This is a genomic window from Streptomyces sp. NPDC003300, from assembly GCF_040610915.1.
Lineage (GTDB): Bacteria > Actinomycetota > Actinomycetes > Streptomycetales > Streptomycetaceae > Actinacidiphila.
This window is the reverse complement of sequence record NZ_JBEXNE010000033.1, coordinates 1-57,671: the sequence shown is the minus strand read 5'-3', so window position 1 is coordinate 57,671 and position 57,671 is coordinate 1. Positions and strand designations below refer to the sequence as shown.

Sequence of the window (57,671 nt, the reverse complement as noted above, 5' to 3'; positions counted from 1 at the left end):
ACGACGCTGTGAGCCTGACGCGCTTGTTAAGGCAGTGTATCGGCGCGTTGACGGGCACCCTACGCCTTGGTGTAAGGATCACCCGAAGGTGGTTGTACGCCACGGCCAAGGGGCTTCTCACCCGCCGGACAGACCCCTTGGCCCGCCCGGCGGCCGAGAGCCCCCGAGACCGCGTGAGGGGTGTTACGCCTCTTCGTCGACCCAGCTCATCAGCTTGCGCAGCTTGCGGCCGGTCGTCTCCAGCAGGTGGTCCTCGTCGGCCTTCTTGTACTCGTTGTACTTCGGCAGACCGGCGTTGTACTCGGCGATCCAGTTGTTGGCGAAGGTGCCGTCCTGGATCTCGCCGAGGATCTTCTTCATCTCGGCCTTGGTGTTCTCGTTGATGATCCGCGGGCCGGAGACGTAGTCGCCCCACTCGGCGGTCTCGGAGACCGACCAGCGCATCTTCTCCAGGCCGCCCTCGTACATGAGGTCCACGATCAGCTTCAGCTCGTGGAGGCACTCGAAGTACGCGATCTCCGGCTGGTAGCCCGCCTCGACCAGGGTCTCGAAGCCGGCCTTGACCAGCGCGGAGGTGCCGCCGCACAGGACCGCCTGCTCACCGAAGAGGTCGGTCTCGGTCTCCTCGGTGAAGGTGGTCTTGATGACGCCGGCGCGGGTGCCGCCGATGCCCTTGGCGTACGACAGGGCCAGCGGGAAGCCCTTGCCGGTGGCGTCCTGCTCGACGGCGGCGATGCAGGGCACGCCGCGGCCTTCCTCGTACTGACGGCGGACCAGGTGGCCGGGGCCCTTGGGGGCGACCATGCACACGTCGACACCGGCCGGCGGCTTGATGAAGCCGAACCGGATGTTGAGGCCGTGGCCGAAGAAGAGGGCGTCGCCGTCCTTCAGGTTGTCCTTGATGGACTCCTCGTAGACCTTGGCCTGGATCGGGTCCGGGACCAGGATCATGATCACGTCGGCCTCGGCGGCGGCCTCGGCCACCGACACCACGCGCAGTCCCTGCTCCTCGGCCACGGTCTTGGACTTGGAGCCCTCGTGCAGACCGACGCGCACGTCGACGCCCGAGTCACGCAGCGACAGCGCGTGGGCGTGGCCCTGGCTGCCGTATCCGATGACCGCGACCTTGCGGCCCTGGATGATGGACAGGTCGGCGTCGTCGTCGTAGAACAGCTCGGCCACTTCGGGTCTCTCCTTGGATCGGGTTGTACGGCCCACCGTACGACGGGTGGGGACACGGGGGTTGCGGGGTCTCGCCATACGGATTCGGGCGAGGAGGCGTTACGTGACGCCGCGGTGCTACGCGGAGCGGTCCAGCGCGCGCAGGCTGCGGTCGGTGATGGAACGGGCGCCCCGGCCGACGGCGATGGTGCCGGACTGGACGAGTTCCTTGATGCCGAAGGGCTCCAGCATCTTGAGCATGGCCTCCAGCTTGTCGGCGCCGCCGGTGGCCTCGATGGTGACGGCCTCCGGGGAGACGTCCACGGTCTTGGCGCGGAAGAGCTGGACGATCTCCACGATCTGGGAGCGCGAGTCGTTGTCGGCCCGCACCTTCACCAGAACGAGTTCGCGCTGAACCGCCGACGCGGGGTCGAGTTCGACGATCTTCAGCACGTTGACGAGCTTGTTGAGCTGCTTGGTGACCTGCTCCAACGGCAGTTCGTCCAGCACGTTGACCACGATGGTGATGCGGGAGATCTCGGGGTGCTCGGTGGTGCCGACCGCGAGGGAGTCGATGTTGAAGCCGCGCCGGGAGAACAGCGCCGTGATCCGGGCGAGGACACCGGGCTTGTTCTCCACCAGGACGGAGAGGGTGTGCTTGGACATGGTCGGGATTCCTTCTCTCACGTGTCCGCGGTCGCTTCAGTCGTCCAGCTCGTCGCTGAAGTCCGGGCGGACGTCGCGGGCGGCCATGATCTCGTCGTTGGAGGTGCCTGCGGCGACCATCGGCCACACCATCGCGTCCTCGTGGACGATGAAGTCCACGACGACGGGGCGGTCGTTGATGGAGTTGGCCTTGGCGATGACCGCGTCCAGTTCCTCGGGGGTCTCGCAGCGCAAGCCCACGCAGCCCATCGCCTCGGACAGCTTCACGAAGTCCGGGACGCGAGTGCCGCGGTTCTGGATGGAGCCGACGCCCTGCGTGGAGCCGGGGACGTTCTCGGCGCCGGAGTGCAGCACGGTGTTGGAGAACCGCTCGCCGTAGAAGAGGTTCTGCCACTGGCGGACCATGCCCAGCGCGCCGTTGTTGATGATCGCGATCTTGATCGGGATGTTGTTGAGCGCGCAGGTGACCAGTTCCTGGTTGGTCATCTGGAAGCAGCCGTCGCCGTCGATCGCCCAGACCGTGGCGTCGGGGCGGCCGGCCTTGGCGCCCATGGCGGCCGGGACCGCGTAGCCCATGGTGCCCGCGCCGCCGGAGTTGAACCAGGTGGAGGGCTTCTCGTACTTGATGAACTGGGCGGCCCACATCTGGTGCTGGCCGACGCCCGCGGCGAACAGCGTGCCCTCCGGGGCGAGTTGGCCGATCCGCTCGATGACCTGCTGCGGGGACAGGCTGCCGTCGGAGGGCAGGTCGTAGCCGAGCGGGTAGGTGTTGCGCCAGAAGTTCAGGTGCTCCCACCAGCCGGTGTAGTCGCCCTTGTGACCGGCCTCGTGGTCGGCCTGGACGGCGACGATCAGATCGGCGAGCACCTCGCGGGCGTCACCGACGATCGGGACGTCCGCGACGCGGTTCTTGGAGATCTCGGCCGGGTCGATGTCGGCGTGCACGACCTTGGCGTACGGCGCGAAGGTGTCGAGGCGGCCGGTGACGCGGTCGTCGAAGCGGGCGCCGAGGGCGACGATCAGGTCGGCCTTCTGGAGCGCGGTGACCGCGGCGACGTCGCCGTGCATGCCGGGCATGCCGACGTGCTGCGGGTGGCTGTCGGGGAAGGAGCCGAGCGCCATCAAGGTGGTGGTGACGGGCGCGCCGGTCAGTTCCGCGAGGATGCGCAGCTCGCCGGTGGCGCGGGCCTTCATGACGCCGCCGCCGACGTAGAGCACGGGGCGCTTGGCCTCGTTGATCAGCCGGGCGGCCTCGCGGATCTGCTTGGCGTGCGGCTTGGTCACCGGGCGGTAGCCGGGCAGGTCCTGCTGCGGCGGCCAGGAGAACGTCGTCTCGTTCTGCATCGCGTCCTTGGCGATGTCGACCAGGACCGGGCCGGGGCGGCCGGTGGAGGCGATGTGGAACGCCTCGGCGATGGTGCGCGGGATGTCGGCCGCGTCGGTGACCAGGAAGTTGTGCTTGGTGATCGGCATGGTGATGCCGCAGATGTCCGCCTCCTGGAAGGCGTCGGTCCCGATGGCCTTGGCGGCGACCTGCCCGGTGATGGCGACGATCGGCACCGAGTCCATGTGGGCGTCGGCGATCGGCGTCACGAGGTTGGTCGCGCCGGGGCCCGAGGTGGCCATGCACACGCCGACCTTGCCGGTGGCCTGCGCGTAGCCGGTGGCGGCGTGACCGGCGCCCTGCTCGTGCCTGACCAGGATGTGCCGGACCTTCGCGGAGTCCATGAGCGGGTCGTACGCGGGCAGGATCGCGCCCCCGGGAATGCCGAATACCGTGTCGGCGCCAACGGCCTCGAGGGAGCGGATGAGCGACTGCGCGCCCGTCATGCGCTCGGGGGTGGCTGCTGCGGCGGGAGCCGCGCTGCGGGTCCGCGGCTGCGGATGGTGGGACCCGTTGGCCTGCTCGGTCATCTGCGTTCTCTTCTCTCGAAGATGGGGGTGATGAGGGTTTTGTGGGGGTGTCCGACGGGGGCCGGACAACAAAAAACCCCTCGTGCCGTGAGGCAAGCGAGGGGAGCGCGTCGGTGCGTGTGCGAGGCTGTACGGCCTCGGTCAGCCGACGCGCTTTCCAAGTACGAGAATTCGGGTGCGCATGGCCTTGACCTTCCTCCCGGACCCCGGCGGGTGTCAAGCCGGTGGGACACGCGTCTCAGTATTTGAGCGACGCGAGGGCAGCGGAAGTCCGTTCGATGTGACCTGTTCACGGGGTGTTTCCCGCGGTACGGGATAGCCGCCGCGGGTCAGCGAGCCGCGCAGCCGGTGCTCGTCCAGCGGCCCCGAGAAGGCCATGCCCTGGCCGTGCGTACAGCCCATGTCGCGCAGGACGTGCAGCTGCTCGGGGCGGTCCACGCCGTCGGCGACGCTGCCCACGCCCAGGTCGTGGGCGATCCGCAGCAGACCGCGGGTGATCTTGTGCAGCCGGGCCGACTCCACGACGCCCTCCACGAAGCAGCGGTCGAGCTTGACGAGGTCGACGGGGAGTCTGCGCAGCGCGATGAGCGAGGCGTAGCCGCCGCCGAAGCCGCCGAGCGCGATCCGTACGCCCATCCTGCGCAGCGCCGACAGCCGCCGCTCCAGGTCGTCCAGGGCGATCCGGGGGTCGCCGCCCGCCAGCTCCAGGACGAGGCCGCCGGGGGGCAGTCCGTGCCGGGTGAGCATGGTCTCGATGCCGGACACGGGGAGGTCGCGGTGGAGCAGGCGGTGGGCGGGGAGCCGGACGGCGACGGGGACGGTGTGACCGGCCCCGTACCGCAGCGCCGCCTGCTCCACCGCCTGTTCCAGCAGCCACCGCCCCAGCTCTAAGGAACGGTCGGTGTCCTCGGTGGCGCGCAGGAATTCGGCGGGGGTGAAGAGGATGCCCTGCGCGGACCGCCAGCGGGCCTGCGCCTCGACGGAGGTGACCCGGCCGCTGTCCAGTTCCACCACGGGCTGGTGGAGCAGGGTGAACTCGCCGTCGTGCAGCGCCTTGCGGAGCCGGCCGGCCAGTTCGGTGCGGCGGACGACGTCGGCCTGCATCTGCGGTGCGTAGACCTCGACGCGGCCCTTGCCCGCCTGCTTGGCGCGGTACATCGCCAGATCCGCGTTGCGCATCAGCTCGCCGGGGGTGGCGCCGGGTTCGGCGAAGGCGATGCCGATGCTGGCGGCGACCCGTACCTCGCCGCCCTCCACGCGGTACGGCTCGCAGAGCACCGACCGCAGGCGCTCCGCGATGTCGAGGATCTGGAACTCGCGCTCACGCGGGTCGGCGCTGGCGCCGCAGACCAGGGCGGCGAACTCGTCGCCGCCGAGCCGGGCCGCGGTGTCGCCGGAGCGCAGCGCGTCCCGTATCCGCCGGGCGGCCTGGACCAGCAGTTCGTCGCCCGCCTGGTGGCCGACCGTGTCGTTGACGGCCTTGAAGCCGTCGAGGTCGACGTAGAGCAGGGCGGCGTGGGCGTCACCGGCCCTCCGGCCGCTCAGGGCGCGGGTGACGCGCTCGGTGAACAGCGCGCGGTTGGGCAGGTCGGTGAGCGGGTCGTGCGAGGCGTTGTGCTGCAACTGGGCCTGGAGCCTGACGCGTTCGGTGACGTCCCGGCTGTTGAAGATCAGGCCGCCCTGGTAGCGGTTGACGCTGGACTCGACGCTGAGCCAGCAGTCGTCGGCCATCGAGCCGTCCTGGTTGCGGGTGTGGCCGGAGCGGATGCGGCACTCGATCCTGGTGGCGGGTTCGTCGCCGGGCGGCGCGGCGAGGAATCTGCGGACCTCGTGGACGACGCGTCCCAGGTCGTCGGGGTGGATGTGCGCGGCCAGTTCGGTGCCGACCAGTTCCTCCGGGTCGCGGCCGTAGACGCCCTGCGCGGCGGGGCTGACGTAGCGCAGCACTCCGGTGGGCGCGGCGATCATGATGACGTCGCTCGACCCCTGGACCAGGGAGCGGAAGTGATTCTCCTTCTGGGCCAGTTCCTGGGTGAGCGAGATGTTGTCGAGCAGCATGATGCCCTGGCGTACGACGAGGGCGAGGACGACGGTGCAGCCGGTGAAGAGGACGACGCGGTCGCACTTCTGGCCGGTGATCACGTTGTAGAGGATGCCGAGGGTGCAGACGGCGGCGGCCAGATACGGCGTGAGGGCGGCGAGCGAGCCGGTGACCTTGCGGGTCGCGGTGGCGGTGCGCCGCACCGGGTCGGTGCGGGTGCCGGTCCACGGCGCGTACGCCAGCAGCATGCTGCCCGCGAACCAGCCCGCGTCGAGGATCTGGCCCGAGCGGTAGTGCTCGCGCAGGATCGGCGAGGTGAACAGGGCGTCGCACAGCACGGTCATGGCGAGCGCGGCGATGGCGGTGTTGACCGCGGCGCGGTTGGCGGCCGAGCGCCGGAAGTGCAGGGCGAGCACCATGCTGACCAGCACGATGTCCAGCAGCGGGTAGGCCAGCGAGAGCGCCATGCGGGCGGTGCTCGGGCCGTCCCAGGCCGCGGTGTGGGCGAGCGCCAGGCTCCACGACAAGGTGAGCAGCGAGCCGCCGATCAGCGACGCGTCCAGCGCCAGGCAGACCCAACCGGCTCTGGTGACCGGGCGTTTGGCCAGGACGAGCAGGCCGATGATGGCGGGCGGCGCGAACATCAGGAAGCAGAAGTCGGCGGCGGAGGTCTGCGGCACCGGGCGGCGCAGCACCACCTCGTACCAGCCCCAGATGCCGTTGCCGAGCGCGACCATCGCGGAGGAGACCGCGAACAGCAGCCAGGCGGGGCGATGTTGGCCGCAGACCTTGCGCGCGTAGACCAGCGAGGAGACGGTGGCGGTGGCCGCGGCGGCGGAGAGTCCGAAGTCGCCCATGACCAGGGCGACTTCGCTGGAGCCCCAGCCGAGCACGGCGCCGGTGGTGTAGCCGCCGCACAGGACCGCGACCAGGAGTTGGGGCAGCAGGCCCGCCCGGCCGCCGCGCGCCGAAGGGCGGGCGAGCACCGCCCCGGTGGAGCTCACCGTGCGGTCCGGTGTCGTCGGCGCGGGCCGAACGGCCGCGGTGTGCTGCTCAGTACGGCGCTCTGGGCCCGCGCGCTGGAGTGACCGGAGTGAATCCATCGGCCGTGCATCGCCCGTCGCCCCCCTTCACTTGCTCGTCGTTCACATCACCGTGGCCGTCCCTCCCGGCCCCGGTGAGTCCCCCGATCGGGACGATACACCAGATCCGTCACTCAGGGACATAGTTCCTCTACTCAGCGTAACCACAGGGAAGATGGCGGACGCGCGTGCGGTCGCCGCGTGCCGAAGGGCCGTCCTCCCCCGTGCTGTAGGCGTGCCCGTCCCGCATCACGCATACGCGTCGGCCGCGCCCCGACGGCCGTGCGCGGGACGTCTCGGTCCGCCCATCTGCCGGTCGGCCGGTCGCTCGGCCAGCCGGGTCAGCTCGTCGCGACGACGTTCTCCAGCGGTTCACCGGCCGCGAAGCGTACGAGCTGCTCGCGGATCAGCCGCTGGGCGCGCGGCATGAAGGCCGAGGTGCTGCCGCCCACGTGCGGGCTGATCAGCACGCCCGGCGCGTGCCACAACGGGTGCCCCGCGGGCAGCGGTTCGGGGTCGGTGACGTCGAGCGCCGCGGTCAGCCGCCCCGCCCCGGTCTCGGCGAGCAGCGCCTCGGTGTCGACGACCGGGCCGCGCGCCATGTTCACCAGCAGCGCGCCGTCCTTCATCCGGGCCAGGAACTGCGCGCCGGCCAGGCCGCGGGTCTGCTCGGTCAGCGGAGTGGTGAGCACCACCACGTCGGCGGACGGAAGGAGGCGCGGCAGCTCGGAGAGGGCGTGCACCGGTCCGCGCGGCGCGTTCCTGGCGCCGCGCGCCACCCGCACCACCTCGCACTCGAACGGGATCAGCCGCTCCTCGACGGCCGCGCCGATCGAGCCGTACCCGACGATCAGCACCTCGCGGTCGGCGAGCGCCGGGTAGAAACCGCCGTGCCACTCCTCGGCGTCCTGGCCGCGCACGAAGCGCGGGATGCCGCGCAGCGAGGCGAGGACGAGCGCGAGGGCGAGTTCCGCGGTGCTCGCCTCGTGCACCCCGCGCGCGTTGCACAGGCTCACGCCGGGCGGCAGTCGCTCCAGGTGCGGCAGGATGTGGTCCACTCCGGCGCTGAGCGTCTGCACGGCGCGCACCCCGGTCATCCGCGGCAGCGGCAGCGCTCCCGCGGTCGCGCCCTTCATGTAGGGGACGACGTAGAAGGCGGCGCCCGCCGGGTCGGCGGGGAAGTCGCCGTCACCGTCCCAGAAGACGTACTCGAAGGCGTCCGGCAGTCCGTCCACGCCCTCGGGCGGCACGGAGAGCCACACCTGGGGACGGCGGTCTCGGGTCATGTCGTTCATGGTCAGGAGGCTATGACACAGTGGGGCGGCGGCTGGGATCGGTCCGGCGGATCACGAACGGCCCTTTGAGGGAGGACGGTCGGGTGGAGCGCAGGACAATCGGTGCAGCAGCTCTCGAAGTGGGCGCCGTGGGCCTGGGATGCATGCCGATGAGCTGGGCGTACAGCACCTCGCGCCAGGACGGCGAGACGTCGCTGCGGGCCGTGCACACCGCGCTCGACACGGGTTCGACGCTGCTGGACACCGCCGACATGTACGGCCCGTTCACCAACGAGCTGCTGCTGGGGCGGGTGTTGAGGGAGCGGCGGCGCGACGCCTTCGTCTCCACCAAGTGCGGGCTGCTCGTCGGCGAGCAGCACATCGTCGCCAACGGCCGCCCCGGGTACGTCAAACGCGCCTGCGACGCGTCGCTGCGCCGCCTCCAGACCGACGTCATCGACCTCTACCAGCTCCACCGGGTGGACGCCGAGGTGCCCATCGAGGAGACCTGGGGCGCGATGGCGGAACTGGTCGCGGCGGGCAAGGTGCGGGCGCTCGGCCTGTGCGCGGTCGGCGCGCGCGGCAACCGCCGCACCGGCGCGCACCTGCACGACGAGACGATCCGGCACCTCGTACGCGCCCAGCAGGTCTTCCCGGTCAGCTGTGTGCAGGCCGAGCTGTCGGTGTGGGCGGCCGAGGCCCTGGAGTCGCTGCTGCCGTGGTGCGCGGCGCGCGGGATCGGCTTCATGGCCGCGATGCCGCTGGGCAACGGCTTCCTCACCGGCACGCTGACGCCCGGCGGCGGTTTCGAGCCGGACGACCTGCGCGCCCGGCATCCGCGCTTCACCGCCGAGATGATGGCCGCCAACCAGCCCGTGGTGGCCGGACTGCGCCGGGTGGCCCAGCGGCACGACGCGACCGCCGCCCAGGTCGCCCTGGCCTGGGTCCTCGCCCAGGGGCCGCACGTCGTGCCGGTCCCCGGCGCCAAGTCGGCCCGCTGGACGGCCGAGAACGCCGGGGCCGCGCGGCTGCGGCTGACCTCGGAGGACCTGTCGGAGATCGCGGAGCTGCCCGCCGCGCGCGGCTCGTGGGACTGACGCGGGTCTGCCGTGCGGCCCCGGCGGGTACGGGTGATCGGCGGGCGGGACGCCGCTCGCGTGTGATGTGCTGGGGCGAAACGAGGGAGTGAGCGCCGTGAGGTCTTGGAGCGCAGTGCGCCGCGGGCCGGTCCGCCGGACGGCGGCCGGGACTGTGGCCGCCGTGGCCGTACTCGTCCTCGGCGGCTGCTCGTCGGACGGCCCGAATCTCGTCACTCCCCGGCCGTCGGGCAGTGGCGCCTCGCCGTCCGCGCCCTCCCCGAGCGGCGGCACGGCCGGGACCACCGCGCCGCCCGCCAGCCCGTCGGAGTCCGCCGCGCCCGCCAAGGGCACCGCGAAGGTGACCGGCACCGTCGCCTCCGGGCTCGACACCCCGTGGGGCGTCGCGACGCTGCCGGACGGCACCATGCTGGTCGGCTCCCGCGACACCGGCCGGATCGTCCGCGTGGACCCGGTCAAGAAGACCACCAGCGCGGTCGGCACCGTGCCCGGCGTCCAGGCGGGCGGCGAGGGCGGTCTGCTCGGCCTCGCGGTCTCCCCCGACTTCGGCTCCGACCGGCTGGTCTACGCGTACTTCACGACCGCGTCGGACAACCGCATCGTCCGGATGCTGTACGACACCTCGCACGCCGAGGGCCAGCAGCTCGGCGCCCCCGACACGATCCTGCGGGGCATCCCCAGCGGCACCATCCACAACGGCGGGCGGATCGCCTTCGGCCCCGACAAGATGCTGTACGCCGGGACCGGCGAGACCAACCAGCGCGGGCTCGCGCAGGACAAGTCCTCGCTCGCCGGGAAGATCCTGCGGATGACGCCCGACGGGCAGCCGCCGAAGGACAACCCCACGCCCGGCTCCCTCGACTACTCCGACGGCCACCGCAATGTGCAGGGCCTGGCCTGGGACGACAAGGGCCGCCTGTGGGCCTCGGAGTTCGGCCAGGACACCTGGGACGAGCTGAATCTCATCGAGCCCGGCAAGAACTACGGCTGGCCGGTCGTCGAGGGCATCGCGCACCGCGCGGGGTACGTCGACCCCGTCGTCCAGTGGCACACCGACCAGGCGTCGCCCAGCGGGATCGCCTACGCCGCCGGGTCCATCTGGATGGCCGCCCTCCACGGCGCCCGCCTGTGGCGCATCCCCCTCGACGGCGCCCACGCCGCCGCCGCCCCGCAGTCCTTCTTCACCGGCGTCTACGGCCGCCTGCGCACCGTCGTCGCCGCCGACGACGGCACCCTGTACCTGACGACCAGCAACACCGACGGCCGCGGCACCCCCGCCAAGGGCGACGACCGCATCCTGCACCTCACGGTGAGCTGACCCGCGCGGGCGGCGTCAGGACGCCGCCGGGGCGAAGAGGTTCAGCCGGTGGGCCAGCGCGGCGGCCTCACCGCGGGTGGACAGCGAGAGCTTGGCGAGGATGTTGGAGACGTGGACGCTCGCCGTCTTGGGTGAGATGAACAGGACTTCGGCGACCTGACGGTTGGTGAGGCCGTCGGCGACCAGGCGGAGCACGTCGCGTTCACGGGCGGTGAGCCCGAGGGATTCGACGGGGTCCGCGGCGGGGGGCGCGGGGCTGTCCAGGGGCAGGCGACCGCGCTGGGCCAGTCGGGTGATCCGGTCGCGCAGGGGGCGCGCGGCGAAGGCGTCCGCCGTCGCGTACGCCTGCGCGAGCAGGCACCCGGCCTCCTCACGGCCCTCGGGTCCCGCGGCAAGCAGCGCCTCGGCGTGCCGGTGGCGTACGGCGGCCAGTTCGTACGGCCGTTCCTGGCGGGCGAAGGCGAGCGCGGCGGCGGCCCACAGGTCGGGCTCCGTACGGCCTTCGGCGCGGGCCAGTTCGGCGTCGACCACCAGGGCGTACGCCTCGGCGAGCGGCGTCGGCCGGGACAGTTCGCGGGCGGCGGCGCGGATACGTTCCAGGACGCGCGGTTCGGCGGCGCCGTCGGCCTCGGCGGCGGCTCCCGCGGCGAGCAGGGGCCAGGCGAAGCGGGTGGTCCCGGTGGCGAAGCCGCTGTCGATCGCGCCGAGGAGTTCGCGGCGCGCGTCGTCGAACCGGCCCTGGGCCGAGGCCAGTTGGAGCGCGAGGGTGCGGCTCGGGATGAGGTGCTGCGGCTGCGTGTCGTGGAGGAGACCGGCCCGGGCGGCGGCCTGGTAGCGGACGGCGGCCTCGGTGTCGCCGAGCAGCAGGGCGAGGAATCCGTGGTGCATCTCGATGCCCGCGCGCGGATACGAGCCGTCGGCGTACCGCAGCGCCTCGGCGAGGGCGACGGCGGCCTCCGCGTACCGGCCGAGCGAGATCAGCGACTCCCCCTCGTTGGTGAGCAGCCACGAGCGGATGCCGAGCGAGACGCGCGCGCCGATCAGCCGCTGGCCCTCGCGGGCGACGGCGACGGCCTCGCGGGAGCGGCCCGCGCCCTCCAGGACGGAGGACAGATTGCCGTAGGTGCGGGCGATGGCGCCGGGCACCGCGTGGTCGCCGCTGAGCAGCCGCCGTACCTCCTCGACCTCCGCGATGCCGCCGTCGATGTCACCGCCGTCGGCCTGGAGCAGGCCGAGGGTGACGCGGGCGTGCAGTTCGGTGTCGCGGGCGCCGGCCTGCCGGGCGTACTCGACGGCGCGGCGCCCGATGTCGATGCCCTCGGTGCCGGATTTGTGCACCATGATCCAGCTCGCGATCATCGTGAGGACCTCGGCGTGCGCGGCGGACGGCGGCTGGCCGCGGACCAGTTCGCGGGCGCGCGACAGCTCGTCCCAGCCGTCGCCGCGGCCCAGCGCCTCGGTGACGCGGGAGCGCTGCGCCCAGAACCAGGCGGCGCGCAGCGGGTCGTCGCCGCTGTCGTCGCGGTCCATCAGCCGCAGTGCCCGCTTGGCCATCGCGTGCGCGCATTCCCGCTCGCCGCCGAGCCGGGCGGCGACGGTGACCTCGGCGAGCAGGTCGAGCAGGCTCAGCGGGGTGTCGGGGTGGCAGCCGCACGCCGGGTACGCCTCCGCGTAGTCGGCGGGCCGCAGCTCGGCGCGGGTCTCCTCGGGGGCGTCGTCCCACAGTTCGAGCGCGCGTTCCAGCAGCCGGTACTGCTCGGCGTACGCGTGCCGCCGCCTGGCCTCGACGGAGGCGCGCAGGACGGCGGGCAGCGCCTTGGCCGGGTCGTGGGCGGCGTACCAGTAACTGGCGAGCCGCGCGGCCCGCTCGTCGGCGCGGACGAGCGTCGGGTCGGCCTCGACGGCCCGCGCGTACCGCCGGTTGATCCGGCTGCGCTCGCCGGGCAGCAGGTCGTCGCCGACGGCCTCGCGGACGAGGGAGTGCCGGAAGCGGTAGCCCTCACCGCTGTCGGAGGGCAGCAGGATGTTGGCGCCCACGGCGGTGCGCAGCGCGTCCAGCAGGGCGTCCTCGTCCAGTCCCGTGATGGCTTCGAGCAGCCGGTACTCCACCGTGCTGCCGCCTTCCGCGACGAATTTCGCCACCCGCTGGGCGTCGTCGGACAGCGCCTCGACGCGGACCAGCAGCAGGTCGCGGAGGGATTCGCTGATGCCGGTGGCGCAGCCGCGGGTGATGCTGCACGCCAGCTCCTCGACGAAGAAGGGGTTGCCGTCCGAGCGGGTGAAGACCTCGTCCACGACGGCGTCCGCGGGCTCCGCGCCGAGGATCGACGCGAGCTGACGGCGCACTTCGGCGCGGCTGAAGCGGGGCAGCTCGATGCGCTTGACGGTCCGCAGCCGGTCGGTCTCGGCGAGGAAGGGCCGCAGCGGGTGCCTGCGGTGGATGTCGTCGGCGCGGTAGGTGCCCGCGATCAGCACGCGGGCGCGCTGGAGGGAGCGGAAGAGATACGCCAGCAGCTCGCGGGTGGAGCGGTCGGCCCAGTGCAGGTCCTCCAGGACGACGACGAGCGTACGGTCGGCGCCGAGCCGTTCCAGCAGGCGGGCGGTGAGCTCGAAGAGGCGGACCCGGCCGTCCTCGTCGTGCGGGTCGCGCGGCAGGCCGCCGCCGGATTCGGCCAGCTCGGGCAGCAGCCGGGCCAGCTCGGCCTCCTGCCCGGCCGCGGCGGCCGTCAGCTCGGCGCCGAGCGCCCGGTACAGGGCGCGCAGCGCCGTCGAGATCGGGGCGAACGGCAGTCCGTCCGCGCCGATCTCCACGCAGCCGCCGACCGCGGTGACCGCGCCGGCCGCCCGCGCGGCGGCCACGAATTCCTCGGTCAGCCGGGTCTTGCCGACCCCCGCCTCCCCGCCGATCAGCACCGCCTGCGGCTCCCCCGCCGCCGCGGCGGCCAGCGCGGCGCCGAGCTTCGCCAGCTCGGCGTCACGGCCAATGAACTCGGGACTCAGCGACTGCGTCTGCACGCTGCCGAGCATCGCACGCCCACGCCTTCCCCCGACACCGATTACCCGGGCGGCGCCTTGCCCGTCCCTCCCGCCGGGCGCGGGAGAGGGGCCGCCCGCCGGGGGCGGCCCCGGCGCCCGCGCACCCGGCAGCGCGGTCGCGGTGGTCCGGGCCGGCGCCGGGTGCGGCGCAGTCATGCGGCTTGGTGGCGGGCTCGGCCGCGGGACGGGCGCGGGGAGGCGGGGGCCTCCGCGGCCGAGTCCGCCTCGGTGCCGGTGCGGGCGGCGGTCCTGGTGGTCCTGCGGTTCCTGCGGGCGGCGTCGCGGGCGGCCTTGGCGTCCCGGGCCAGCCGCCAGGCGTCGGCGCGGTGCTGGAGGTCGTCACGGCGGGCCTGCTGGAGTTCGTAAGCGAACATCGGTCTCTCCCCTTGGATGATGTGCTTGTTCCGCTGCCACAAGCTTCGTCTCCAAGGGGGTCCCGCCACATCGGGCAGTTGCCGCAACTCTCGGCCCCAGGGGGCCTTAGACGGCCGCCCCGTACGGGGTGCGGGTGCCTTAGACGCTCACCGCGCGGGGGTCAGGACGCGGGGACCGTAGGGAGGTCGGCGAACACGTCGAACCACATGGCGCCCGCGATGAGCAGGCCGATGAAGGCCAGGACGACACCGCCCCAGGCCAGCGCCTGGCTCCAGTGGCCGCGGGCGGCGCGGGCCCGGGAGGCCGGGTGCAGCAGCACTCCGCCGCAGACGATCAGCGCGACGACCGCGAAGATGCCGTTGACCAGCGCGATCGCGTGCCAGGGCGTGCCGTATCCGGCGGCGATCTGCTGCTTGGCGGTGCCGCTGGACGTCTTGATCTGGCCGATCAGGCCCTGCCGCTGGGAGACGACGTTGCTGAGCCAGGTGCCGGTGAGCGAGGACAGCGCGAGCGCGGCGCCCGCGACGGCGGCGGCGCCGGTCACGATGGCGGAGGCGGCGGACGGCGCCGCGGGCTCCGCGGCGAGGGCGTCGTCCTCCTCCTCGTCGTCGGCTCCGTCGCCGATCACCTCGTAGTCGGTCTCGTCCACGACTTCGAGGTCGGCCGCGGTCTCCGCGGCGGGGGTGCCGGGCTTCTCCCGCGCGGACGCGGTCCCGGTCCCGGTCTCGGTCCCGGTCCCGCTCTCAATCCCGCTCTCGTTCTCGGCGTCGGTCACTGTGGGGGGCTTGGTGGTCTCCATGGTCCGCACCGTAGGGATGCTTTCTGAGAGCGGACTGAGAGCCGTCTGAGAGTGCCCGCCTCAACCTGTGAGATCCACTGTCCACATCCCGGCCGGGCACGGCCGAGGCCGCCCCCGGCGACGTGAGCCGCCCACGGCGCGAAGGGACCGCCACGGCCGAGGGCGGCCCCCGCCACCGGGAACCGCCCTCGTATAACCGTCCGGCACGCGCGGGCGGCCTGGCCTCAGCCCTGCACGCCCAGCTTCTCCAGCACCAGCTCACGGACCCGCTTCGCGTCCGCCTGCCCGCGCGTGAGCTTCATGACGGCGCCGATCAGCGCGCCCGCCGCGGCCAGGTTGCCGCCACGGATCTTGTCCGCGATCGCCGCGTTGGCCGCGATGGCCTCGTCCACGGCCGCGCCCAGGGCGCCGTCGTCGGACACGACCTTCAGGCCGCGCTTGTCGACCACCTGGTCGGGGTCGCCCTCGCCCGCGAGAACGCCCTCGATGACCTGGCGGGCCAGCTTGTCGTTGAGGTCGCCCGCCGAGACCAGCGCCGCGACCCTGGCCACCTGCGCCGGGGTGATCGGCACATCGGCCAGCTCGGTGCCGGACTCGTTGGCGTGCCGGGCCAGCTCGCCCATCCACCACTTACGGGCCGCCGCCGCGTCCGCGCCCTCGTCGATGGTGGCGAGGATCAGGTCGAGCGCGCCCGCGTTGAGCACCGACTGCATCTCGTGGTCGGCGATGCCCCAGCTCTCCTGGAGCCGCTTGCGGCGCAGCCGCGGCAGCTCGGGCAGCCCGGCGCGCAGCTCCTCGACCCAGTCACGGGCCGGGGCGACCGGCACCAGGTCGGGCTCGGGGAAGTACCGGTAGTCCTCGGCCTCCTCCTTGATCCGGCCGGAGGTCGTCGACCCGTCCTCCTCGTGGAAGTGCCGGGTCTCCTGGAGGATCGTGCCGCCGGAGGACAGCACCGCCGCGTGCCGCTGGATCTCGAAGCGGGCCGCCCGCTCCACACTGCGCAGCGAGTTGACGTTCTTGGTCTCGCTGCGGGTGCCGAACTTCTCCCGCCCGTGCGGGCGCAGCGACAAGTTGACGTCGCAGCGCATCTGGCCCTGCTCCATCCGGGCCTCGGACACGCCCAGCGCCTTGATCAGCTCGCGCAGCTCGGCGACGTACGCCTTGGCGACCTCGGGGGCGCGCGCGCCCGCTCCCTCGATCGGCTTGGTGACGATCTCGATCAGCGGGATGCCCGCGCGGTTGTAGTCCAGCAGCGAGTGCGAGGCGCCGTGGATCCGCCCGGTGGCGCCGCCGACGTGCAGCGACTTGCCGGTGTCCTCCTCCATGTGGGCGCGTTCGATCTGCACCCGGAAGACCTCGCCGTCCTCCAACTGGACGTCCAGATAGCCGTTGTACGCGATCGGCTCGTCGTACTGCGAGGTCTGGAAGTTCTTCGGCATGTCCGGGTAGAAGTAGTTCTTCCGGGCGAAGCGGCACCACTGCGCGATGTCGCAGTTGAGCGCGAGGCCGATCTTGATCGCGGACTCCACGCCGACCGCGTTGACCACCGGCAGCGCGCCGGGCAGGCCAAGACAGGTCGGGCAGGTCTGCGAGTTGGGGTCGGCGCCCAGTTCGGTCGAGCAGCCGCAGAACATCTTGGTCCTGGTGCCCAGCTCGACATGGACCTCGAGGCCCATCACCGGGTCGTACGACGCCAGCGCGTCCTCGTAGGACAGCAGCTCCGTGACGGTCACAGTTCCCTCTACCTTCTCAGTCCGTCCGGTCAGCCGGTCAGGATGTCGTCGTCGTTCGCCTGGCGCAGCTCGCGGATGAGCAGGGCGACGCCGGTGGCCACCGCGGCCACCCGGATCAGGCCGTCGACCAACTGGAGGGTGTCCTGCTCGCCGCGGGCGGTGCGGACCTTCTTGATGTTGCTGAAGGCCGCGAAGAGCGTGCTGCCGATGGCCAGGTACGTGCCCGGCTTGCCCTTCTTCTTCACGGTGCTCATAGCTGGGGTGCCTCCTCTAGCAAGGGGTGGCCCCACTTCTTCACGAAGGCGGCCTCGACGGCGGCGCCGACCCGGTAGAGCCGGTCGTCCTTGAGTGCGGGTGCGATGATCTGGAGTCCCACCGGCAGCCCGTCCTCGGGGGCCAGTCCGCAGGGCAGCGACATCGCCGCGTTGCCCGCGAGGTTCGCGGGGATGGTGCACAGGTCCGCGAGGTACATCGCCATCGGGTCGTCGGCGCGCTCGCCGATCGGGAAGGCGGTGGTCGGCGTCGTCGGCGAGACGATCACGTCGACGCTCTCGAATGCCTTCTCGAAGTCCCGGGTGATCAGCGTGCGGACCTTCTGCGCCGAGCCGTAGTACGCGTCGTAGTAGCCGGAGCTGAGCGCGTACGTGCCGAGCATGATGCGGCGCTTGACCTCGGGGCCGAAGCCCGCGTCACGGGTCAGCGCGGTGACCTCCTCGGCCGACTTCGTGCCGTCGTCGCCGACCCGCAGGCCGTAGCGCATGGCGTCGAAGCGGGCCAGGTTGCTGGAGCACTCCGACGGCGCGATCAGGTAGTACGCGGCGAGCGCGTACGTGAACGACGGGCAGGAGATCTCCACGATCTCGGCGCCCAGGTCGCGCAGCAGCTCCACCGACTCGTTGAACCGCTGGACGACACCGGCCTGGTAGCCCTCGCCGCCGAACTCCTTGACGACGCCGACCCGCAGGCCCGCCACGCCGCCGTTGCGCGCGGCCTCGACGACCGGCGGCACCGGCGCGTCGACGGAGGTGGAGTCGAGCGGGTCGTGCCCGGCCATCACCTCGTGCAGCAGCGCGGCGTCCAGCACCGTACGGGCGCAGGGGCCGCCCTGGTCGAGCGAGGACGAGAAGGCGACCATGCCGTACCGCGAGACGCCGCCGTAGGTGGGCTTCACGCCGACCGTCGCGGTCACCGCGGCGGGCTGCCTGATGGAGCCGCCGGTGTCGGTGCCGATGGCCAGCGGGGCCTGGTACGAGGCGAGCGCCGCGGCCGAACCGCCGCCGGAGCCGCCGGGGATACGGGTCAGGTCCCACGGGTTGCCGGTCGGGCCGTACGCGCTGTTCTCCGTCGAGGAGCCCATCGCGAACTCGTCCATGTTGGTCTTGCCGAGGATCACCACGTCGGCGGCCTTCAGCCGCTTCGTGACGGTCGCGTCGTACGGCGGGATCCACCCTTCGAGGATCTTCGAGCCCACGGTGGTGGGCACGCCCTCGGTGGTGAAGATGTCCTTCATCGCCAGCGGCACACCCGCCAGCGGGCCGAGCGGCTCGCCCGCCGCGCGCTTGGCGTCCACGGCGCGGGCCTGCTTGAGGGCGCCCTCGCGGTCGACGTGCAGGAAGGCGTGCACCTTCTCGTCGACGGCCTCGATCCTGGCCAGGTGCGCCTCGGTGACCTCGACCGCGGTCAGTTCGCCGGACGCGATCTTCTCCGCCGTCTGAGCGGCGGTCAGCCTGATGATGTCCGTCATGGTCTTAGTCCTCCCCCAGGATCTGCGGCACCTTGAAGCGCTGCTGCTCCTGCGCCGGGGCGCCCGACAGGGCCTGCTCCGGGGTCAGCGACGGCCGGACGTCGTCCGGGCGCATGACGTTGGTCAGGGGCAGCGGGTGCGAGGTCGGCGGTACGTCCTCGCCGGCCACCTCGGACACGCGGGCTACCGCGCCGATGATGTCGTCGAGCTGTCCGGCGAAGTGGTCCAGCTCGTCGGCGGACAGTTCCAGCCGTGCCAGCTTGCCGAGGTGGGCGACCTCCTCGCGCGTGATGCCAGGCATGCGATTGCGATCCTCTGCGGGGTGAGATGTCGGTGGACCCCTCATCCTACGGGCCCGGGGGCACGCCCCCAGACCCCATTTCCCTCCCGCGCGCGGCAACCCGATCTTTTCAGGGGCGCGGCCCCGGTACGGTGCGCTGACGCGGGGCCCTGCTTTTCAGGGGCGTACCCACCTGCGCAAGCGGACGTACAAGGGCCGTGCCCATGGGCGCGTCAGGGTCGGCGGATCTCCGGCAGAGCCGAATGCTCGGGCTCGGGCTCGGGCGTCGCCGCCAGCGCGGCGACAGGCCGCTGCCACCCTCGTTCACCGCGGGCGCGCAGCCACGCCGTGGCTTCGTCGGGAGGCATGGCGGCGGCGACGAGCCACCCCTGGACGGCGTCGCACCGCAGGTCACGAAGGCGTTCCCAGGTCTCGTCGTCCTCGACGCCCTCGGCGACGACGAGGAGGCCGAGGGAGTGGGCGAGGTCGATGGTGCAGCGCACGATCTCGGCGTCCTCGTTGTCGATGACGAGGCGGGCGACGAAGGAGCGGTCGATCTTGAGTTCGCTGACGGGGAGCCGTCGCAGGTGGACCAGGGAGGAGTAGCCGGTGCCGAAGTCGTCGAGGGACATCTTGACGCCGTGTCCGGTGAGCCCGTTGAGGGTGTCGGCGGCGCGCTGCGGGTCTTCGAGCAGGACGTGCTCGGTGATCTCCAACTGGAGCGAGCCCGGCGGGACCTGGTGCCGGGCGAGGCGGGCGGCGACGGCGCCCGCGAAGCCGGGGCTGTGGACGTCGCGGGGCGAGACGTTGACGGCGACGGGGACTTCGAGGCCCATCCGGCGCCAGCGGGCGACCTGCGCGAGGGCGGTGTCGAGGACGTACTCGGTGAGCTGCGGCATGAGCCCGGACGTCTCGGCCATCGTGATGAACTCTTCGGGGTTCACCCGGCCGCGCTCCGGGTGCTCCCACCGCACCAGCGCTTCGAGTCCGGCGACCTGGCCGTCGAAGCGGACCTTGGGCTGGTAGTGGAGCTGGACGTCCCCGGCGTCCAGGGCGCGGCGCAGGTCGCCGAGCAGGCCGAGCCGGTCGGGGGTGTTGCCGTCGCGCTTGGCCTCGTAGACCTCGACGCCGCTGCGGTCCAGCTTGGCCTGGTACATCGCGACGTCGGCGCGGCGCAGCAGCCCTTCGGCGTCCACCGCGTGGTCGGGGAAGACGGCGACCCCGGCGCTGGCCTCCAGCACCAGGGTCAGGCCGTCCAGGCTGATCGGGGAGCCGAGCGCCAGGGCCAGCGCGCGGGCGACGCGCTGGGCGCGGGTCGGCGAGTCGCAGATGGGCAGCAGGACGGCGAATTCGTCGCCGCCGAGCCGGGCGGCCTCGGCGCCGCGCGGCAGCGCGAGCCGCAGCCGGTCGGCGACCTGGAGGAGCAGCCGGTCGCCCGCGAGGTGCCCGAGCGTGTCGTTGACCGAGCGGAATTTATCGAGGTCGATGAGGATCAGGGCGCTGCGCTCGCCGCGTCCCTGGGCGATGTCGAGCGCCGACCGGACGCGTTCCAGGAGCCATTGACGGTTCGGCAGGCCGGTGAGCGGGTCGCGGAGCTGTTCCTCGGCGCGGGCGTGCGCGATCCACAAGGTGGAGTCCAGCGCGATCAGCGGGACGGAGAACAGCGGCAGCAGGACGGGCATGTCGCAGGCGACGACCAGGATCAGCGGGGAGATGCCGAGCAGGGCGACGCCGACCATGCCCTGCCGGATGAGCGCGGTGCGCGCGACCGTGGGCAGGCCGCCGCCGCGCGGGGCGAACGCGAGCCACAGCAGCAGCCGGGTCGCGGTCAGATAGGCCAACGCGGTGACGAGGATGGCCGGGGCGGCGGACAGCGTCCAGGCGGCGGGCCGCCAGGGGCCCTCGACGGAGGGGTGGTCGCCGAAGCAGTAGAGGGCGAGCGCGCCCGCGCCGATGCCGAGGATGTCGATGGCGCCGTGCAGGGCGGCCTCCCGCCAGCGGTGCCTGCGGGCGGCCCCGACCAGGACGACCACGGCGAGGCTGACGAGGACGGCGGGCACCCAGCCGTAGAGCAGGAGCATGGCGAGGGTGAGGGCGGCGCCGGATCCGGTGCCGCCCCACCAGCGGTCGCGGCCCATCGCGACCAGGTGGCCGACAACGATGCCGGTGAGTACGGCCAGGGCCCAGCCGATGGTGCCGCCGGGGAAGAGCGCGTGGCCGCTGACGACCATGCGGACGACGCCCGCGACGAGCGCGGCACCGGCCACCGCCGGCACCCCTATCCGGATCGACGGCCGGGTCGCGCACGGGAGCGGTGTCGCGGCCTGGCTGCTGGGCAGCGGCGCCGCTACGACGCCCTCCGTCGTTTCCATGCCCGTCCCTCTCGCAGCCTGGTGTGGCAAGCAGGTCCACCGCGCCGGTGCCCGCGGTGGGACCCGCTGAGGCCGCTGGAAGGTTCATGCCCGGCGGGCGCGCTTCTCAACAGTAGGCCGCGACACGCCACCTCGGGCACCGATCGGCAGGGGTTCCCGGAATGCGACCTGGGCGATCGCCGTATTCTGATATAGGCCGAACGGGTGACATCCCAGGGCCATTCAGCCGGATTCGGCGGCCGTTTCTGTGCCGTCGGCGTCCGCCGCTTCCGCGTCTTCGGCCACCGGCTTGTCCGCGGCACCTTCCTCCGTTTCCGCCGCCTCCGGCGGATTCACCGCCACGGCTCTGGCGGCTTCGGCCCCCTGTTCGAGCAGGACGGCGAAGCCCGGCTCGTCCAGCACCGGCACCTTCACCTGGAGCGCCTTGTCGTACTTGGAACCGGGGTTGTCGCCGACGACGACGAAACTCGTCTTCTTGGAGACCGAGCCGGTGACCTTCGCACCGCGGCTGACCAGGGCCTCCTTGGCGCCGTCCCGGGTGTGTCCGGCCAGTGTTCCGGTCACGACGACGGTGAGTCCTTCGAGGGGACGCGGTCCCTCGTCCGAGCCCTCCTCGGTGAACTTGACGCCCGCGGCCCGCCACTTCTCGATGATCTCCAGGTGCCAGTCCTCGGCGAACCACTGCTTCACCGACGCGGCGATGGTCGGGCCGACGCCGTCGACCGCGGCCAGTTCCTCCTCTGCGGCGTCCTTGATCCGGTCCAGGTCGCGGAATTCGCGGGCCAGCGCCTCGGCGGCCACCGGGCCGACATGACGGATCGACAGACCGGTGAGGATGCGGGCCAGCGGACGCTCCTTGGCCGCGGCGATGTGCTCCAGCATCGCCAGCGCGTTCTTCTTCGGCTCGCCCTTCTGGTTGGCGAAGAAGGTGACGATCTTCTCGTCGCCGCTGTCCGCGTCCCGCTTGGGCAGGCCGGTGTCCTGGTCGAGTACGTAGGAGCGGATCGGCAGCAGCTCCTCGATCTCCAGGCCGAACAGGTCGCCCTCGTCCTTCAGCGGCGGCTCGGAAGGCTCCAGCGGCTGCGTCAGGGCGGTCGCGGCGACGTATCCGAAGTTCTCGATGTCGAGGCACTTGCGGCCCGCGAGGTAGTAGATCCGCTCGCGCAACTGGGCAGGGCAGTAGCGGGCGTTGGGGCACCGCAGGTCGATGTCCCCTTCCTTCATGGGCTGGAGGGCGGTGCCGCAGTCCGGGCACTCGGCGGGCATCACGAACTCCCGCTCGCTGCCGTCCCGCAGGTCCGCGACCGGCCCGAGGATCTCCGGGATGACGTCGCCCGCCTTGCGCAGCACGACGGTGTCGCCGATCAGGACGCCCTTCTTCTTCACCACGTCCTGGTTGTGCAGCGTCGCGAACTCGACCTCGGAGCCCGCCACCGTCACCGGCTCGACGACCGCGTACGGCGTCACGCGCCCGGTGCGGCCGACGCCGACGCGGATGTCCACCAGCTTGGTGTTGACCTCCTCGGGCGGGTACTTCCAGGCGATCGCCCAGCGCGGCGCCCGCGAGGTGGAGCCGAGCCGTCCCTGGAGCGGGATCTCGTCCACCTTGACCACGACGCCGTCGATCTCGTGCTCGACGTCGTGCCGGTGCTCGCCGTAGTAGGCGATGACGTCGGAGACCTCGGCGAGCGAGTCGACCACCTTGTTGTAGCGGGCGGTCGGCAGGCCCCACTCGCGCAGCAGCTCGTACGCGTGCGACTGGCAGTCGATGTCGAAGCCCTGGCGGGCGCCGATGCCGTGCACCACCATGCGCAGCGGGCGGCTCGCGGTGATCCGCGGGTCCTTCTGCCGCAGTGAACCGGCCGCCGCGTTGCGCGGGTTGGCGAAGGGCTTGTCGCCCGCCTCGACCAGCCGCTCGTTCAGCTCCTCGAACTTCTCGCCGGGGAAGTACACCTCGCCGCGGATCTCCACCAGTTCGGGCACGCGGTCGCCCGCGAGCCGGTCGGGGATGTCGGCGATCGTCCGCACGTTGGGCGTGATGTCCTCGCCGGTCCTGCCGTCGCCGCGCGTGGCGGCGCGGGTGAGGCGGCCCTGTTCGTACGTCAGATTGACCGCGAGGCCGTCGACCTTCAGCTCGCACAGGAAGTGGTACGGGCTGTGCGTGTTGTCCGGCGGGCCCAGCTCCGCGGCGACGCGCTCGGCCCAGGTGGCCAGCTCCTCCGGCGCGAAGGCGTTGTCGAGCGACAGCATCCGCTCGCGGTGCTGGACGGAGGTGAACTCCGTCTCGTACGCGCCCGCGACCTTCTGGGTCGGCGAGTCGGGGGTGCGCAGGCCCGGGTGCTCCTCCTCGACCGCTTCGAGTCGGCGCAGCAGCGTGTCGAATTCGGCGTCGCTGACGACGGGCGCGTCGTTGACGTAGTAGCGGAAGCGGTGCTCCTCGATCTGCTCGGCGAGGCGTGCGTGCTCCTCGCGTGCCTCGGCGGGGATCTCCGCCGCGCTCGCCTCGCCCCGGCTTGCGTCGTCGTCCACGGCTGCCACGAAACTGTCCCTTCCCTCACTCAGGGTTGTCGACGAGCGATCGTGCCGCCTTCGCGCAGTGCACCAGGGCGGCACGGGCATAGGCCGGAGAGGCCCCCGCCAGACCGCAGGAAGGGGTGACCGCGACCGAGGAGCCCAATGCCCCCGGCGCCAGCCCCAGCCTGCGCCACAGCGCCCGAACACCACTGACGCTACCGCCAGGGTCCGACAATGGGGCATCCTTGCCGGCGACGACACCGGCGAAGAGCGCGGTGCCGCCTTCCGCGGCCTCCCCGAAGTCGTCCCAGTCACGCTCGGTGAGCAAGTCGAAGTCGAAGGAGATGCCGACGACCCCGGCGCGCCGCAGCAGACCGAAGGGCACCTCGGGGGCGCAGGAGTGGACGACGGCCGGTGCGCCGACCGCCGCGATCAGGTCGCGCAGCGTCGACTCGATGACGGCGCGGTCCACCGCGCGGTAGGTCTGGTAGCCGCTGGCCGTCCTGATCCTGCCGTGCAGCACGGAGGTGAGCGACGGCTCGTCGAGCTGGAGCACGATCTGGGCGCCGGGGACCCGGCGCCGCGCCTCCTCGACGTGCAGCCGCAGGCCCTCGGCGAGCGATCCCGCCAGGTCGCGTACGGCCCCGTGGTCGCGCAGCGCGGCCTCGCCGTTGCGGGTCTCGACCCCGGCGGCCAGCGTCCACGGGCCGACCGCCTGGATCTTGAGCGGCCCTTCGTAGCCCTGGGTGAACTCCTCCAGCGCGTCCAGGTCCTCGCCGAGCCAGGACGTGGCCCGCTTCGAGTCCCGTCCCGGCCGGTCGCCGAAGCGCCAGCCGCTGGGCTCCACGCGGGCGTAGAGGTCCACGAGCATGCCGAGGGTCCGGCCGATCATGTCGGCGCCGGGGCCCCGGCCGGGCAGCTCGGGCAGGAAGGCCATGCCCGCCGTGGCCTCCACGGCCACCCGCGCCGCCTCCCGGGCGTCGCCGCCCGGCATGGACCCGACACCGGTCGCGGTGCCCGCGGGCAGGGAGAAGTCAGTCTGGGTACTCACGTCCGAAAGCGTATGCGCTCCGCGGCCGGTCGCTTTCCCTCGCGGCGGTCGCCCTCTCCTCCGGCGGTCGTCCTCTCCTGGCGGTCGCCCTCCCTACGGCGGGCCGTTCCACACCAGCGACAGGTGGACTCCGTAGATCGCGGAGGCGACGGCGGCGAAGGAGAGGGTGCAGGCGATGGTGCGCGGGTGGGTGCGGGCGAGGACGCGGGCCAGCGGGATCAGCAGGGGGAAGCCGGGGAGCAGGAAGCGGGCGCGGGCGATGTAGACGCCCGCGCCGAGGGTGAGGACGGCGAGGAGCGCGCCGCTGAAGAGCAGCAGCGGCAGCGGCTGGCGCTGGACGAGGCTGAAGGCGAAGAGCGCGAAGCAGGCCACGACGACGAGGGTGACGACGACGAAGGCGACGGGTACGTCGCTGCCGCGCGGGCCGAGGAAGACCCAGCGGAAGCGCCGCAGCAGGTAGCCGCCCTTGCTGAAGCGGTTGCCCCAGGCTTCCTGGACGGCGAAGTAGCCGTCGGCGCGGTGCACGCGCACGCCCACCCACACGACGAAGGCCAGCCATCCGGCGGGCGCGAGCAGCATGCCGAGCGCGGGCCGCCAGACCGGCCCCCACCAGGGTCCCTCGCGCGGCTGCCGCAGTGCCCGGACCGCGGCGAGCCCGGCGGTGAGGCCGACGGCCGCGGCGATGGCGACGCCGGTGGGCCGGGTGAGTCCGGCCAGCGCGGCGAACGTCCCGGCCCACACCCAGCGTTTGGCCAGCGTGGCGTAGAGGGCGGCGGCGCAGAGCGCGGTGAACAGCGACTCGGTGTACGCCATGCTCTCGACCAGCGCGTGCGGCAGGCAGCCCCACAGCACCGCGAGGATGACACCGGTACGCCGCCGGTGGAGGCGGTTGCCGACCAGGAAGATCAGCCAGGCCGCGGCCATCGAGGCGGTCAGCGAGACCAGCCAGGACGCCTTGGCGTCGCCGACCGGCAGGACCGCGTCCGCGACGCGGCAGAGCGCCGGGTACAGCGGGAAGAACGCGAGGTTGCTCCAGCCGTGCCAGGCGTTGGGCACTCCGGTGACCGTACGGTCGTAGCCGTGCTCGACCACGTCCTGGTACCAGCGCGAGTCCCAGGACCCGTACAGCACCGTGCCGGGTGAACGGCCGCGCCGCTCGGCGAAGTAGCAGAGCAGGACGATGCCGAGGGCGCGGGCGGCGCCGTAGCCGAGCAGCGCGGGGGCGGCGAGCCGCAGGGCGGCCTCGGCGCGGGCCCGTACGTCCCGCCCGGCGCTGCTCGGCCGGGGTACTGCGGTGGCAGAGGCCATGGTCGGTCCGCTCCCTCGGATCGGGGTGGGGCGCGGATGACCTTAAGGTGCGGAAGTGACGAAAGCGGTCGGATATCGGCTGCGCCGGAGCAATACACCGGCATAAGTACACGGTTGGGCGACCGCCCCCTGCGGGAAGCCCACCGAAACCGGCGGGGCGGGGGGCCGCCCGCCCGAAACGTGACGCGCCCCCGGCCGCCGAGACGCGACGCGCCGGTCCGGGGCCGACGCATGACCGGGCACCGGGCGGCCTCACGCGCGGCGCGCGCCACCCGCCACAGCCCGCACCCCGCCGTCGCCGTCGCCGTCAGCCGTCGCCGTCAGCCGTGCCGGAGGCGGCACCCCGCCGCCAGGCGCGCCCGAGTCGTCACCGGCCCGGTCGGACCGTCAGGTCGGTGATCTCCGCGTCCCGGGGCAGATCGATCGCGGTGAGGACCGTGGTGGCGACCGACTCGGGCGCGATCCAGCGCTCGGCGTCGTACTGCTTGCCCTCCTGCTGGTGCACCTTGGCCTGCATGGGCGTGGCGGTGCGGCCGGGGAAGACGGAGGTGACGCGCAGGCCGTTGGCGTGCTCCTCGCGGCGCAGGGCGTCCGCGAGGGCCTTGAGGCCGTGCTTGCTGGCCGCGTACGGGCCCCACTGCGCGTGCGCGTCGAGTCCGGCGCCGGAGTTGACGAAGACCACATGGCCGCGGGAGAGCCGCAGTTGGGGCAGGAACAGCCGGGTCAGCTCGGCGGGGCCGACGAGGTTGACCGCGAGCGTCTCGTTCCACACCTTCGGGGTGAGGTCGCCGATGTCGCCCAGTTCGACCACGCCCGCGATGTGCAGCAGCGAGTCCAGCCGGTCGGGCGGCGACTGGTGGCCGAGCGCCCAGGACAGCCGGGACGGCTCGGCGAGGTCGCCGACCAGGGTCCGCGCGCCGGGGAAGGCGGCGGCCAGCGCCTTGGCCCGGCCCGCGTCCCTGGCCAGCAGCCACAGTTCGTCGCCGCGCTCCAGCAGCCCGCGCGCGACCGCGGCGCCGATGCCGGAGCCGGCTCCGGTGACCAGGTGGATGCTCACACGTTCTCCGTCAGGTAGGTCATGGCCTCTTCGCCGGTGTCGGCGAAGGCCACCAGATCGGCCAGCGGGAGCGGCAGGAAGCCCTCCGCGTCCATCCGGTGCAGTTGTTCCCTGAGCCCGTCGTAGAAACCGGCGCTGTTGAGCAGCACGACGGGCTTGGCATGCAGCCCGTGCTTCTTCAGCTCCAGGATCTCGGTGGCCTCGTCCAGTGTGCCGGTGCCGCCGACCATGATGACGATCGCGTCCGCGCGCCGCAGCAGTTCCGCCTTGCGCTCGGCGAGGTCGACCGCGGTCACCATCTCGTCCGCGTTCTCCCGCGCCTTGGACCGGAGGAATTCCACCGACACCCCGACCAGCCGGCCGCCGCTCTCCTGGACGCCGTCCGCGACGACCTTCATCAGGCCGACGTCCGAGCCGCCCCAGACCAGGGTGTGGCCGCCGCGCCCGATCAGCTCGGCGAATTCACGGGCAGGGGCCGTATACCGCTCGTCGAGATCGGCGGCGGAGAGGAAGACACAGATGTTCATACGGTCACGGTATCGGCGCCCGCGCGCGCTCCTGCGGCCTGATCGGCGTTCACGGCGGCGGTCCGTTCCGGCCGCGGGTCCGTCCGGTCGGCGGTGGCCCGGTCCGCGGCCGAACCCGCCCGGTCCGTCGTGGCGATCGTCGCCGAGCCGACGACGCGCGTGCCGTCGTACAGCACGACGGCCTGGCCCGGCGCGATGCCGCGCACCGGCGCGCCGAAGCCGACCCGCAGCTCGGCGTCCACCAGCTCCGCCGTCACCGGTACGTCCTCGCCGTGCGCCCGCAGTTGCGCGGTGTACGCGGCGGGGCCGGCCGGCGGGGTGCCGCACCAGCGCGGCTTGATCGCGGTGAGCGATGTCACGTCGAGAGCGTCGAGGGGGCCGACCGTCACGGTGTTGTCGACCGGCGAGATGTCCAGGACGTAGCGCGGCTTGCCGTCGTCCGCGGGGACGCCGATCCGCAGGCCCTTGCGCTGGCCGATGGTGAAGCCGTAGGCGCCCGTGTGCGTGCCGACCCGCGCGCCGTCCTCGTCCACGATCGCGCCCTCCGCGGTGCCGAGGCGCTTGGCCAGGAAGCCCTGGGTGTCGCCGTCCGCGATGAAGCAGATGTCGTGGCTGTCGGGCTTGCGCGCCACCGCGAGCCCGCGCCGCTCGGCCTCCGCGCGGATCTCGTCCTTGGTGGTCAGGGTGTCCCCCAGCGGGAACATCGCGTGCGCGAGCTGCCGCTCGTCCAGGACGCCGAGCACGTACGACTGGTCCTTGGCCGCGTCGCTCGCCCGGTGCAGCTCGCGCGTGCCGTCGTCCTTGACCAGCACGGTCGCGTAGTGCCCGGTGCAGACCGCGTCGAAGCCCAGCGCCAGCGCCTTGTCCAGCAGCGCGGCGAATTTGATCTTCTCGTTGCAGCGCAGGCAGGGATTCGGCGTCCGGCCCGCCGCGTACTCCGCGACGAAGTCCTCGACCACGTCCTCCCGGAAGCGCTCCGCGAGGTCCCACACGTAGAACGGGATGCCGATCACGTCGGCCGCCCGCCGCGCGTCCCGCGAGTCCTCCACCGTGCAGCAGCCCCGCGCGCCCGTCCTGAAGCTCTGCGGATTCGCCGACAGCGCCAGGTGCACGCCGGTCACGTCGTGCCCCGCCTCGGCGGCGCGCGCCGCCGCCACGGCGGAGTCCACACCGCCGCTCATCGCGGCCAGTACGCGCAGCTTCTTGCGATCGGCGTCAGGGAAGTCATTCACTCCCCCAGAGTAACGGCCTCCCGGCCCGGCCCTCAGGTCTGGCCCGCGGCCCTGGCGCGTTCGACGGCGGGGCCGATGGCGGCGGTGAGGGTGGCGATCTCGGCGGGGGTGGTGGTGTGGCCCAGGGAGAAGCGCAGGGTGGCGCGGGCGTGGGTGGGGGGCTGGTGCATGGCGAGCAGGACGTGGCTGGGCTGGGCGACGCCCGCGGTGCAGGCGGAGCCGGTGGAGCAGGCGATGCCCTGGGCGTCGAGGAGCAGGAGCAGGGCGTCGCCCTCGCAGCCGGGGAAGGTGAAGTGGGCGTTGCCGGGGAGGCGGCCCGCGGGGTCGGGGTCGCCGTTGAGGATGGCGTCGGGCACGGTGGCGAGCACGTCGCGGACGAGGGTGTCGCGCAGGGCGCCGATGTCGCGGGTGAAGGCGGTGCGGCGCTCGGCGGCGAGGGTGCCTGCGGTCGCGAAGGCGGCGATGGCCGGTACGTCGAGGGTCCCGGAGCGGCTGCGCTCCTGGCCGCCGCCGTGCAGCAGCGGTACGGGGGTGTCCTCGCGCCGCAGCACGAGCGCGCCGACGCCGTACGGGCCGCCGATCTTGTGGCCGGTCACCGTCATCGCGTCGAGGCCGCTCGCGGTGAAGTCCACCTCGGCCTGGCCGAACGCCTGCACGGCGTCGGAGTGCATCGGAATGCCGAACTCCCGTGCCACCTCGGCCAGTTCGGCGACCGGCAGCACCGTACCGACCTCGTTGTTCGCCCACATCACGGTGATCAGGGCCACGTCGTCGGGGTCACGCTCGATCGCGGCGCGCAGGGTCTCGGGGTGGACCCGGCCGTAGCCGTCGACGTCCAGCCACTCGACGACGGCGCCCTCGTGCTCCGCGAGCCAGTGGACGGCGTCCAGCACCGCGTGGTGCTCGACCGGGCTGGCCAGTACGCGGACCCTGCGCGGGTCGGCGTCCCTGCGCGCCCAGAACAGGCCCTTCACCGCCAGGTTGTCCGACTCGGTGCCGCCGCCGGTGAAGACGATCTCGCTGGGGCGCGCGCCAAGTGCCGCGGCGAGCGCTTCCCGTGACTCCTCGACGGTCCGCCGGGCCTGCCGCCCGGCGGCATGCAGTGCGGACGCGTTCCCGGTCACCGTGAGGTGGGCGGTCATCGCCTGGACCGCCTCCGGGAGCATGGGCGTGGTGGCGGCGTGGTCGAAGTAGGCCATGGTGCCCCGATTCTACGTTCGCCGGAGCAACCTTCCGACCCCCACCCGCGTCCGCCCCCTCCCCGAGGCGCCTCACCCCGGCGACAACGCCCCCGGCGCGAGGCAACCGATTGGCCGGAGCGATGGATGGCGGATGCTCATGGCTACCGTCTTTCGCGGTGCGGGCGTCCACCGGCCGCCTTGTCGCGCCGATGGCGGAATACCTCGGAAACCACTCCGCACATGAGGAATCCGTACCAGATGGCACCCGCCAATGTGGCGTCGGCCACCCCCGAACGCCGCACCGCGAAAGCCGTCAATCCTCCAGCCGCGCAGAACGCGAAGACCCTCGCGAACGCGGGAAACAGGTGTGTCCTCACCGCTCCATGCCCCCTCTCCGGGTGGGACCCGGCGCCTCACCGTATGGCCAACGGCACCGGCGTGGTGGCCGACCGTGGCGGGAGGGGGGTCAGGGGCGGGGGGCGCGGGCGAGTTGGCGGGACTGGGCCACGAGGCGGTTGGCGGTGTCCCAGACTTCGGCGTCCTCTTCGAGGAGGCCGCCGGCGAGATTGCGGGTGGTGAGGGCGATGCGGAGGGGGCCGGGGGCCGGGCGGGCGCGGAGGTGGACGGTGAGTTCGAGGGTGGGGACCCAGCCCTTGAGGCCGAGGTCGAAGGCGGTGGGGGGCAGGGCGTCCACGGCCAGGAGGAGCGAGAGGACGTCGTGGTCGCGGCCGTCGGCCAGGCCGAACCAGCCGCGCATGTCACCGCGCCCCGAGGGCGCGCCGACGGCCCAGCCCGCGGTGGCCGGATCGAGCCGGAGCGCGATGCGGTCGAGGAGGGCGCTGGAACCGGGCAGCGGCGCGCCGCCCTCGGGGGCGTCCTCGGGGCCGACGCAGTCCGCGTACTCCGGCATCGACGGCTCGGGCGCGGTGGTGCGTACGTCGTCGGGCAGCGCGCCCAGGTCGCCGTACGCGGCGATGACCCGCATCCGCTCGACCTCACGGCCCTGCTCGTCGGTCTGGTAGAGCGACGCCTGCCCGCTGGAGAGGGTCCGGCCCGCCCGTACCGTCTCGGTCCTGATCACGGCGGGGCCGGGGCCTGAGGCGGTCAGGTAATGGGCGGTGATGGTGAAGGGGTCGTCGTGCGGCAGCGCGTCGCGCAGGGCGCGGGCGACGACGGCGAGCAGATACCCGCCGTTGACGGCCGCGGCGATGGTCCAGCCCGGTGACAGGTCGATGTCGTACGTGCCGGGCTCGCCCGGCCGCGCCGTCACCGTCGTGTCGCGGTCGAATTCACTGTCGCCGAGGGTCGCGCGGGCTGTCGCATGTGCCATGCCCCGATGTTACCCAGCGGTAGAGACTCCGTGTCCAGCGCTGGCGGTTTCCCGCCGCGGCGACCGGCCGCGCGACCGGGCCGTCCATACGCACGGCCCGGCACACGCGCGGTCCGCATACGCACGGCCCGGCACACGCGAGGCCCGCGTACGCACGGCCCGGCCCGGACGGAGTCCGCTACTCCCCCTCCGCCGCCGCGCTCCTGCGGTGCCACGCCCGCGGCGCCCGCCAGTGGAACCGCAGCGCCAGCAGCCGCAGGACGAAGGCGACCAGCGCCGCGAGCCCCGCGGTCACACCGCCCAGCACGTCGAAGTGGATCAGCAGCGCGACCGTACTCGCGCCGACCAGGGCAGGGACGGCGTACAGATCGCGGTCCCAGCGCAGCAGCGACGGCACCTCGTTCGCCAGCAGGTCGCGCAGGACGCCGCCGCCCGCCGCCGTGGCGAGGCCGAGCGCGACGGACGGGGTGAGCCCGAGCCCGTACGTGTGCGCCTTGATCGTGCCGCTCACGCAGAACAGCCCGAGCCCGGCCGCGTCGAAGACGTTCATCGTGGCGGTGATCCGCTCGACCTCGGGGTGCAGGAAGAAGACCAGCGCGGTGGCGACCAGCGGCGTCGAGAAGTAGCCGACGTCGGTGAAGGCGGCGGGCGGCACCGCGCCGATGACCAGATCGCGGAAGACCCCGCCGCCGAGCGCCGTGACCTCGGCGAGCACCGCCATGCCGAACACGTCGTAGTTCCTGCGGACCGCCGCCAGCGCGCCGGAGATCGCGAAGACGAAGATCCCGACGACGTCGAGCGTGTGCTGGACGGTGGGCGTGAACAGATCCGTGGCCATGCCGATGTTGTACTACGGGCCGCCGTACGAACCGCGAGGCCCACCGTACGAACCGGCGCCGGACCGGCGGCGCCGGCCGTACGGCCAGAAAGCAGCGACCGCACGGCCCGCCCCGTCACGACTGCCTACGGCGTGACAGCCGCGCTGTCACGCTGGTTGTCCGGCTGGTTCTCCGGGTGGTGGCACGCCACTTGGTGGCCGGTCGCCAGCGGCGCCAGCGGCGGCTCCTGCGTCTTGCACACCTCCGTCGCCTTCCAGCACCGGGTGTGGAAGCGGCAGCCGCTCGGCGGCGAGATCGGCGACGGCACGTCACCGGTGAGCAGGATGCGCTTGCGCTGCGTGCGCCGCCGCGGGTCGGGCACCGGCACCGCCGACATCAGGGCGGTGGTGTACGGGTGGAAGGGCGCGCTGTACAGCGCCTCCCGGTCCGCGATCTCCACCACCTTGCCGAGGTACATCACCGCGATCCGGTCCGAGACATGGCGGATCACCGACAGGTCGTGGGCGATGATCACATACGTCAGGCCCAGCTCCGACTGGAGGTCGTCCAGCAGGTTCACCACCTGGGCCTGGATGGACACGTCCAGCGCCGAGACCGGCTCGTCGGCGACGACCAGCTTCGGCTTGAGGGCGAGGGCCCGCGCGATGCCGATCCGCTGCCGCTGACCGCCGGAGAACTCGTGCGGGTAGCGGTTGTAGTGCTCGGGGCTGAGCCCGACCAGCTCCAGCAGATTCTGCACTTCGCGCTTCACACCGTGCTCGGTCGCGACCTTCTGGAGCTTGTACGGGGCGCCGACGATCGTGCCGATGGTGTGCCGCGGGTTCAGCGAGGAGAAGGGGTCCTGGAAGATCATCTGGACGTCGCGCCGCATCGGGCGCATCGCCCCGGTGCTCAGGTGCGTGATGTCCCGGCCCTGGAACTCGATCGTGCCGCCGGTCGGTTCGAGCAGCCGGGTGATCAGCCGTCCCATCGTGGACTTGCCGCAGCCCGACTCGCCGACCACGCCGAGCGTTTCGCCCGCCGCGACCTCGAAGTCAATGCCGTCCACGGCCTGTACGGCGCCGACCTGGCGGCGCAGCAGGCCCTTGGTGATCGGGAAGTGCTTGACCAGACCGGTCACCTTGAGCAGCGGCTCGCCGCCGCGCTGCCGCGGCAGCGGGACGCTCTTGTCGAGCGAGGGCCTGCCCGACGACGTGCCGCCGTCCGGCGCGGCGTTGTCCGAGGGCGCGTCGTCCGCAGCGGCGGTGTCCGACGAAGTGCCGCCGCCCGAGGCGGAGTTGTCCGGCAGGACGTCGTCCGACGCGGGCCTTTCCGGGGGCGTGCCGTCCGACTGTGTGCCGTCCGACGAGGACGCGTCCTGCGGCGGCTCGTCCGGCGAGGGGTTCTCGGCCACGGGTTCTTCCTGACCCTTCACAGCTTCGGTTCGATCTCTTCGGTCCAGATCCGGAGGCGGTCGGCCTCGCCGAGGTGGCAGGCGGCCATGTGGCCGGGGCCCACCTCGCGCAGTTCCGGCACGTCCGTCTCCGCGGCGCCGCCGGTCAGCGCCGCGTACGGGCAGCGCGGGTGGAAGGCGCAGCCGGACGGCACGTTGATCAGGCTGGGCGGGGTGCCCTTGACCGGGTTGAGCCGCTCCAGGCGCTCCCGGTCGAGACGCGGCATGGAGCCCAACAGGCCCCAGGTGTACGGGTGTCGGGGCGCGGTGAACAGCGTCTCGGCGGTGCCGCGCTCCACGGCCCGGCCCGCGTACATCACCAGCAGGTCGTCGGCGACCTCGGCGACCACTCCGAGGTCGTGGGTGATCATGATGACCGCGGAGCCGAACTCCTTTTGCAGGTCCCGGATCAGGTCCAGGATCTGCGCCTGCACGGTCACGTCGAGCGCGGTCGTCGGCTCGTCGGCGATCAGCAACTCGGGGTTGTTGACCAGCGACATGGCGATCATCGCGCGCTGCCGCATACCGCCGGAGAACTGGTGCGGGTAGTCCGAGAAGCGCTTCCTGGGCTCTGGGATGCCGACCCGGTCCAGCATCTCCACGGCCCGCTCGGCCGCGACCTTCCGCGACACCTTCTGGTGCACCCGGTACGCCTCGACGATCTGCGCGCCGACCGTGTAATAGGGGTGCATCGCGGAGAGCGGGTCCTGGAAGATCATCGCCATCTTGCGCCCGCGCAGCCGCCGTACGTGGTCCGGGTCCGCGGCGACCAACTCCTCGCCGTCCAGCCAGACCTCGCCGGATATCCGGGCCCGCGAGGTGCGGTGCAGGCCCATGATGCCCAGCGACGTCACGGACTTGCCCGAGCCGGACTCGCCGACGATGCCGAGCGTACGGCCGCGCTGGAGGTCGAAGCTGAGGCCGTCGACCGACTTCACCAGGCCGTCGTCGGTGTCGAAGTGGATCCGCAGGTCACGTACCGACAGATACGCGTCCCCCGCGGGGGCCGGGCCGGAGTCCGCCACCGGCTCCCCGACGACGGACGCCGCCTTGTCGAACCCGACGGCGCCGCCCTCGGACGCTTCGGACGTGCCGCTGTCGGGGGCACTGCCGTCCGTGGTGCTCACGAGTACCTCACGCGGGGGTCGATGGCGGCGTACAGCAGGTCCACCACAAGGTTGCAGAAGACGATGAAGGTGGCCGCGACCATCGTCACGCCGAGCACGATCGGCAGGTCGTTGTCCTTGACGCCCTGCACGGCGTAGGCGCCGACTCCCTGGAAGGAGAAGACGCGTTCGGTGATGATCGCGCCGCCGATCAGCAGGCCGAAGTCCATGCCGAAGATGGTGACGATCGGGGTCAGGGCCGCGCGCAGCGCGTGCTTGCCGACGACCGTCCGCTCCGGCAGGCCCTTGGCCCGCGCGGTACGGATGTAGTCCTCGCCCATCGTCTCCAGCATCCCGGCTCTGGTGAGGCGGGCGTACAGCGCGGAGTAGAGGAAGGCCAGCGCGATCCACGGCAGGATCAGATTCCACGCCCATTGGGCGGGATCGGTGGTGAACCCGACGTACTCGACGTTGTCCCAGATCGTCCACTTGTAGGAGAACAGGCCGAGCAGCACCATGCCGGTGAAGAAGATCGGCAGTGAGACACCGGCCAGGGCCACGCCCATGGAGATCCGGTCGAAGACCGTGCCGCGCTTGAGCGCGGAGATGACGCCGATGACGACACCGGAGACCACCCAGATCACGGCCGCGCCGATCGCCAGCGAGAAGGTCACCGGGATACGGGTCTTGATCTGCGGCCACACCTCGACGTGCGACTTGAAGGAGTAGCCGAAGCAGGGGCGGTGGCAGACCGCCGCGTCCGGGCCGAACTTGTAGTTCGCGCCCATGACGATGGCCTTGATGAAGTGCCAGTACTGCTGGTAGAGCGGCAGGTCCAGCCCGAGGTTCTTCTTGACCGCCGCGATCGACTCGGGGTTGGCGTCCTTGCCCACGTACTGGGTGGCCAGTTGGGTCGTGCTCTGGCCGCCGATCTTGGGGACCAGGAAGAAGATCGCGAAAGTGACCGCGCTGACGACAAGCACCAGGATTATCGCGGCGATCACGCGTCGAATGATGTACGCAGTCACAGCGGTTCGGCGCCGGGTCCGCCGGGCCGGGGGTCAACCCCGGTCCCGGCGGACGCCGATGCCTTCACCTGCCTTCCGGTGTTCGGTGCTCTCGCTTACTTGGAGGAGCTGAGCAGCAGGTAGTCGTACATGCCCAGGTACGCCTGAGTGATCGTCACGTTCGTGGCGCTCTCCGGGCGGTACAGCAGGTTCTTGCGGTAGATCAGCGGCACGACGGTGGCGGTGTCGAGCACCATCTTGTCGATGTCGCCCCAGGCCTTCTCACGGGCGGCCGCGTCGGTGTTGGCGATCGCGTCCGACAGCGCCTTGTTGATGGCCGGGTCGTTCAGCTCCATCAGGTTGTTGCCGCCGGAGGGCTTGATGGCGCTGCCGTCCACGATCTGGTCGAGGAAGCCGTAGCCGGTCGGCCAGTCGGCGCCCCACGCCATCATCATCAGGCCGAGCTGGTGCTCGTGCACGTAGCTCGGGACACCGGCGAAGTTGGCGAAGTACTTGCCCGCCGGGTAGCTCTTGATGTTGGCGGTGATGCCGACCTGCTTGAGCGAGTTCTGCACCGCGGTGGCCTGCGCCATCTCGGCCGGACGGTCCGAGCGGGCGGTCAGGTTGGTGGTGAAGCCGCCCGGCTTGCCGCAGGCGCTCAGGGCCTGCTTGGCCTTGGCCACATCGCCCTTGTTGCCCTCGGTCGGGTACTGGTCGAACTTCGCGTAGCCGTTGACGGTCGGCGGGAGCAGCGTGGTGGCGATGTCGCCCTTCACGCTGCCGCCGATCGCGGTCTGCACCGAGACCTTGTCGATCGCGTACTCGACGGCCTTGCGGCACTCGATGTTGTCGAACGGCGCGACCTTGGAGTTGATCGCCATGTACGCGGTGGCGCCGGCGTACGAGTCGTCGGTGCTGCCCTTGTACTTGGGGCCGAGCACCTTGCCCTGGGTCTGCGGGGTGACACCGGTACCGCCGGAGTCCACCGTGGTGTTGCCCGCCAGCAGGTTGTTGTCGATGGTGACCGCGTCGACCTTGAACTTGATCGTGTACTTGTCAGGCAGCGGGTTGCGCACCGGGTCGGTGGCCTGGCTCCACTGCGGGTTACGGACCAGCGTGGCGCCCGCGCCCTCGGTGTACGAGGAGAACTTGTACGGGCCGGACGACACGATGTGCTTCACGTAACCGGCGCCGTCGTCCTTCGCCTGCGGCACGGGGGCCGTCTGCGAGAACGTCGCCAGGTAGTCGAAGTCCGCGAAGGGCTTCGCCAGGTGGAAGACGATCGTGGTGTCGTTCGGGGTCTCGATGGACGCGAGCCCGTTGGGGTTCTTGTCCTTGTACGGACCCTGGTACTTGTCGCCGCCCGCGAGGTACGCCTTGAAGTACGTCGGGCCGTTGGACAGCGCCTCGGGCGCGAAGTTGCTGCGCTCGATCGCGTACTTGATGTCCTTGGTGGTGATCGGCGTGCCGTCTTCGTACTTCAGGCCGGACCGGATGGTGTACGTCCAGGTCTTGGCGTCCGGGCTGGCCTTGCCGAGTCCGGTGGCGAGGTCGGGGACGACGGTGAGGCCGTCCTTGCCCGCGGCGGGCTTGAAGGTGAGCAGGGTACGCGCGTAGAGGCGGGAGAAGTTCTGCACCCAGCCGTAGTACGTGTTGCCCATGTCCAGGGAGTCCGGCACGTCGGAGTTCTCCATCACGACCGTCCCCCCCTTCTTGTCGGACTTGTTGACGATGGAGGTGAGCGCGGCGTCGGAGCCGGAGGCGGACTTGCTGCTGCCGCCGCTCGGGTTCTTGCCGCCCTTGTCGTCCTTCGAGTCACTGCTGCACGCGGATGCTCCCAGGGCCAGAGCCATGGCAAGCGCCAGCGCGGCTGTCGCTTTTCTGCTGTTCATGCCGAGGAAAGCCTCCAAATCGAATGGATATACGTGGTTTCAGCGGTGGTACGGGCGGGCTGGTACCCGGTACGGGCGGTGCGGCGTGGCGTGCTGCGGCCGTTCACTTGCTGCGCGGGTCGAGGGCGTCGCGCAGTCCGTCGCCCAGCAGGTTGAAGGCCAGGACGGTGATGAAGATCGCGAGGCCGGGGACGACCATGTACTGCGGGTCGGCGTAGAAGAGGTCGACGGCGTCGTTGAGCATGCCGCCCCACGAGGCCTGGGGCGGTGCGATGCCGACGCCGAGGAAGCTCAGGGCGGCCTCGAAGAGGATGTTGGTCGGGATCAGCAGCGTCGAGTAGACGAGGATCGGCGCGACCAGGTTGGGCAGCAGTTCCTTGAAGAGGATGAAGGGGCCGCGGGCGCCCATGCTGCGGGCGGCTTCGACGAACTCGCGTTCGCGCAGGCTCAGCGTCTGGCCGCGCACGATGCGTCCCATGTAGGGCCAGTTGAAGAAGCCGATCACGAAGATCAGCACGCTGATCCGCAGCGGCAGCCCATTCATCCCGAAGGCGCCGTCCTGGAGGGAGGCGGAGATCGAGATCGCGAAGAGCAGCAGCGGGAAGGCGAGGAAGGTGTCCATCAGACGGCTGATCAGGCTGTCGACCCAGCCGCCGTAGTACCCGGCGATGACGCCGAGGACGGTGCCGATGATGTTGGACAGGATCGTCGCGCCGGTCGCCACCAGCATCGAGACCCACGAGCCCTCGATGATCCGGGCCAGCAGGTCACGGCCGAACTGCGGGTCGATGCCCAGCGGGTGGGCCCAGCTCATGCCGCCGAAGGGGCCCTTGGGGGCGACGCGGACGGGGTCCACGAGGTCCTGGTGGAAGGCGGTCGGGTCGAGGCCGAAGACGTGCTCGATCGGCTTGGCCAGGATCGCGAGCAGCACCAGCAGGATGACGACGACACCGCCGGCCACCGCCACCTTGTCGCGCTTGAAGCGCATCCAGGCGATCTGACCGAGGGACCGGCCCTCGATCTGGCTCCGCTCGACCCCGCTGAGGATGGCTTCCGGCTGTGCCTCGGCCTGCCCATGGGTGGTCTCAATCGGTGCGGTCATGGTGTGACTGACCCCTCTCGCCGGCGGGTAACCGGCGCGCGCCCGCCGCTGTAGCGGCTTTACTCATCAGTCGTGCTGCTGGTGCGAGTCTCATGAATTGCGTGATGCATGAACTGGCTCTGCAGAAAGTGCTGTTGGTACGAGGCGGTGCAGGTGGTGCAGATGACAACGGGGGCCTGAGGCCCTTGCCGCTGGATTCTTCTGCGATGTGTCGATCACCCGCCAGCCCTCACCACGAAGGGATGCGCAACTGTGATGTGGTGATTCATCGACCGTTACCGACGCGTACCTCGGGGTACGGTCGTGTGGTGAACGAGCGGCTGCGTGCGGTATGCGACCTGATGGTGCCGGTGGTACGGGAAATGGCGGGGCGTCACGAGTACGACGGCCGCGTCCAGGACCTGTCGCCGGACGGCGTCCGTCGCGGCCTCGACGCGATGGCCCGCGCCCAGCGCGCCGCGGGACCGCTGGAGTCCGCCCACGACGACCGGCACCTGACGGTCTTCGAGGAGGCGCTGCGCGTGCAGTACGGGGAGCTGGAGCTGCACAGGCGCGACCCGTACCCGCATCTGTCCAATCTCGAACTCGCCTGCTACGACCGGGAGTACGCCTCCGGGCGGGAGCGCGCCAAGGCCCGCCGCAAGCATCTGGCGCGCTGGCCGGAGGCCGTGGACGCGGCGGTGGCGTCACTCGACCGGGTGAGCGCGCCGGTCGCGGACGCGCTGCTGGGCGCCGTACGCGGGCTCGCCGCCGGGCTCGACGCCGAGGACAGCCCCGACACCGCCGCCGCGCTGGCCGCGCACGGGCGGCTGGTCGCGCACATCGAGCGGGCCGCCGAGCACGGCGACCCCGACCCCCGGCTCGGCGGCAACGCGCTGGCCGCGCTGATGGGCAGTCAGGAGGGCCTGAGCGTCGACCTGTCGGCGCTCGCCGTCGAGGCCGACCGGGAGCGGGCCCGGCTCACCGAGCTGCTGGTCGACTCCTGCCGCGCGTACGACCGGCACCGGCGGGTGGACGAGCTGCTCCCCGAGCTGATGGCCGACCACCCCGACGCCGACGGCGTCATCCCCGAGGCGGCCAGGCTCACCGACGAGGTGATCGCCTTCACCCGCGCGCACAAGCTCGCGCCGTACGTGGACGGGGACTGTCTCGTCGGGCCCGCGCCGCCCTCCCGGCGCTGGGCCATGGCCATGATGAGCTGGGCCGCGCCCGCCGAGGCCGATGCCGCGTCCTGGTACCACGTCACTCCGCCGGAGCCGGACTGGCCGGCCGAGGAGCGCGAGGAGTGGCTGACCGTCTTCAGCCGCACCAGCCTGCCGTCGATCACCGTCCACGAGGTCGCTCCCGGGCACTTCGCGCACAGCCGCTCGCTGCGGCGGGCCGCGACGCCGGTGCGGCGGGTCCTGCACAGCCTCTCCTTCGCCGAGGGGTGGGCGCACTACGTCGAGGAGGTCTGCCTCGAAGAGGGGTTCCGGGCGCGGGACCCGCGCTTCGCGATCGGGGTCGCGCTCGAAGCGCTGGTCCGCGTGACGCGGCTGACGTGTTCCATCGGGCTGCACACCGGGGCGCTGTCCCTAGAGGACGCGACCCGGCTCTTCATGCGCGACGCCCATCTCGCCCGGGCCGGGGCCTCCGCCGAGGCGCGGCGCGGCACCTTCGACGCGGCCTACGGGCGGTACACCTGGGGCAAGCTGGAGATCATGCGGCTGCGCGAGCGGGCCAAGCGGAAGGCTTCCTTCACCTTGCCCGAATTCCACGCCGCCCTGCTCGCCCTGGGCAGTCCACCGCTCGGCCTGATGTCCGCCGCCCTGGACGATTCCGGCGCCTGAGGGTCGCTCATCGCCTTTCGTGATCCGCCGGACAGGCCCTAGCGGGGGCCCCAGGCCGGGCCGCCGGCGAAGGCTTCGCGGTCGAAGAAGGGCTGCCCGTTGGCGCGCATCCACATGGCGACGGGATCGTAGGCGTCGGCCATGGCGACGGTGGAGACGGGCAGGCCGTCGGGGACACCGGCCACGGACTGCTGCATCATGAGGCGGACGGACTCGACGGACTGCGGAGAGTCGTCGTAGACCTCGACGCCGATGGCGAGATAGGGCTCGCCGAGGGTGGGCTGGACCCAGGCGCGCCGGAGGGCGCGCACGGCGGGCGTGCGGTGCGCGGCCTGCGCGAGCAGAGCGTAGAACTGCGGAATCTGTAGCGAGGGTTCGCCGATCTGGAGCGGCCCGGCGGGCAGCAGGTCCAGCCCGGCGGCGATCCGGCGCAGGTCGAGCCAGGGCACCCCGACCCCGCCGCCCGGCGCGTGCGGGTTGAGCCAGAGGCCCCAGCGGTCGGGGAAGAGGGTCAGGGCGATGTCGCGCCCGGAGACGACCTCGTACTCCCGGGTCCAGCCGCTGGCGGCCAGCTCACGCGGCGAGGTGACGCACGGCGCGTAGCCGTGGCCGCCGATCCGGAGGTTGCCGTACTGGGCATCGGCCGAACCGGGCGTGCCGTGCCAGAGCAGCATCCACACCTGGCCCTCGGCCAGCGACGCGAGCAGGTTCTCGTATGCGTCGAAGCGACCGGGCGCCACCTGGAGCAGCATCTGCTCCACATGGCCGGCCGCCGCCGCACCGCCTTGCGCGCCCGCGATCACGTGGGACCGCCCCTTCCCCTCGTTCGGTCTGCCCGGCGCACACCTGTGCGCCGCCCGCCATCAAACCAGGTCACGTCCTGGATCCCCACCCGTGCCGTACGGCCTCCCGCCGGTCGGTCCCGTTCGGTCCCGATGAGTCCGGTTCGGTCCGGTTCAGTCCCGCGTGAAGAACGGCCGTACGGTCTCCAGCATCCAGTCCGCGACCGGGTCCTGTGCGACGTCCAGCAGAATCAGGTGGACGGGCCAGGGCAGCGGCGCGGCGCCGAGGGCGCGGCCGATGGCGTCCATGGCCGCGGCACGGTCCACGTCCTGCCAGCGGTCCAGCTCGACCCCGACGAAGAGCGCGGGCGGCTCCTCCTCCACGGCGGCCAGCGCGCGGCGGGCGGACAGCACGACCGGGGTGACGGCGAACTCCCCCGCGGCGGTGGCGAGGAAGTCCACCGGCTCGTCGTCGTGGTCCGGTTCCCACAGCCGTACGCGGGCGCCGACCGTTCGGCCGGGCGTGCCGTCCTGCTCGTACCGTTCGGCGGCGCCGCCCCGGCACAGCTCGGCGACGGCGGCGGGCGGCAGCGGCACTCCGACGGCGCCGCCGGGGTTCAGGGCGATGCCGACCAGCGGCGGCAGGCCGCGGGCGAATTCGTGGACGGGCGCGACGGTGCAGGCCATGCCGTCGGCGGCCTGCCGGAACTGCTGCTCGGAGCTGAAGACCGGCACATAGGTCGCGCCCTCCAGTTCGACGGTGGGCAGGTCGAGCCCCGGCGCGTCCGGCGCCCCGCCGTTCGGCAGCGGCACCCAGACATGGGAGCGCCCCAGCACCTCCAGCAGCCGGGGGGCGGCCGAGGGGTTGCCGAGGCTCGCGGTGAGCACCTCTTCCAGCTCGTTGGCCGGCCATATGTACGGTGCCGTGTACGGTGCCGGAATCTCCATGTCCACCCTTGTCCGCCCATGTGCCACTGTCCTGCCCGGAAACCCTAGCGGCTGGCGTGCAATGATTGGCGGCACAACTTGCATACCGGCCGTTGGAGGCCGCGCGGGAGAGTTCCGTCCCCTCACCGGGCCGGGCGCCGAAGGAGCAAGCCCTCCCTTGAATCTCTCAGGCACAGATACCGCGCGGGCGAGGCAGATCTGAAAAGCGGGCGGCTCCCTTGACGGGGAGCGGCCCCACCCAAGGTGCAAACCGGGACCCGTGAGGGTCACGGTGAACCTCTCAGGTTCCGATGACAGATGGGGAGACCCGGGGCGAGCATGCCCCGGCCCGCCCTGTCCGTCCCGTGCCGTCACCCCTCTGGGAGCCCTCCGATGAGCCAGCCACCGACCTCCCCGCGCCACACCGCCCTCGACGCGTCACACCGCGCGCTCGGCGCGACCATGACCGACTTCGCGGGCTGGGACATGCCGCTGCGGTACGGCAGCGAGCGCGACGAGCACACCGCCGTCCGCACCCGCGCCGGACTCTTCGACCTCTCCCACATGGGCGAGATCACCGTCACGGGACCGCAGGCGGGCGAGGCCCTCGACCACGCGCTGGTCGGCCACCTGTCGGCGCTCGCGGTCGGCAGGGCCCGCTACACGATGATCTGCGCACCCGACGGCGGCATCCTGGACGACCTGATCGTGTACCGGCTCGCCGAGCAGGAGTTCATGATCGTCGCCAACGCCTCCAACGCCCAGGTGGTGCTGGACGCCGTCACCGAGCGCGCGGCCGGTTTCGCGGGCGCCGCCGTACGCGACGACCGGGACGCGTACGCGCTGCTCGCCGTCCAGGGTCCGGAGTCCCCCGGCATCCTGAAGTCGGTCACGGACGCGGACCTGGACGGGCTGAAGTACTACGCGGGCCTGCCCGGCACGGTCGCCGGGGTGCCCGCCCTGATCGCCCGTACCGGTTACACCGGCGAGGACGGCTTCGAGCTGTTCGTCGCGCCCGCCGACGCCGAGCGGCTGTGGCAGGCGCTCACCGAGGCCGGGGCCGCGGCCGGGCTCGTACCGTGCGGCCTGTCCTGCCGGGACACGCTGCGCCTGGAGGCGGGCATGCCGCTGTACGGGCACGAGCTGACCACCGCGCTGACGCCGTTCGACGCGGGGCTCGGCCGGGTCGTGAAGTTCGACAAGGCGGGCGACTTCGTGGGCCGGGCGGCGCTGGAGGCCGCGGCGGAGAAGGCGGCGGCCACCCCGCCGCGCAAGCTGGTCGGGCTGATCGCCGAGGGCCGCCGGGTGCCGCGCGCGGGGTACGCGGTGACCGACGCCTCGGGCGCCGTGGTCGGCGAGGTCACCTCGGGCGCGCCGTCCCCGACGCTGGGCGTGCCCATCGCGATGGCGTACGTGGACGCCGCGCATGCCGCGCCCGGTACGGAAGGGGTCGCGGTCGACATCCGCGGCACCCGTGAGCCGCACCGGGTCGTGGCGCTGCCGTTCTACAAGCGTGAGCGCTGACACGCTCGTACCGCCACCTGGTACCGGGCCTGTCCGGCCGGTACCGGACCTGTCCGTCGAGCCGACCGACCGCGCCGTCCCCGCGCGCGGGCACCCCTTCGCATCCGGGAGAATTCCGTCATGAGCATCAACCCCCAGAATCTTCGGTACACCAAGGAACACGAGTGGCTGTCGGCCCCCGAGGCCGAGGGCGTCACCGTCGGGATCACCTCGCACGCCGCCGACGCGCTCGGCGACGTCGTGTTCGTGCAGCTTCCCGCGGTGGGCGACGCCGTCACGGCGGGTGAGACCTGTGGTGAGCTGGAGTCCACCAAGTCCGTCAGCGACCTGTACTCGCCGGTCACCGGCGAGGTCACGGAGATCAACCAGGACGTCGTGGACGACCCGGCCCTGATCAACTCCTCGCCCTTCGCGGACGGCTGGCTGTTCAAGGTGCGCGAGCCGCAGGCGACCGACGAGCTGCTGTCCGCCGCCGAGTACGACGCCTTCATCGCGGGCTGACCTTCCGGCCTCCGTCACGGGCCGGTCCCCCGGCCGTCACGGCGGGCCGGCCCCCGGCTGTCATCGCGGGCTCGCTTCCCGCCGGGCCCGCCGTCATCACGGGCTCGCTTCCCGCCGGGCCCGCCGTCACCGGCCGTTCGCCGGCCCCCGGTATTCATCGACCTTCTGACCAGGAAGATCTCATGTCGCTGCAGAACCAGTCCCTGCACGAGTTCGACCCGGACGTCGCCGCCGCGGTCGACGCCGAACTCCACCGCCAGCAGTCCACCCTCGAAATGATCGCGTCGGAGAACTTCGCGCCGGTCGCGGTCCTCGAGGCTCAGGGCTCCGTGCTGACCAACAAGTACGCCGAGGGCTACCCGGGCCGCCGCTACTACGGCGGCTGCGAGCACGTCGACGTGATCGAGCAGCTCGCGATCGACCGCGTCAAGGCGCTGTTCGGCGCCGAGGCCGCGAACGTGCAGCCGCACTCCGGCGCGTCCGCGAACGCCGCCGCGATGACCGCCCTGATCAAGCCGGGCGACACCATCCTGGGCCTCGACCTGGCGCACGGCGGCCACCTGACCCACGGTATGAAGATCAACTTCTCCGGCAAGCTGTACAAGGTCGCGGCCTACCACGTCGACGAGCACACCGGTCTGGTCGACATGGCCGAGGTCGAGAAGCTGGCCAGGGAGCACCGGCCGCAGCTCGTCATCGCGGGCTGGTCGGCGTATCCGCGCCAGCTCGACTTCGCCGAGTTCCGCCGGATCGCGGACGAGGTCGGCGCGTACCTGATGGTCGACATGGCGCACTTCGCGGGCCTGGTCGCGGCCGGTCTGCACCCCTCCCCCGTGCCGTACGCGGACGTGGTCACCACCACGACCCACAAGACGCTCGGCGGCCCGCGCGGCGGTGTGATCCTCTCCAAGGCCGAGCTGGCCAAGAAGATCAACTCCGCGGTCTTCCCCGGTCAGCAGGGCGGCCCGCTGGAGCACGTGATCGCCGGAAAGGCGGTCGCCTTCAAGGCCGCCGCCACCGACGAGTTCAAGGACCGGCAGGCGCGTACGCTCCAGGGCGCCAAGATCCTCGCCGAGCGGCTGGTACGGGACGACCTCACCGAGGTCGGCGTCTCCGTCCTGTCCGGCGGCACCGACGTCCACCTGGTGCTGGTCGACCTCCGCGACTCCGCGCTCGACGGCCAGCAGGCCGAGGACCGCCTCCACTCGGTCGGCATCACCGTCAACCGCAACGCGATCCCCAACGACCCCCGGCCGCCCATGGTCACCTCGGGGCTGCGCATCGGCACGCCCGCGCTGGCCACGCGGGGCTTCGACGCGGAGGACTTCCGGGAGGTGGCGGAGATCATCGCGGCGGCCCTCAAGCCGAGTTACGATGCCGCGGCTCTCCGGGACAGGGTCGCCGCCCTGACCCGCAAGCACCCGCTCTACGCGTAGCCCCGTAGGGGCGAGGGGGGCACCTCCCGGCCGGAGGCCGGCGGAGGAACCGCGTGCTCAGCCGGAGCGCTCCCGCAGGTCACCACCCGCCCCGGCGGGGCGGTCCGGTTGTCGCCGGACCACCCGCCGGTGGGGGCTGGTCGCGCAGTTCCCCGCGCCCCTGGGGAACCCTCCTCCGCGGAGGAACCGTGAAGGGGCCGTGCCCCTTCGAGATCTGGAGTCCTCATGGCAATATCCGTATTCGACCTCTTCTCCGTGGGCATCGGCCCCAGCAGCTCGCACACTGTGGGCCCGATGCGTGCCGCGGGCATCTTCGTGCACCGGCTGAAGAACGAGGGACTGCTGGCGCACACCGTGTCGGTCCGGGCGGAGCTCTTCGGGTCGCTGGGGGCGACGGGCCACGGGCACGGGACGCCGAAGGCGGTGCTGCTGGGGCTCGCGGGCCACTCGCCGCGGACGGTGGACGTGGAGACGGCGGACGACGAGGTCGCGGCGGTGCGCGCGGCGGGCAGGCTGAGCCTGCTCGGGGCGCACGAGATCGCCTTCGACCCGCAGACGCAGATCGTGCTGCACCGGCGCAGGTCGCTGCCGTACCACGCCAACGGGATGACGCTGTTCGCGTACGACGCGGACGGCGCCCCGCTGCTGGAGAAGACGTACTACTCGGTGGGCGGCGGCTTCGTCGTGGACGAGGACGCGGTCGGCGAGGACCGGATCAAGCTGGACGACACGGTGCTGCGGCACCCCTTCCGCACCGGGGACGAGCTGCTGCGGCTCTCGCGCGAGACGGGGCTGTCGATCTCGGCGCTGATGATGGAGAACGAGAAGGCGTGGCGTACGGAGGAGGAGATCCGCGCCGGGCTGCTCGACATCTGGCGGGTGATGGAGTCCTGCGTGCGGCGCGGGATGTCCCGTGAGGGCATCCTCCCGGGCGGCCTGAAGGTCCGCCGCCGCGCGGCGCAGTCGGCGCGCCAGCTGCGCGCCGAGGGCGATCCGGCCGCGCACGCGATGGAGTGGGTCACCCTCTACGCGATGGCCGTCAACGAGGAGAACGCGGCGGGCGGCCGGGTCGTGACCGCCCCCACCAACGGCGCCGCGGGCATCATCCCGGCCGTCCTGCACTACTACCTGAACTTCGTCGCGGCGCCGACCGCCGGCGCCGTCGACCAAGAGGACGCCGTCGTGCGCTACCTGCTGGCGGCGGGCGCGATCGGCATGCTCTTCAAGGAGAACGCCTCCATCTCCGGCGCCGAGGTCGGCTGCCAGGGCGAGGTCGGCTCGGCCTGCTCGATGGCGGCCGGCGGCCTCGCCGAGATCCTCGGCGGCTCCACGGAACAGGTCGAGAACGCCGCCGAGATCGGCATGGAACACAACCTCGGCCTCACCTGCGACCCGGTCGGCGGCCTCGTCCAGATCCCCTGCATCGAGCGCAACGGCATGGCCGCCGTCAAGGCCGTCACCGCCGCCCGCATGGCCATGCGCGGCGACGGCCGCCACCACGTCTCCCTCGACAAGGTCATCAAGACCATGAAGGAGACCGGCGCCGACATGAAGGTCAAATACAAGGAAACCGCCCGGGGCGGCCTCGCGGTGAACGTCATCGAGTGCTGAGCTTTTAGCGCCTGAGCTGGGGTTTCCCGTCTTTCGGCGCTGTCGGAGCCTTCCCGGTTTGCACAGCGAAAAGTCCCCGGGAAGTCCCTCCGACCGAGTGGAGAGTCCCTGACTCCGAGTAGGCACGCACGGGCTCGGCCGTTGAGGCAGTGCATCACGGTGCGAAACCCGAGCACCAAAGAACAGGGCAGTAGACGAGCGACCCAGGAGGTCGCCACTAGCCAAGCGCATCACGACAAGGAATGTCACCCACCCTGCGGAAATCCGCACGCCCAAGGGTGCCGCACGGAAGATCTTTCGCAGGCGTTGGCACTGCCCTCGGGAATGGGGTTTGCTAGGCCCTCCCTGAAGGGGGGACCTAGCGGGCTGTGTTCCCCAAGGGGGGACGAGTTGTGCGGCTGCTTGACGCGACAGCGCTCGTCGCGAGTTCCTACCCGTGACGGTTGTCCCGCAGCGCTCGTACGATATCGATGGCCATAAAGCCTATACCGACGCCCATGAGGGCCACAATGGGCCACGAAGAGTGGCTTATCGCTTCGATCATTACGGCCGCGAGCAGTAGGGCGATAAGCGCCGGGATAGTGATCCGGACAGGTCTAGGCATCGATCAGCACTTCCGTTCGTTGATTCGCCAGAATCCGGTGGGGAGATCTGTGACGAAGCCGACACAGCGTGCTCGCACTGCTGCGTGGGACGCCTTGGCCGTGACTGCCCACAGTCCCCAACGGAGCGCGTAGGCAACAGCCTTGACAGCGGGCCACGGAATCGTGGATTCGATCATGCCGAAGCCCCCCCGCCACACCGGTCCCCCAGGCAACGTGCCTGGTCAGTTGCAGGATCGTACTGTTCGGGTCGCTGGCCGCTGTGGCGACGGCGAGGCCGCCGCCGATGCTCTGGACGTCGCGGGTGGGTATGCCGGTGGCGTCCTGGGTGGTCCACGCCGGTGCCGGTGGCGGAACAGTAGGTCGTGACGGTGGCCCCGCGTCGGTGCCCGTGGACTTGGGCAGGGTGGCCTTGATGACGCGGCCCTGAGCGTCGTACGCGGTGGTCGTGACCAGGTTCAGTCCGGCCGGGTCGGTGTCCTTGTTCGTACCGGCGTCGGCCGCCACGCTTGTGGTGTTGAACACCGATACGGTCGACAGCAGTTGAGCACGTAGCCCGAGAGATCCTCGACACGGCCGAACCGTCAGTAGAATGCGGGGACTTACCGTAGTGAGTACGGCACGCAGCCCGGGGGCGAACGACCGAGTGCACGAACTCGCCGTGACGGAACAGGAAGTCGTGGCCCACGTCTTCGTGCCGCTCGACGCGCCGCGTGCCGACGTCTGGCCGACCGCAGTCCGCGTGATGTGGCAGCGCTTCCGTGCCCTCCAGGGCGCGAACCAGCCGGTGTGGGCGACGGCACCCACCGAGATCCCGGAGGTGCTGCCGGACGCGGCGCTGCACGGTTCGGTGACGGTGGCTGCCGTCCAGTCGCCCGGGGGCCTCGACCAGGCGATCGTGCGACGTCACGGTGCCGTACTGAATCTGTCGCTGCTGCTCGGGGCGCGCGAGGACCGTGCCTGGCCGGAGTTGGAGCAGCGGGCCGCCGACGTGCTCGGCCCGCTCGACGCCAGCTGCCTGGGCGCCGTGGTGCTGCTGGTCGGCAAGCAGCCGGGCGGGGCGGTCGGCGGGCTGGACCTGCTGGAACCGGAGCGCGAGGACGACGACCGGTACCTGCGCCGGCTCCTCCTGCTCGGGCATCCGGAGCAGGACGCCTTCCTCGGTGCCTGGGCGTGGTCGGCCGACAGCAGTGCCGAGATGCCGCCGTTCGTCAGCTACCTGATGCATATGGCCGCTGTCCGGCATCAACTGCGGGTCCACAAAAGGCTCTCCTCCATCGACGGCGGCGACACGGGTCTGCGGGCCTTGGTACGGCTCCCCTACGGCGGCGGGATCGGCGAACTGCCGCTCGGCGATCCGGCGCGGGCACTGCGCGCCCTCCGGCACACCGTGGACGTCACGTGGACCAACGCGCGACTGGCCCTGCGTCGGAGCCGCGAGGCACACGGCGGCGATGTGACCGACACCGACGTGCTGGACGACGACCGCGAGGTCGTCGACTGGTTCGTCCAACTTCTTGAGGACGGCATCACGCGCGTGGAGACGACCGACAGCCTGCCCGTAACGGAAACCGCCGAGCGTCAGGGCGCACGGCAACCGCCGCCGGACAACGACGAATCGGAACCGTCGGCGGAGTTGGCGCCGGTCGCGGCGACGGCGCCGACGCGGCCGGACGGCTGCCCCGTGCGGGTGCTCGCGGTGACCGACGAGTGGTTTCCCGCACATGGCGGCCTGACGGCGTTCAACCGAGGGCTGTGCCTGGCGCTGACGGCGGCGGGCGCCGAAGTCCACGTGCTGGTGGAGAATTTCACCGCCAAGGAACAGGCCGACGCGGAGGAGCACGGGGTGCGTCTGCTCGCCGCGGCCCGGCCGGGCCGTACCGGGCGGCAGTCGCTGATGCGTCGCGCCGAATTGCCGGAGGGAGTCGTGCCGGACCTCGTCATCGGGCACGGCAGGGTCAGCGGACCTGCGGCGCAGGCACAGGCGGAGGACCATTTCAGGGGGGCGCGGCGGCTGCACTTCCTCCATGTCGAGCCGGACCAGGCGGAATGGTCCAAGGAAGACGAGGGTGACGACGTGGGTGCCCGCGCCGAGGCCCTCACGGAGTTGGAGTTCGACCTGTGCCGAGGTGCCGCCCGCATCATGCCGGTGGGACCGCGCCTCGAGGAACTGCTGGAACGGGAGCGGGGTCTGCCGGGATACCGGGACCTGCCCCCGATACAGCGCATCGACCCCGGATTCGACGGCGAGGCCGACCCGGTGGACGGACCGCGCTCCGGTCGGACGCAGATCCTGTTCATGGGGCGCCTGAAGGATGCGCAGTTGAAGGGGCTGGACATCGCCTGCCGGGCACTGGAGAAAGCGGTACCGCCGAGGTCCGGGCCCGGACACTGGGAACTGCTGGTCCGCGGCGCGCCCGAGGACACCTCCCGCAGCCTGAGCGAGTACGCGAAGGACTTGATCGGCCATCCGGCCATCGACGTCAAGGTGCGGACCTACACAGAAGACCAGGAGAAGATCCGCAGGGATGTGCGGCGGGCCAGTCTGGTGCTGATGCCGTCCCGAGCCGAGGCGTTCGGTCTGGTGGCGCTCGAGGCGATCGTGGCCGGGGTGCCGGTTCTTGTGAGCGGCCGCAGCGGGCTGGGCATGCTGCTTCGCGAGATCCTGCCCGCGGAGGCGGAGCAGGTCGTCGTTGACGTGGACGGTTATGAGAAGCGGCTGGCGGCGGACGCCGCCGCGTGGGAACGGGCCATCAACTCGGTGATGTTCGACCGGCCGAGCGCCTTCGCCCGGGCCGCCCGCCTGCGCGAGGCGATGGCTGAAAGAGTGACGTGGGGCACGGCCGCCGCCCACGTGCTGCGGTGCGCGGAGGTGGACGGCCGGCCCCAGGAGTCCTGAACCGACGGTCGTGCCGGGGTCTTCCGGTGTGTGTCCTCAGTGAGTCTGCATGGCTGTCGTCCTCCCGGGCCGGCCCGGCGAACAGCGCGCCGCCGGTGTCGGACCCCACCGGAACACGCGGATCATCAGCACTCCCGGCCGCTCTGGAAGACACTGGACAAGTCTGGAGGCGCGGTACGAATCCGCACGGGTCGTATGCGTCACGATCCGGGTACGAGACACGCGGCGGGCATGCCGTACGGGTGTGCACGTCAGCCACGTCCGCCAAGGCGTAGGGCCGGTACGGAGGGAAAGCGGTGGCAGGGGATCGGACCCCGGCGACGGATGAGGACCCGTCGGCGCTCAGGCAGCGGCTGGCCGTCGAGTTGGCCCATGCCGTGGTCCGCGCCGAGAAGCGGCTCGGCCGCGCGTTGGACCGGGCCGAACTGGCCAGACGGCTGAACGTCTCGCCGAGCAGTCTGTACGCCTACCTCAACGGGACGACGCTCGCGGGGGTGGGCGTCTTCGATGAACTGCTGGTCGCACTCGGTGTCGGCGGCCCGGAAGCCGGTCGGCTGAGCACGCTCCGGGACCGCGCCGAAGCGGCCCGGAGGCTCCGCCCCGCCGCGGCCAGAGCGACCGTCGGCACGAGCGGTCCGCCACCGTCCTCCCGCGTGCCCCACCAACTTCCCTCGTCTCTGCGGAATTTCGTCGGCCGGGAGCCCGAACTGCGGCGACTTGACGGGCTACTGGAGCTGGATCCGGTCGCGGCGGTCCGGCCGGTGGTGATCACCAGCATCGAGGGCACTGCGGGAGTCGGCAAGACATCCCTGGCGCTGCACTGGGCACGCCGGGTGGAGGAGCACTTTCCCGACGGTCAACTCCACCTGAATCTGCGGGGCTTCGACTCGGGAGCGCCCATGTCCCCCGCGGAAGCGCTGCACGACCTGTTGCAGTCGCTGGGCGTGACGCCCGACGCGATCCCGGCCAGGGTGACCGCCGCCGCCGGCCTGTTGCGTACCGTGCTGGCGGGCCGTCGGGTGGTGGTGGTGCTCGACAACGCGCGCTCGGCCGATCAGGTTCGCCCGCTGCTGCCGGGCGGGCCGGGATCGCTGGTGATCGTCACCAGCCGCAACCGCCTCGACGGACTGGTGGTACGGGACGGGGCGTTCCGGGTCACCCTGGACGTGCTGCCGCGGTATGCCGCCCGGGCCCTGGTGGAAGGGCAGATCGGAGCCGACCGGCTGGCGGACGAACCACGGGCCGCTGACGAACTCGTGGACCTGTGCGCCCGGTTGCCCTTGGCCCTGAGCGTTGCCGGCGCGAGGGCGGCGCTGGAGCCCAAGGGCTCGATCGGTCTTTTCGTCGCACGGCTCCGGCAGGCCAACGCGCGGCTGGGCATCCTGGAGCTCAAGGACGCGGACGTCAACCTGCGGTCGGTCTTCCAGGGTTCGTACGCCCTGCTGCCACCGCCCGTGGCGCGGCTGTTCCGGCTGCTCGGCTGCCACCCCGGCCCTGACCTCGACGCGACCGCGTGCGCGGCGCTGCTCGGCGAACAGGCGCCGCCGGACGAACTGCTCGACGCGCTCACCGCCGCCCATCTGGTGCGGCAGCACGCGCCGGGCCGGTATGTACTGCACGACCTGTTGCGGCTGTACGCGAAGGAGTTGGCGGACGACGGCCCGGCCGCCGAGCGCGCCACCGCCGTCGAGCGCCTGCTGCGGCACTATCTGAGTGCCGCGCGACGGGCGGACCGCCGCCTCGAACCGTGGCGGCGCGCTCCGGTCGAGCCGACTGGCACCGAACCGCCCGTTGAGAATCACGCGGCGGCCATGGCGTGGTTCGAGGCCGAGTTGGGCACGCTACAGGCGGTGATCGCGCTGGCCGCGCGGAGCGAGGGGCTGGAGTCGTACACCTGGCGCCTCGCCCAGGCGTGCGCGGTCTATCTGCGTCGCTCGGGGCGGCGGTTCCAGCGCGGTCTGGTGCACGAAATCGCCCGGGACGCGGCCGCGAAGGCCGGGGACCGCCGGGCCTGGGCGTCGGCCACCCGCCGGCTGGCGGACGCCCTCTCCCGCCTCGACCGGTCCGACGAAGCCCTGTCGCTGCTCTACGAGGCGCTGCGCGAATGCCGCCGGCTGGGTGATGACGACGGCGCGCGCCAGGTGCGGCTGTCCCTGGTGCGGGTGTACGCCGCGCGCGGCGACCACCGGCGGGCGCTCCCGCAGGCCCGGCTCGCGCTGGCGATGGCCGAGCGGACCGCGGATCCGCTGCCGCTGGCAGATGGCCTCAGCGCCCTGGCCCAGGAGCAGGAACGCTCGGGGGACCACGCGGCGGCGCTGGTACACGGCCGCCGGGCGTTCGACCTGTACGCGGAACTCGGCCATCTGGACGGCCAGGCGGCGATCCTGCTCACCACCGGGCGGGCCGAGCAGAGTTCGGGCCGGCACGCGGCGGCGATCGGCACCTACGAGCGGTCCCTGGCTCTCGACCGGGCGGTGGGCGACCGCTACCGCGAGGCGCACGCCCTCGACCATTTGGCGGACGCGCACGCCGCGCTCGGCCACGACCGCGACGCGTACGCGCTGCGACGCGAAGCGCTCGATGTGCTGCGGACCCTGCACCACCCGGACGCCGCCCGGATCAGCGCCAAACTGCCGGACGCGCCGATCTCTCAGTAGCCGGGCGGCACTTCGGGGTCGGGCTCGGGTGCGGCAGGGGCGGGTCCGTCCTGCCAGCACAGTCCGTAGCCGTATCCCACCCGCATCGCGTCGAACTCCACTGCCACCGTGCCCTGCCGGTCGGGGCGCAGGAGGGATGTCCCCGGCGCTCGCTGGTAGATGACGGCGGTCGGGACTCGGCTCAACTGCCAGACGGACAGCGGCGGACGTCCGGGGGCGAAGCGCACCCGCAGGCTGAAGCGTTCGCTGCGGGTCAGCGGGACATGGACGAAGTGCGGTGCCATCGGCTGGTCCTGGGGGATGCGCAGCCGGAGCGTGTACGTGTGGCGGGCACCTGTGCGCAGCGGGGTCGGGAGGATCAGCCGCTGTTGGAAGAAGCTCTCGTAGGGGTGTTCGGGCAGATCGAGGCGGCCGCCGTCGAGGACAGAGACCTCCAGACCGTGGCCGTCGGCCTCGTCGTCGGTGCGGCGCGGCACGCTGAACGCGACCGGGATCTCGGCGAGGCCGTCGCAGGTGGCGACGATGACCCGCCGCTCCACCGCCTCGGGTGTCACGGTGTCCAGGCGCAGCCGGGTCTCGACCGACTCGGTGTACCAGCCGTGCGGATCGGTACGGGCGCAGCCGCTCGGACAGAGTTCGCCGTGCGCCCCGCCCGCGATCGACGGGGTCCAGGGGGGCGGCGAGACGATGACAGTCCCGGGCACGGCGTCCTTGTCCAGGGCGCGGTGCACCTCGGCCCAGAACGCGCCCCACTTGTCGATGTCGCCGCCGCAGGCGCCGACGATCGCCATCGTCACCGGGAGCGTCGGGTGCGAGTCCCCGCGGAGCGCGTCGGTCATGGTGGTGCGACCGTACCCGGTGTGACGGGACAGTTGGTCGAAGGTCAGTCCCGCGGTCCGACGCAGATCTCGCAGCCAGAACGCGAACAGCGTGACGGGCGAACCGTCGGGAGGCAGTTCCTTTTGCGGACGGCCCATGCCCCGAACTCCCTTTCGCCGCCTGCTGCCACCGCCGAGTCTGGCACAACGCCCGGTGGCCTGGGAGCGCCCGGCGGCCGGTGCCGGTGCCGTGCGGAGTTCTCCGGAGATCGTCCGGGTACGCCGGAGAACCATTGTGCCCATTCTCCGTCCGTTGCTAGACACGTACTGCCGCCGGACACGTATCGACCGGACACGCGGACCGGTTCGCGGCCCACGTCGCCGTGGACGGCACGGTCGAAGCAGGGAGGGATCATGAAAGTCGCTTCGGACGCCACAGGCTCCTCACGGCTCCCGGCCGATGTCGTTCTGCGGATGGAGCGGTTCGGCCGTTTCGAATTCGATGCCACGGGGATCGAATTCGGCGCTGATCTGGTGTGGAGCGAACTACAGGCGCCGTTTCTGGAATTCGCCCAGTCCGACAGTGACCGGTTCACCACTCAACTGGCCGCGGCCGTCATACCGGCAGGCGGCTTCGCGCTCTTCGGAGCGGCCAGGACGGTCTGGAACCTGCTCGGCCCGGACTTCGCGCATCCCTGCTACGACGCCTTGCGGATGGACGCGCTGGAGTTCTTCCGAGCTCGCGGGGTACCCGGCAACCGCCTGTCCGCAGGGGATCGCGAGTTCTGGCGACTGCACCGGGGACCCGACGAGCCTTGGCTCGTCGGCCGACCGCCCCCGGCGCCCGGGGCGGCTCTCCCACCGCTGGCAACAGGGGAACTGCGCCCGGTCGCCCGGATGTCGGCCGGACCTCACGCCGAGACCGTGTACGCCAGGGCCGATGTCCAGGACGGCTGCGTGGCGGTGGTCGAGGCATGCGGTCGGGGCCGCGATCCGGCCGGTTGCCGGTTCGACTGGTTCGGCGCCGCGACGCAGTACGAACTCTATCTGCGGATCGGCGAGGCATTACAAGTCCCGGCCCATTGGGTCGCCGACGAGCTCATGCCGTTCATTCCCTTCTCCGCGCCGAGCCTCTGACCGGCCGACCGAAAACGCCGCACGTCACGGTAACCGCTGCCGTACTTCCGGAAACCGTGCAACAAAACCCACCGCGGTTCCGTTTCAGTGAGAAGGTCGTGGCGGAACGCAGTTCCCGCACAAGAGCACCGCCCCCACGGCACCACGGGGTTCACATCGGGGAGTTGAGCAGATGACCAAGCAGCCGGTGGATATATCCACCACGGCCTCCGTGGAGGACGCAGCGGCCTTGTTCCGCACGGATATGCGAGCGAACTGGTTCGGGGAGAACAACACCGGAATCGCCACGACGTTCACGGAGAGCGGTGGTTCACCGCTCGGCATCCACCACACCGATATGCCGGACCTCGCGCTGACGGCCGAACTCGTGAGCCGGGGAGAGAGCACCGAGCGGTTGTCGGTCCACCTCCTCATCTGGGACCGGGGGGAATGCCGGAAGATCCGGCTCGAAGCCGAAGGCAACGTGCGCGCCCTGCGCATCCTTGCGAACCGCAAGATGCGCCGATTCGTCGTCTCGCTCCAGGAGGAAGATCCCTCCCTCACCTACACGGGCATCTGAGCGGACAAGGGGAGGGGCCGCAAGGCCGGTCCGCCCGCCCGACGAATGAACGTCCGGCTTCGCGCCGGGCGTTCATTCGTGTCCGAAGGCCGTGGCCGAGACGTCCCGTTCCAGCGCGGCCCGGTGGATTCCGTATGTCGTGAGGTGCGATGCCTTGATCACGATGCAGTAGCGGTCCACCGAGACGAGGGCCCTGCCGAGCCGGTCGTACTCGCGCCGCAGGAAGTTGATGGCCGCCTGGTTCGCCGCGGAGGTCTGGCCGCATATCAGCAGCACGGGGCGGCTGGACTCCGCAGGCGTGAACTTGGCGACGAGGGCGTACTCCTGATTACCGCGGTCGAAGAGGAAGCGGTCACCTCCGACCTCGATGGCCACCGAGTCGGGCCCGCCGTTGTAGGGGTGGATGGTCACGCCCGGCAGGTGGGCGGCCAGATGGCCGCCGGTGCGGATGTTCGAGTCGCCGATCGGTCCGCCGACACAGAATTCCGTGCGGTCGGCGTTGCTGCCGCGGAACTCTCCGGACTCGACGGTCACCCGGCAGCCCAGCTCACCGGCGAGCATGGCCAGTTCGATGACCGCCCGCACGTCCCGGTGCTGTGCGGTCCCGGGGGCGTTGTGCTTGTTGCCGAGCACGATGAGGCAGGTTTCGCCGGGGCGGACGCCGAAGAAGGCAGCCTTCCTATTCAGTGCGCGGGACCGCCTGCCCCGCTCCCACAGCCAGCCGAAGCCGAGGCCCAGGAGGCTCGTCACCAGCCCGATCGCTATGTTCACCAGCACTGAGATAATCGCGCCGCCCTCCCCGGACAGTCCCCCATTGTGGGCAGTTCACCGTGCGGCCGGAAGATCTCGACCGGTCACACCCATGGCCACGTCATGCCTTGCCGTTGCCCGCGGGCGGTGCCTGGCCGCCGCCGCCCGCCGGCTTCGAGGCCGGGTCCAGGGTGTGGATGAGAGCGACGACCCGTTCACGCACCCGGGGCGGCGACTGCTGCTTGCCGTCGGGTGCCGTAGTGCCATGGGGACCCATCCGTCCGACACGCCGACCGTTCGTCTCCAGCTCCGCCGTCACCTCACCGACCAGGACCGTGTCGCCCTCGCCGACCGCTTTCGTCAGCACGGCGATCCGCTCGTCGACCTCCTCCCACGAATCCGGCGGCAGCCGCCAGGCCAGCACCGCGTCAAGGACCGCCAATGCCTCGAACCTGGCCGTCCTTCCGATCCGTCGTGCTCCGTCCGACGTACCCATCACTGCCTCCTGTTGATCTTGCTGATCCTGGAAGTGCTGCTGATCCTGGAAGTGCTGTCGGTCCTGGTGGCGCTGCCGGTCGTGGTGGCGCTGCCGGTCCTGTCGACCGTCGTCATCGGCGGCCGGAAAGGCGTGCTGCCTCACCGGCCGGTGTGGATGTAGGGCGCCCACGCCGCCGGTGAGGCGGCGTGGCGAGCGCGAAGTTCGCGTACCACCCCGTGCAGGGCGACGGCGCAGTCGCCCACGTCGATACCGCCGCCGTAGCGCCGCAGCGAGCGGTACAGCCGACGGGCGAGGCCGGCCGAGACCAGGTCCGCCGCCTCCCACAGTGAGCCGATCACCTGGGGGTATCCCGCGGTCAGGAACGCCGACGTCAGGTGAATCGCCTCGTCCGGGAGCCGGTCGGTCCGCGAGGTGTTGCAGGCGAGCAGCACGGCGAGCTGGGCGTACGGCAGTTCGTGGCGGTTGACGGCCCGCACCTCAAGGGGTCCGTCGGCCAGCAGCAGGTGGCTCTTCGACGGGTTGTCGGGGTCGCTCACACCGTGACAGGCGAAGTGCACCGTGGACGCCGACGGCAGTGCGGCCAGCACCCCGTCGACCGTGGCGTCGGCGTCCGCGATCACCCGCAGTCCGGCTAGCGCGACGGCCGCGGCGGAGATCTCCGCCGCGGCCG

General features: G+C 71.7%; 44 protein-coding genes, 1 pseudogene and 1 riboswitch. Of the genes and pseudogenes, 12 read left to right on the top strand and 33 right to left on the bottom strand.

Annotated features, from left to right (window positions below):
- Positions 1-183 precede the first annotated feature (183 nt).
- From ilvC to ABZX65_RS32210, 5 genes are all read right to left on the bottom strand, one after another.
- Positions 184-1,182 (bottom strand): ketol-acid reductoisomerase, encoded by a 999-nt coding sequence (gene ilvC, locus ABZX65_RS32230; RefSeq protein WP_355348120.1) that lies wholly within the window; start codon positions 1,180-1,182, stop codon positions 184-186.
- 117 nt (positions 1,183-1,299) lie between these two features.
- Positions 1,300-1,827, bottom strand: coding sequence for an acetolactate synthase small subunit (gene ilvN / locus ABZX65_RS32225; RefSeq protein ID WP_188284938.1), 528 nt, complete (start codon positions 1,825-1,827; stop codon positions 1,300-1,302).
- A 36-nt stretch (positions 1,828-1,863) separates the two neighbouring features.
- The gene (locus ABZX65_RS32220) at positions 1,864-3,741 is read right to left on the bottom strand and encodes an acetolactate synthase large subunit (protein ID WP_355348116.1); all 1,878 of its coding nucleotides are present in this window, start codon (positions 3,739-3,741) and stop codon (positions 1,864-1,866) included.
- Between the two features lie 216 nt (positions 3,742-3,957).
- The gene (locus ABZX65_RS32215) at positions 3,958-6,786 is read right to left on the bottom strand and encodes an EAL domain-containing protein (RefSeq protein WP_355348113.1); all 2,829 of its coding nucleotides are present in this window, start codon (positions 6,784-6,786) and stop codon (positions 3,958-3,960) included.
- A 419-nt stretch (positions 6,787-7,205) separates the two neighbouring features.
- On the bottom strand, positions 7,206-8,150 hold the full coding sequence (locus ABZX65_RS32210; protein ID WP_355348172.1) for a 2-hydroxyacid dehydrogenase: 945 nt from the start codon (positions 8,148-8,150) through the stop codon (positions 7,206-7,208).
- A 92-nt stretch (positions 8,151-8,242) separates the two neighbouring features.
- On the opposite strand from ABZX65_RS32210, the gene ABZX65_RS32205 reads away from it, so the two are divergent.
- Positions 8,243-9,235 (top strand): aldo/keto reductase, encoded by a 993-nt coding sequence (locus tag ABZX65_RS32205; RefSeq protein WP_355348110.1) that lies wholly within the window; start codon positions 8,243-8,245, stop codon positions 9,233-9,235.
- Positions 9,236-9,398: 163 nt separating this feature from the next.
- On the top strand, positions 9,399-10,553 hold the full coding sequence (locus tag ABZX65_RS32200; RefSeq protein ID WP_355348107.1) for a PQQ-dependent sugar dehydrogenase: 1,155 nt from the start codon (positions 9,399-9,401) through the stop codon (positions 10,551-10,553).
- A gap of 15 nt (positions 10,554-10,568) precedes the next feature.
- Here the strand turns inward: ABZX65_RS32200 and ABZX65_RS32195 are convergent, their stop codons facing one another.
- The 22 genes and pseudogenes from ABZX65_RS32195 to ABZX65_RS32090 form a co-directional block, all read right to left on the bottom strand.
- Positions 10,569-13,580 carry an AAA family ATPase gene (locus tag ABZX65_RS32195; protein ID WP_355348104.1) on the bottom strand — a complete coding sequence of 1,004 codons (3,012 nt, stop codon included), beginning with the start codon at positions 13,578-13,580 and terminating at the stop codon, positions 10,569-10,571.
- 161 nt (positions 13,581-13,741) lie between these two features.
- Positions 13,742-13,963: a hypothetical protein gene (locus tag ABZX65_RS32190; protein WP_355348101.1), complete on the bottom strand. Its 222-nt coding sequence runs from the start codon at positions 13,961-13,963 to the stop codon at positions 13,742-13,744.
- Positions 13,964-14,124: 161 nt separating this feature from the next.
- Positions 14,125-14,763 (bottom strand): hypothetical protein, encoded by a 639-nt coding sequence (locus tag ABZX65_RS32185; RefSeq protein ID WP_355348098.1) that lies wholly within the window; start codon positions 14,761-14,763, stop codon positions 14,125-14,127.
- Between the two features lie 224 nt (positions 14,764-14,987).
- Positions 14,988-16,496 (bottom strand): Asp-tRNA(Asn)/Glu-tRNA(Gln) amidotransferase subunit GatB, encoded by a 1,509-nt coding sequence (gene gatB / locus ABZX65_RS32180; RefSeq protein ID WP_355348095.1) that lies wholly within the window; start codon positions 16,494-16,496, stop codon positions 14,988-14,990.
- A 29-nt stretch (positions 16,497-16,525) separates the two neighbouring features.
- Positions 16,526-16,750, bottom strand: coding sequence for a hypothetical protein (locus tag ABZX65_RS32175; protein ID WP_355348092.1), 225 nt, complete (start codon positions 16,748-16,750; stop codon positions 16,526-16,528).
- The gene (gene gatA / locus ABZX65_RS32170; protein WP_355348089.1) at positions 16,747-18,240 is read right to left on the bottom strand and encodes an Asp-tRNA(Asn)/Glu-tRNA(Gln) amidotransferase subunit GatA; all 1,494 of its coding nucleotides are present in this window, start codon (positions 18,238-18,240) and stop codon (positions 16,747-16,749) included. Before gatA ends, ABZX65_RS32175 begins: the two co-directional genes overlap by 4 nt.
- A 4-nt stretch (positions 18,241-18,244) precedes the next feature.
- Entirely contained in the window at positions 18,245-18,541 is a 297-nt protein-coding gene (gene gatC, locus ABZX65_RS32165; RefSeq protein WP_355348086.1) for an Asp-tRNA(Asn)/Glu-tRNA(Gln) amidotransferase subunit GatC, read from the bottom strand.
- A gap of 212 nt (positions 18,542-18,753) precedes the next feature.
- Positions 18,754-20,892: a bifunctional diguanylate cyclase/phosphodiesterase gene (locus ABZX65_RS32160; protein WP_355348083.1), complete on the bottom strand. Its 2,139-nt coding sequence runs from the start codon at positions 20,890-20,892 to the stop codon at positions 18,754-18,756.
- A gap of 222 nt (positions 20,893-21,114) precedes the next feature.
- The gene (ligA, locus tag ABZX65_RS32155) at positions 21,115-23,421 is read right to left on the bottom strand and encodes an NAD-dependent DNA ligase LigA (protein ID WP_355348080.1); all 2,307 of its coding nucleotides are present in this window, start codon (positions 23,419-23,421) and stop codon (positions 21,115-21,117) included.
- Between the two features lie 25 nt (positions 23,422-23,446).
- Positions 23,447-24,457, bottom strand: coding sequence for a methionine synthase (locus ABZX65_RS32150; RefSeq protein WP_355348077.1), 1,011 nt, complete (start codon positions 24,455-24,457; stop codon positions 23,447-23,449).
- Positions 24,458-24,550: 93 nt separating this feature from the next.
- Positions 24,551-25,765 (bottom strand): hypothetical protein, encoded by a 1,215-nt coding sequence (locus ABZX65_RS32145; RefSeq protein WP_355348074.1) that lies wholly within the window; start codon positions 25,763-25,765, stop codon positions 24,551-24,553.
- Positions 25,766-26,132: 367 nt separating this feature from the next.
- The gene (locus ABZX65_RS32140; protein ID WP_355348071.1) at positions 26,133-26,822 is read right to left on the bottom strand and encodes an SDR family oxidoreductase; all 690 of its coding nucleotides are present in this window, start codon (positions 26,820-26,822) and stop codon (positions 26,133-26,135) included.
- A complete protein-coding gene (locus ABZX65_RS32135; RefSeq protein ID WP_355348068.1) occupies positions 26,819-27,349 on the bottom strand; it encodes a TIGR00730 family Rossman fold protein in 531 nt (176 codons plus the stop codon). The genes ABZX65_RS32140 and ABZX65_RS32135 overlap by 4 nt, the downstream gene beginning before the upstream one ends.
- Positions 27,350-27,459: 110 nt before the next feature.
- Positions 27,460-28,581 (bottom strand): annotated as a pseudogene (gene mnmA, locus ABZX65_RS32130) (tRNA 2-thiouridine(34) synthase MnmA); the annotation flags it as partial.
- A 32-nt stretch (positions 28,582-28,613) separates the two neighbouring features.
- Complete coding sequence (locus ABZX65_RS32125) at positions 28,614-29,780, bottom strand: cysteine desulfurase family protein (protein WP_355348065.1); 1,167 nt, start codon at positions 29,778-29,780, stop codon at positions 28,614-28,616.
- 448 nt (positions 29,781-30,228) lie between these two features.
- Entirely contained in the window at positions 30,229-31,092 is an 864-nt protein-coding gene (locus ABZX65_RS32120) for a thioesterase family protein (RefSeq protein ID WP_355348062.1), read from the bottom strand.
- Positions 31,093-31,270: 178 nt separating this feature from the next.
- Positions 31,271-31,930 carry a trimeric intracellular cation channel family protein gene (locus ABZX65_RS32115; RefSeq protein ID WP_355348059.1) on the bottom strand — a complete coding sequence of 220 codons (660 nt, stop codon included), beginning with the start codon at positions 31,928-31,930 and terminating at the stop codon, positions 31,271-31,273.
- Between the two features lie 125 nt (positions 31,931-32,055).
- Positions 32,056-33,087 carry a dipeptide ABC transporter ATP-binding protein gene (locus tag ABZX65_RS32110; protein ID WP_355348169.1) on the bottom strand — a complete coding sequence of 344 codons (1,032 nt, stop codon included), beginning with the start codon at positions 33,085-33,087 and terminating at the stop codon, positions 32,056-32,058.
- 254 nt (positions 33,088-33,341) lie between these two features.
- A complete protein-coding gene (locus ABZX65_RS32105) occupies positions 33,342-34,388 on the bottom strand; it encodes an ABC transporter ATP-binding protein (protein ID WP_355348166.1) in 1,047 nt (348 codons plus the stop codon).
- A 98-nt stretch (positions 34,389-34,486) separates the two neighbouring features.
- Positions 34,487-35,497 carry an ABC transporter permease gene (locus tag ABZX65_RS32100; RefSeq protein ID WP_355348056.1) on the bottom strand — a complete coding sequence of 337 codons (1,011 nt, stop codon included), beginning with the start codon at positions 35,495-35,497 and terminating at the stop codon, positions 34,487-34,489.
- Between the two features lie 95 nt (positions 35,498-35,592).
- On the bottom strand, positions 35,593-37,368 hold the full coding sequence (locus ABZX65_RS32095) for an ABC transporter substrate-binding protein (RefSeq protein WP_355348053.1): 1,776 nt from the start codon (positions 37,366-37,368) through the stop codon (positions 35,593-35,595).
- A gap of 103 nt (positions 37,369-37,471) precedes the next feature.
- Positions 37,472-38,470: an ABC transporter permease gene (locus ABZX65_RS32090; RefSeq protein WP_188283044.1), complete on the bottom strand. Its 999-nt coding sequence runs from the start codon at positions 38,468-38,470 to the stop codon at positions 37,472-37,474.
- A 308-nt stretch (positions 38,471-38,778) separates the two neighbouring features.
- Between ABZX65_RS32090 and ABZX65_RS32085 the strand changes: the two genes are divergently transcribed.
- The gene (locus ABZX65_RS32085) at positions 38,779-40,299 is read left to right on the top strand and encodes a DUF885 family protein (protein WP_355348049.1); all 1,521 of its coding nucleotides are present in this window, start codon (positions 38,779-38,781) and stop codon (positions 40,297-40,299) included.
- Between the two features lie 38 nt (positions 40,300-40,337).
- On the opposite strand, the gene ABZX65_RS32080 is transcribed toward ABZX65_RS32085, so the two are convergent.
- Together ABZX65_RS32080 and ABZX65_RS32075 are read right to left on the bottom strand one after the other, a co-directional pair.
- Positions 40,338-41,051, bottom strand: a complete 714-nt coding sequence (locus ABZX65_RS32080; protein ID WP_355348163.1) for an enhanced serine sensitivity protein SseB C-terminal domain-containing protein — start codon at positions 41,049-41,051, stop codon at positions 40,338-40,340.
- 204 nt (positions 41,052-41,255) lie between these two features.
- Positions 41,256-42,029, bottom strand: a complete 774-nt coding sequence (locus ABZX65_RS32075) for an enhanced serine sensitivity protein SseB (RefSeq protein ID WP_355348046.1) — start codon at positions 42,027-42,029, stop codon at positions 41,256-41,258.
- Positions 42,030-42,123: 94 nt separating this feature from the next.
- A riboswitch (glycine riboswitch) is annotated at positions 42,124-42,221 on the top strand.
- A 180-nt stretch (positions 42,222-42,401) separates the two neighbouring features.
- Here ABZX65_RS32075 and gcvT point away from each other — a divergent pair.
- From gcvT to ABZX65_RS32045, 6 genes are all read left to right on the top strand, one after another.
- Positions 42,402-43,532 (top strand): glycine cleavage system aminomethyltransferase GcvT, encoded by a 1,131-nt coding sequence (gcvT, locus tag ABZX65_RS32070; RefSeq protein ID WP_355348043.1) that lies wholly within the window; start codon positions 42,402-42,404, stop codon positions 43,530-43,532.
- Between the two features lie 120 nt (positions 43,533-43,652).
- Positions 43,653-44,033: a glycine cleavage system protein GcvH gene (gene gcvH, locus ABZX65_RS32065; RefSeq protein WP_355348040.1), complete on the top strand. Its 381-nt coding sequence runs from the start codon at positions 43,653-43,655 to the stop codon at positions 44,031-44,033.
- 182 nt (positions 44,034-44,215) lie between these two features.
- Entirely contained in the window at positions 44,216-45,469 is a 1,254-nt protein-coding gene (gene glyA, locus ABZX65_RS32060; protein WP_355348037.1) for a serine hydroxymethyltransferase, read from the top strand.
- A gap of 225 nt (positions 45,470-45,694) precedes the next feature.
- Positions 45,695-47,080, top strand: a complete 1,386-nt coding sequence (locus ABZX65_RS32055) for an L-serine ammonia-lyase (RefSeq protein ID WP_355348034.1) — start codon at positions 45,695-45,697, stop codon at positions 47,078-47,080.
- A 1,263-nt stretch (positions 47,081-48,343) separates the two neighbouring features.
- Positions 48,344-50,581 carry a CATRA conflict system CASPASE/TPR repeat-associated protein gene (locus ABZX65_RS32050; protein WP_355348031.1) on the top strand — a complete coding sequence of 746 codons (2,238 nt, stop codon included), beginning with the start codon at positions 48,344-48,346 and terminating at the stop codon, positions 50,579-50,581.
- 296 nt (positions 50,582-50,877) lie between these two features.
- On the top strand, positions 50,878-53,238 hold the full coding sequence (locus ABZX65_RS32045; RefSeq protein ID WP_355348028.1) for a tetratricopeptide repeat protein: 2,361 nt from the start codon (positions 50,878-50,880) through the stop codon (positions 53,236-53,238).
- Here the strand turns inward: ABZX65_RS32045 and ABZX65_RS32040 are convergent.
- Positions 53,232-54,215 (bottom strand): helix-turn-helix transcriptional regulator, encoded by a 984-nt coding sequence (locus tag ABZX65_RS32040; RefSeq protein WP_355348025.1) that lies wholly within the window; start codon positions 54,213-54,215, stop codon positions 53,232-53,234. The genes ABZX65_RS32045 and ABZX65_RS32040 overlap by 7 nt on opposite strands.
- 315 nt (positions 54,216-54,530) lie before the next feature.
- Here ABZX65_RS32040 and ABZX65_RS32035 point away from each other — a divergent pair, with 315 nt between their 5' ends.
- Positions 54,531-55,193, top strand: a complete 663-nt coding sequence (locus ABZX65_RS32035) for a hypothetical protein (RefSeq protein ID WP_355348022.1) — start codon at positions 54,531-54,533, stop codon at positions 55,191-55,193.
- A 172-nt stretch (positions 55,194-55,365) separates the two neighbouring features.
- Positions 55,366-55,752, top strand: coding sequence for a hypothetical protein (locus ABZX65_RS32030; RefSeq protein ID WP_355348019.1), 387 nt, complete (start codon positions 55,366-55,368; stop codon positions 55,750-55,752).
- A gap of 72 nt (positions 55,753-55,824) precedes the next feature.
- Here the strand turns inward: ABZX65_RS32030 and ABZX65_RS32025 are convergent, their stop codons facing one another.
- Both ABZX65_RS32025 and ABZX65_RS32020 read right to left on the bottom strand, forming a co-directional pair.
- On the bottom strand, positions 55,825-56,523 hold the full coding sequence (locus ABZX65_RS32025; RefSeq protein WP_355348016.1) for a hypothetical protein: 699 nt from the start codon (positions 56,521-56,523) through the stop codon (positions 55,825-55,827).
- A 100-nt stretch (positions 56,524-56,623) separates the two neighbouring features.
- Positions 56,624-56,944, bottom strand: a complete 321-nt coding sequence (locus tag ABZX65_RS32020) for a CATRA system-associated protein (RefSeq protein WP_355348013.1) — start codon at positions 56,942-56,944, stop codon at positions 56,624-56,626.
- A gap of 66 nt (positions 56,945-57,010) precedes the next feature.
- On the opposite strand from ABZX65_RS32020, the gene ABZX65_RS32015 reads away from it, so the two are divergent.
- Positions 57,011-57,160 carry a hypothetical protein gene (locus ABZX65_RS32015; RefSeq protein WP_355348010.1) on the top strand — a complete coding sequence of 50 codons (150 nt, stop codon included), beginning with the start codon at positions 57,011-57,013 and terminating at the stop codon, positions 57,158-57,160.
- Here ABZX65_RS32015 and ABZX65_RS32010 read toward each other — a convergent pair.
- On the bottom strand, positions 57,139-57,671 hold a 533-nt coding region (locus tag ABZX65_RS32010; protein WP_355348008.1), incomplete at its 5' end, for a CHAT domain-containing protein. The two genes, ABZX65_RS32015 and ABZX65_RS32010, sit on opposite strands and share 22 nt — an antisense overlap.

Excerpts from the sequence above, each read along its gene's own strand:
- glyA (WP_355348037.1), top strand. The coding sequence starts at position 44,216 with ATGTCGCTGCAGAACCAGTCCCTGCACGAGTTCGACCCGGACGTCGCC.
- ilvN (WP_188284938.1), bottom strand. The coding sequence starts at position 1,827 with ATGTCCAAGCACACCCTCTCCGTCCTGGTGGAGAACAAGCCCGGTGTC.
- ABZX65_RS32115 (WP_355348059.1), bottom strand. The coding sequence starts at position 31,930 with ATGGCCACGGATCTGTTCACGCCCACCGTCCAGCACACGCTCGACGTC.
- ABZX65_RS32210 (WP_355348172.1), bottom strand. The coding sequence starts at position 8,150 with ATGACCCGAGACCGCCGTCCCCAGGTGTGGCTCTCCGTGCCGCCCGAG.
- ABZX65_RS32120 (WP_355348062.1), bottom strand. The coding sequence starts at position 31,092 with ATGGCACATGCGACAGCCCGCGCGACCCTCGGCGACAGTGAATTCGAC.
- ABZX65_RS32195 (WP_355348104.1), bottom strand. The coding sequence starts at position 13,580 with ATGCTCGGCAGCGTGCAGACGCAGTCGCTGAGTCCCGAGTTCATTGGC.
- ABZX65_RS32075 (WP_355348046.1), bottom strand. The coding sequence starts at position 42,029 with ATGGAGATTCCGGCACCGTACACGGCACCGTACATATGGCCGGCCAAC.
- ABZX65_RS32055 (WP_355348034.1), top strand. The coding sequence starts at position 45,695 with ATGGCAATATCCGTATTCGACCTCTTCTCCGTGGGCATCGGCCCCAGC.
- gatA (WP_355348089.1), bottom strand. The coding sequence starts at position 18,240 with ATGACGGACATCATCAGGCTGACCGCCGCTCAGACGGCGGAGAAGATC.
- gcvT (WP_355348043.1), top strand. The coding sequence starts at position 42,402 with ATGAGCCAGCCACCGACCTCCCCGCGCCACACCGCCCTCGACGCGTCA.
- ABZX65_RS32160 (WP_355348083.1), bottom strand. The coding sequence starts at position 20,892 with ATGGAAACGACGGAGGGCGTCGTAGCGGCGCCGCTGCCCAGCAGCCAG.
- ABZX65_RS32030 (WP_355348019.1), top strand. The coding sequence starts at position 55,366 with ATGACCAAGCAGCCGGTGGATATATCCACCACGGCCTCCGTGGAGGAC.
- ABZX65_RS32145 (WP_355348074.1), bottom strand. The coding sequence starts at position 25,765 with ATGGCCTCTGCCACCGCAGTACCCCGGCCGAGCAGCGCCGGGCGGGAC.
- gatC (WP_355348086.1), bottom strand. The coding sequence starts at position 18,541 with ATGCCTGGCATCACGCGCGAGGAGGTCGCCCACCTCGGCAAGCTGGCA.
- ABZX65_RS32080 (WP_355348163.1), bottom strand. The coding sequence starts at position 41,051 with ATGCTGCTCCAGGTGGCGCCCGGTCGCTTCGACGCATACGAGAACCTG.
- ABZX65_RS32175 (WP_355348092.1), bottom strand. The coding sequence starts at position 16,750 with ATGAGCACCGTGAAGAAGAAGGGCAAGCCGGGCACGTACCTGGCCATC.
- ABZX65_RS32040 (WP_355348025.1), bottom strand. The coding sequence starts at position 54,215 with ATGGGCCGTCCGCAAAAGGAACTGCCTCCCGACGGTTCGCCCGTCACG.
- ABZX65_RS32035 (WP_355348022.1), top strand. The coding sequence starts at position 54,531 with ATGGAGCGGTTCGGCCGTTTCGAATTCGATGCCACGGGGATCGAATTC.
- ABZX65_RS32090 (WP_188283044.1), bottom strand. The coding sequence starts at position 38,470 with ATGACCGCACCGATTGAGACCACCCATGGGCAGGCCGAGGCACAGCCG.
- ABZX65_RS32220 (WP_355348116.1), bottom strand. The coding sequence starts at position 3,741 with ATGACCGAGCAGGCCAACGGGTCCCACCATCCGCAGCCGCGGACCCGC.
- ABZX65_RS32095 (WP_355348053.1), bottom strand. The coding sequence starts at position 37,368 with ATGAACAGCAGAAAAGCGACAGCCGCGCTGGCGCTTGCCATGGCTCTG.
- ABZX65_RS32135 (WP_355348068.1), bottom strand. The coding sequence starts at position 27,349 with ATGAACATCTGTGTCTTCCTCTCCGCCGCCGATCTCGACGAGCGGTAT.
- gcvH (WP_355348040.1), top strand. The coding sequence starts at position 43,653 with ATGAGCATCAACCCCCAGAATCTTCGGTACACCAAGGAACACGAGTGG.
- ABZX65_RS32125 (WP_355348065.1), bottom strand. The coding sequence starts at position 29,780 with ATGGCCTACTTCGACCACGCCGCCACCACGCCCATGCTCCCGGAGGCG.
- ABZX65_RS32190 (WP_355348101.1), bottom strand. The coding sequence starts at position 13,963 with ATGTTCGCTTACGAACTCCAGCAGGCCCGCCGTGACGACCTCCAGCAC.
- ABZX65_RS32185 (WP_355348098.1), bottom strand. The coding sequence starts at position 14,763 with ATGGAGACCACCAAGCCCCCCACAGTGACCGACGCCGAGAACGAGAGC.